The 57,671-nt window shown below is 70.4% G+C and carries 39 protein-coding genes (2 of these 39 running past the window's edge); 23 read left to right on the forward strand and 16 right to left on the reverse strand.

Annotation, left to right across the window (positions count from 1 at the left end; all coding sequences use genetic code 11):
• Window positions 1-325 carry the end of a class I SAM-dependent RNA methyltransferase gene (locus AC07AG_RS36740; RefSeq protein WP_478760842.1) on the forward strand. 1,043 nt of this gene lie to the left of the window's left edge, so 325 of the gene's 1,368 nt are visible here — the last part of the coding sequence; the start codon falls outside the window, past its left edge; the stop codon is at window positions 323-325.
• A gap of 438 nt (window positions 326-763) precedes the next feature.
• Here AC07AG_RS36740 and AC07AG_RS36745 read toward each other — a convergent pair whose 3' ends face one another.
• Window positions 764-1,336 (reverse strand): hypothetical protein, encoded by a 573-nt coding sequence (locus AC07AG_RS36745; protein WP_478760844.1) that lies wholly within the window; start codon window positions 1,334-1,336, stop codon window positions 764-766.
• Between the two features lie 813 nt (window positions 1,337-2,149).
• Here AC07AG_RS36745 and AC07AG_RS36750 point away from each other — a divergent pair.
• Complete coding sequence (locus AC07AG_RS36750; RefSeq protein WP_478760845.1) at window positions 2,150-4,945, forward strand: AAA domain-containing protein; 2,796 nt, start codon at window positions 2,150-2,152, stop codon at window positions 4,943-4,945.
• Window positions 4,946-4,963: 18 nt separating this feature from the next.
• Here AC07AG_RS36750 and AC07AG_RS36755 read toward each other — a convergent pair whose 3' ends face one another.
• The gene (locus AC07AG_RS36755) at window positions 4,964-5,767 is read right to left on the reverse strand and encodes a hypothetical protein (protein WP_478760847.1); all 804 of its coding nucleotides are present in this window, start codon (window positions 5,765-5,767) and stop codon (window positions 4,964-4,966) included.
• 721 nt (window positions 5,768-6,488) lie between these two features.
• On the opposite strand from AC07AG_RS36755, the gene AC07AG_RS36760 reads away from it, so the two are divergent.
• The 7 genes from AC07AG_RS36760 (at window position 6,489) to AC07AG_RS36790 (ending at window position 15,712) form a co-directional block, all read left to right on the forward strand.
• Window positions 6,489-6,920 (forward strand): hypothetical protein, encoded by a 432-nt coding sequence (locus tag AC07AG_RS36760; RefSeq protein ID WP_478760849.1) that lies wholly within the window; start codon window positions 6,489-6,491, stop codon window positions 6,918-6,920.
• Window positions 6,917-9,016, forward strand: a complete 2,100-nt coding sequence (locus AC07AG_RS36765) for a hypothetical protein (RefSeq protein WP_478760850.1) — start codon at window positions 6,917-6,919, stop codon at window positions 9,014-9,016. The genes AC07AG_RS36760 and AC07AG_RS36765 overlap by 4 nt, the downstream gene beginning before the upstream one ends.
• Window positions 9,017-9,018: 2 nt before the next feature.
• On the forward strand, window positions 9,019-9,786 hold the full coding sequence (locus tag AC07AG_RS36770; protein WP_478760852.1) for a hypothetical protein: 768 nt from the start codon (window positions 9,019-9,021) through the stop codon (window positions 9,784-9,786).
• A 467-nt stretch (window positions 9,787-10,253) separates the two neighbouring features.
• Complete coding sequence (locus AC07AG_RS36775; RefSeq protein ID WP_478760854.1) at window positions 10,254-11,234, forward strand: serine/threonine protein kinase; 981 nt, start codon at window positions 10,254-10,256, stop codon at window positions 11,232-11,234.
• A gap of 40 nt (window positions 11,235-11,274) precedes the next feature.
• On the forward strand, window positions 11,275-11,853 hold the full coding sequence (locus AC07AG_RS36780) for an ABC-three component system middle component 2 (protein WP_478760856.1): 579 nt from the start codon (window positions 11,275-11,277) through the stop codon (window positions 11,851-11,853).
• On the forward strand, window positions 11,850-13,865 hold the full coding sequence (locus AC07AG_RS36785) for a DNA recombination protein RecN (RefSeq protein WP_478760858.1): 2,016 nt from the start codon (window positions 11,850-11,852) through the stop codon (window positions 13,863-13,865). Before AC07AG_RS36780 ends, AC07AG_RS36785 begins: the two co-directional genes overlap by 4 nt.
• 833 nt (window positions 13,866-14,698) lie before the next feature.
• Window positions 14,699-15,712: a tyrosine-type recombinase/integrase gene (locus AC07AG_RS36790; protein WP_478761037.1), complete on the forward strand. Its 1,014-nt coding sequence runs from the start codon at window positions 14,699-14,701 to the stop codon at window positions 15,710-15,712.
• 418 nt (window positions 15,713-16,130) lie between these two features.
• Here AC07AG_RS36790 and AC07AG_RS36795 read toward each other — a convergent pair whose 3' ends face one another.
• Window positions 16,131-16,733, reverse strand: coding sequence for a TetR/AcrR family transcriptional regulator (locus AC07AG_RS36795; RefSeq protein WP_478760860.1), 603 nt, complete (start codon window positions 16,731-16,733; stop codon window positions 16,131-16,133).
• Window positions 16,734-16,828: 95 nt separating this feature from the next.
• On the opposite strand from AC07AG_RS36795, the gene AC07AG_RS36800 reads away from it, so the two are divergent.
• Window positions 16,829-17,656, forward strand: coding sequence for a class I SAM-dependent methyltransferase (locus tag AC07AG_RS36800; protein ID WP_478760862.1), 828 nt, complete (start codon window positions 16,829-16,831; stop codon window positions 17,654-17,656).
• Between the two features lie 10 nt (window positions 17,657-17,666).
• On the opposite strand, the gene AC07AG_RS36805 is transcribed toward AC07AG_RS36800, so the two are convergent.
• Window positions 17,667-18,590, reverse strand: a complete 924-nt coding sequence (locus tag AC07AG_RS36805; RefSeq protein WP_478760863.1) for an RNA polymerase sigma-70 factor — start codon at window positions 18,588-18,590, stop codon at window positions 17,667-17,669.
• Window positions 18,591-18,847: 257 nt separating this feature from the next.
• Here AC07AG_RS36805 and AC07AG_RS36810 point away from each other — a divergent pair, with 257 nt between their 5' ends.
• Window positions 18,848-19,333 (forward strand): carboxymuconolactone decarboxylase family protein, encoded by a 486-nt coding sequence (locus AC07AG_RS36810; RefSeq protein ID WP_478760865.1) that lies wholly within the window; start codon window positions 18,848-18,850, stop codon window positions 19,331-19,333.
• 99 nt (window positions 19,334-19,432) lie between these two features.
• On the opposite strand, the gene AC07AG_RS36815 is transcribed toward AC07AG_RS36810, so the two are convergent.
• The 6 genes from AC07AG_RS36815 to AC07AG_RS36840 all read right to left on the reverse strand — a co-directional run bounded on the left by AC07AG_RS36815 (window position 19,433) and on the right by AC07AG_RS36840 (window position 26,790).
• Window positions 19,433-20,713, reverse strand: coding sequence for an MFS transporter (locus AC07AG_RS36815; RefSeq protein WP_478760866.1), 1,281 nt, complete (start codon window positions 20,711-20,713; stop codon window positions 19,433-19,435).
• 78 nt (window positions 20,714-20,791) lie between these two features.
• Window positions 20,792-21,535 (reverse strand): thioesterase II family protein, encoded by a 744-nt coding sequence (locus tag AC07AG_RS36820; protein WP_478760868.1) that lies wholly within the window; start codon window positions 21,533-21,535, stop codon window positions 20,792-20,794.
• Window positions 21,536-21,584: 49 nt separating this feature from the next.
• Window positions 21,585-23,408 carry a non-ribosomal peptide synthetase gene (locus AC07AG_RS36825; protein WP_478760869.1) on the reverse strand — a complete coding sequence of 608 codons (1,824 nt, stop codon included), beginning with the start codon at window positions 23,406-23,408 and terminating at the stop codon, window positions 21,585-21,587.
• Between the two features lie 133 nt (window positions 23,409-23,541).
• Complete coding sequence (locus tag AC07AG_RS36830; protein WP_478760871.1) at window positions 23,542-24,567, reverse strand: TauD/TfdA family dioxygenase; 1,026 nt, start codon at window positions 24,565-24,567, stop codon at window positions 23,542-23,544.
• A 75-nt stretch (window positions 24,568-24,642) separates the two neighbouring features.
• Complete coding sequence (locus AC07AG_RS36835; protein WP_478760872.1) at window positions 24,643-25,647, reverse strand: beta-ketoacyl-ACP synthase III; 1,005 nt, start codon at window positions 25,645-25,647, stop codon at window positions 24,643-24,645.
• Between the two features lie 141 nt (window positions 25,648-25,788).
• Entirely contained in the window at window positions 25,789-26,790 is a 1,002-nt protein-coding gene (locus AC07AG_RS36840) for a LuxR C-terminal-related transcriptional regulator (RefSeq protein ID WP_478760874.1), read from the reverse strand.
• Window positions 26,791-27,041: 251 nt separating this feature from the next.
• Here AC07AG_RS36840 and AC07AG_RS36845 point away from each other — a divergent pair, with 251 nt between their 5' ends.
• The 3 genes from AC07AG_RS36845 to AC07AG_RS36855 are packed head-to-tail and all read left to right on the forward strand — an operon-like array spanning window position 27,042 to window position 29,217.
• Entirely contained in the window at window positions 27,042-27,476 is a 435-nt protein-coding gene (locus AC07AG_RS36845; protein ID WP_478760875.1) for an XRE family transcriptional regulator, read from the forward strand.
• Entirely contained in the window at window positions 27,464-28,030 is a 567-nt protein-coding gene (locus AC07AG_RS36850; RefSeq protein WP_478760876.1) for a hypothetical protein, read from the forward strand. The genes AC07AG_RS36845 and AC07AG_RS36850 overlap by 13 nt, the downstream gene beginning before the upstream one ends.
• Window positions 28,027-29,217 (forward strand): MAB_1171c family putative transporter, encoded by a 1,191-nt coding sequence (locus AC07AG_RS36855; RefSeq protein ID WP_478760878.1) that lies wholly within the window; start codon window positions 28,027-28,029, stop codon window positions 29,215-29,217. The genes AC07AG_RS36850 and AC07AG_RS36855 overlap by 4 nt, the downstream gene beginning before the upstream one ends.
• A 36-nt stretch (window positions 29,218-29,253) precedes the next feature.
• Here AC07AG_RS36855 and AC07AG_RS36860 read toward each other — a convergent pair whose 3' ends face one another.
• The gene (locus AC07AG_RS36860; RefSeq protein ID WP_478760879.1) at window positions 29,254-30,195 is read right to left on the reverse strand and encodes a TauD/TfdA family dioxygenase; all 942 of its coding nucleotides are present in this window, start codon (window positions 30,193-30,195) and stop codon (window positions 29,254-29,256) included.
• A 181-nt stretch (window positions 30,196-30,376) separates the two neighbouring features.
• On the opposite strand from AC07AG_RS36860, the gene AC07AG_RS36865 reads away from it, so the two are divergent.
• Genes AC07AG_RS36865 through AC07AG_RS36875 form a run of 3 tightly spaced genes read left to right on the forward strand, consistent with a single transcriptional unit; the run spans window position 30,377 to window position 32,340 of the window.
• Window positions 30,377-30,595, forward strand: coding sequence for an MbtH family protein (locus AC07AG_RS36865; RefSeq protein WP_478760881.1), 219 nt, complete (start codon window positions 30,377-30,379; stop codon window positions 30,593-30,595).
• A gap of 36 nt (window positions 30,596-30,631) precedes the next feature.
• Window positions 30,632-31,738, forward strand: coding sequence for a hypothetical protein (locus AC07AG_RS36870; protein WP_478760883.1), 1,107 nt, complete (start codon window positions 30,632-30,634; stop codon window positions 31,736-31,738).
• A gap of 2 nt (window positions 31,739-31,740) precedes the next feature.
• The gene (locus AC07AG_RS36875) at window positions 31,741-32,340 is read left to right on the forward strand and encodes a hypothetical protein (RefSeq protein ID WP_478760884.1); all 600 of its coding nucleotides are present in this window, start codon (window positions 31,741-31,743) and stop codon (window positions 32,338-32,340) included.
• Between the two features lie 88 nt (window positions 32,341-32,428).
• On the opposite strand, the gene AC07AG_RS36880 is transcribed toward AC07AG_RS36875, so the two are convergent.
• From AC07AG_RS36880 to AC07AG_RS36900, 5 genes are read right to left on the reverse strand one after another with little or no spacing between them, the layout of a single operon-like run.
• Complete coding sequence (locus AC07AG_RS36880) at window positions 32,429-33,583, reverse strand: sensor histidine kinase (RefSeq protein WP_478760886.1); 1,155 nt, start codon at window positions 33,581-33,583, stop codon at window positions 32,429-32,431.
• A 39-nt stretch (window positions 33,584-33,622) separates the two neighbouring features.
• Window positions 33,623-34,918: an MFS transporter gene (locus AC07AG_RS36885; protein ID WP_478760887.1), complete on the reverse strand. Its 1,296-nt coding sequence runs from the start codon at window positions 34,916-34,918 to the stop codon at window positions 33,623-33,625.
• 2 nt (window positions 34,919-34,920) lie between these two features.
• Window positions 34,921-45,882, reverse strand: a complete 10,962-nt coding sequence (locus AC07AG_RS36890; protein WP_478760889.1) for an amino acid adenylation domain-containing protein — start codon at window positions 45,880-45,882, stop codon at window positions 34,921-34,923.
• Window positions 45,879-48,173 carry a non-ribosomal peptide synthetase gene (locus tag AC07AG_RS36895; protein ID WP_478760891.1) on the reverse strand — a complete coding sequence of 765 codons (2,295 nt, stop codon included), beginning with the start codon at window positions 48,171-48,173 and terminating at the stop codon, window positions 45,879-45,881. The genes AC07AG_RS36890 and AC07AG_RS36895 overlap by 4 nt, the downstream gene beginning before the upstream one ends.
• A complete protein-coding gene (locus AC07AG_RS36900; protein ID WP_478760893.1) occupies window positions 48,170-52,762 on the reverse strand; it encodes an amino acid adenylation domain-containing protein in 4,593 nt (1,530 codons plus the stop codon). The genes AC07AG_RS36895 and AC07AG_RS36900 overlap by 4 nt, the downstream gene beginning before the upstream one ends.
• A 150-nt stretch (window positions 52,763-52,912) precedes the next feature.
• Here AC07AG_RS36900 and AC07AG_RS36905 point away from each other — a divergent pair, with 150 nt between their 5' ends.
• The 6 genes from AC07AG_RS36905 to AC07AG_RS36930 all read left to right on the forward strand — a co-directional run.
• The gene (locus AC07AG_RS36905; protein ID WP_478760894.1) at window positions 52,913-54,337 is read left to right on the forward strand and encodes a hypothetical protein; all 1,425 of its coding nucleotides are present in this window, start codon (window positions 52,913-52,915) and stop codon (window positions 54,335-54,337) included.
• A gap of 1 nt (window position 54,338) precedes the next feature.
• Window positions 54,339-54,761, forward strand: a complete 423-nt coding sequence (locus AC07AG_RS36910; protein ID WP_478760896.1) for a hypothetical protein — start codon at window positions 54,339-54,341, stop codon at window positions 54,759-54,761.
• Window positions 54,762-54,979: 218 nt separating this feature from the next.
• Entirely contained in the window at window positions 54,980-55,165 is a 186-nt protein-coding gene (locus AC07AG_RS36915; protein ID WP_478760898.1) for a hypothetical protein, read from the forward strand.
• A 195-nt stretch (window positions 55,166-55,360) separates the two neighbouring features.
• Window positions 55,361-56,149, forward strand: a complete 789-nt coding sequence (locus tag AC07AG_RS36920; protein ID WP_478760900.1) for a thioesterase II family protein — start codon at window positions 55,361-55,363, stop codon at window positions 56,147-56,149.
• Window positions 56,142-57,527 carry a condensation domain-containing protein gene (locus AC07AG_RS36925; RefSeq protein ID WP_478760901.1) on the forward strand — a complete coding sequence of 462 codons (1,386 nt, stop codon included), beginning with the start codon at window positions 56,142-56,144 and terminating at the stop codon, window positions 57,525-57,527. The genes AC07AG_RS36920 and AC07AG_RS36925 overlap by 8 nt, the downstream gene beginning before the upstream one ends.
• A gap of 12 nt (window positions 57,528-57,539) precedes the next feature.
• Window positions 57,540-57,671 carry the 5' portion of a fatty acyl-AMP ligase gene (locus tag AC07AG_RS36930; protein WP_478760903.1) on the forward strand. Its footprint extends 1,644 nt past the window's final position, so 132 of the gene's 1,776 nt are visible here — the first part of the coding sequence; the start codon lies at window positions 57,540-57,542; its stop codon lies beyond the right edge, outside the window.

Raw genomic sequence — 57,671 nt, forward strand, 5'->3', positions numbered from 1 at the left:
CAACCTCGCGGCCTTCGACCGCGTCCGCATCGAACAGGGCAAGGTCGAGGCGGCCCTGCCGCGCACCGGCATCACCGAGGTCGACCTGATCGTCCTCGACCCGCCGCGCGCGGGCGCGGGCAAGCAGACCGTGAAGCACCTGACGAAGCTGGGGGCGCGGAGGATCGCGTACGTGGCGTGCGATCCGGCAGCGCTGGCGCGGGACCTGGGGTACTTCCGGGATGGCGGCTACCGGGTGCGGTCGCTGCGGGCGTTCGATCTGTTTCCGATGACCTCGCATGTTGAGTGTGTCGCTGTTCTAGAGCCAGCAGCAAAGGGCATCTGAACTGCCCTTTGTAGTTCCTGAGAGCCTGTTCGACCTGCTTTCAGGGCTTGGATGGGTACACCGTGTGGAGTGCGTTGCGTTACTCGATCTGATTTGAGGAGCATTGCTGGCGCGACGTCTCGGTCTTACCCTCCTGTTCTCGTGACAGGTGGTGCTGCCTGTGGCTTCTTGCCGGCGAGGTGGGGCAGGCCGAGGTAGGCAAAGTCGCGCAGGACTTTGGGTGTGCCCGTCCGGGACCCTGCTCGTTGGAGAACGTAGGTTGGCCACTCAGGATTCGTGAAGCCATGCCCACAGCGAACCTGTTGGTGCGGCGTCTGGAATCCGAGGAACAGGTGCGGGCCCTGTTCCTCTATTGCCGCACCGCAGGAGGCTGGGATTCTGAGGCTATGGCGTTCCCGTCCTGTTGGGCAGCAGTGTTGTAGTTGCCTGGCGGCGCAATTATCCTTCCCGTTCTCGCCGCTCCCTCTGTTCGCGCTCTTCGCGCCGGAGGCGTTGCGCGTTGACGACGGCTTCGAGGTCGGGCAGTCGCCAGTGCGTGGGGTGTACGGATGCGAGGAGCTGGTTGAAGGTGTCGAGCGAGTGCTCGTCGTCGATGGACTCACCTCGGTCGGCCTCGAGCCGCGTCCGGATCTCCGGCCAGCGGTGTGCCCATTCGCTGATGTGCCAGCTGGTCATGGCGTCGAGATAGCGTACGGCGGGGCGGGTGCCGTTGATGCGACGTTGCTGGTTGAGGGATTGGCGCCCGGCGTGGATCTGTTCAAATTGCCAGAGCAGGTTGAAGTAGTGGTGGAGGACTATGTCTGGGGTTTCGTCAGTGGGCCCGGTCCCGCGCCTGTAGCGCTCGAGGATGCCGCGGGACTTCGCGGTGTCGGCTGAGGTCAGGTTGCTGAAGAGGGAGCGGGCGAGTTCAAAGCCGGCGCGGGCGCTGTTGCCGCTGGTGGTGTACGTGGCGATGCACGCACTGATGACGGCAATGCTGGCAGACACGAGGGCAGTGTTGGTGGGGCTCATGCTCGGCAGCGTGGCCCGCCGGGAGCCGGGTCGTGTACAGCTTGAGCCGGTTCAGAGGTTAGGACGATGACCAGTCAGATCAGCTCCTGCTGTCGCCTTCCATATGCCAGTCGCCGGAGTGGCGGCCAGTGAGACCACGTTCTGGATCGAGGAGCCCGGCGCGTAGCCGCCCAGGGGCAGGTCGACACACTGCTGGCGATCTGCCGCACGGTGAACGCCCGCACCGGGCCCCAGTGCAGCCGAGCGGATTGAGCAACTTGCGTACCGCCGGCACATACCGTGCGAGCACGATTGCCTTTGCATGCCTGTACCGCCCGAGCAGTACCTGAGCCGCCACCTCCAGTGTGGAGCGGGGGCCAACCTCCGGCCCGCCCTGGCCGAGGGTTACCGAAGTCGCCACCGGCTGATCGCGAATGATTCCGGCCAGTGACAGGTCAGTGACTGGCCATAGCCGTCGAGTGCATCGATCGACAGCGACTGACTCACGTACGGTCTTCGGACCTGTGGGGCGATGTTGGGGGAGCGGTGTACATGACCGGGGCGGGGCGGCCTTATCCCGTCGAGGAGCTTCTGACGGCGGTGCGCGCCGAGATCCTCGCCGAACTCCGGAACGATGCCGATGGCGCCACGAAGGTTGCTCTTTCCAAGGGGCGGCTTCTCTCACAATCCGGGGGGACGCGAGAGTACCTCTTCGATTGCCGCACCTGGCACGACAGCCTGGACAGTGCTTCTGTCCTCGCTCGGCCGTCACGTTCCCGTAAGGCGTGGGACCTGGCTGAGGCGTCTCGCGCGCCGGACGGGACCGTACGGCTCGTGACGAAGGCAGATCTCGGGGCGGCGCCCGCGAACATCCAGATCCGCAAGGACGACTCCGCGAACTGGGCCGCGCTGGCCGAGCGCCTGGAGACGGTCGGCGGTCAGGATAGCCTCGTCGACGCGGATCACGCGGGCTGGCTGGTCGGCCGGGGTACCCCGCGCACGGGCCGTGCCGAGAACCCGGGGCAGTGGGTGGCGAACTGGGCGGGGCTCCAGCTGAACCCACGTCAGCGCGACGCCGTCGCACGGGCCCTCGCCAGTGAGGTGCTGTTCCTGTGGGGACCGCCCGGCACCGGGAAGACGGACGTCGTCGGTCACATCGTCGAGGGCAGTTTCCGCCAAGGGCTCAAGGTCCTGTTTCTCGCCCCCACGAACGTCGCGGTGGACCAGGCTCTTGAGCGGATGTGCTCCCTATTGGAGCACGAGGAGGGCTTCGCCGAGGGGATCGTCCAGAGGACAGGGACCATCGTCCTGCCGTCGCTGCGCAGCCGCTACGGAGACCAGGTCGACCCGGCCCGGATTGCCGCCCTGCTCGTGGAGAGCATCGACCGGCAGATCAGCACGGCGACCGACCAGCTCAAGGGCGCGAGGGCGGCGCTGGCCTTGCACGACCGGATCCGGGACCTGGAGTCGGATCTGGCCGTCGGCACAAAGGAGATGGCGGAGGCCGACCGTGACCACGCCGCGGCGGCGAAGATGGTCGCGGCCGCGGACACCCTGGCCGCGCAGCTGCGGCGGAAGATGGAGAAAGTGGGGCCACCGACCGGATTCCTCGCAGAGCGCAGAACGGCGAAACTGAGTGACCTCCGGTCCGCCCTGGCGCACGAGGAGGACGAGGCGACGCGGGCCAGGGCGGACGTCGCGCGCGCGGCCCGGCGCCGCACGGCGGGCGAGAAGCAGGCGGCCGATGTCCGCCGCGCCCTCCCCGCGGCCTATGCCGCCATCGTCGGGATCCCGCCCAGACAGACCGTCGCTGAGTCCGCTGCCTCGCTTCAGGAGCAACTTGACGAACTCGGACGGAAACGAAAGCAGATCCAGGACGAGGTTCGCTCCCACTGCCGGGTGCTCGGAGCGACCGTGGCCAAGGCTGTCCAGTCGAGGAAACTGCTTAACGAAGTCGATGTCGTGGTGATCGATGAGGCCGGGATGGTCAACCTGCCGTCGGCCTGGTTCGCCGCCGGTCTCGCCCGCAAGCGGGTGGTCGTGGCGGGAGACTTCCGACAGTTGCCCGCCGTGACCAAGGGCGACGGTGACCGGGAGGCGAGCGAGGAGGAGCGCACCCACTCCCGCGAGTGGACCGCTCGGGACGCCTTCCACGCCGCCGGACTGGTCGACCCTTCCGGCCGGGTGCGCCAGGACCCTCGCCTGGTGGCGCTCGACACCCAGTACCGGATGCGGGAGCCGATCTGCGCGGTGGTCAACGAAGTGGCGTATCCGGACGCGCCGCTCAGGACCGGACGCGGGAACACCAGCCGCCTGCCGTTCGCCCCGCTCATCGACTCCCCAGTGATCCTGATCGACACGTCCGGCCGCCGAATCCCCGGTGGCGGCCGCAAACCCCACATGACGAACGCCGTCCACGCCGCGGTCATCCACGAGCTGGTGCGAGGGCTCCAGTACGAGGGGGTCCTGCCCGGACGCAAGTGGCAGGAGGTCCCCGAGGTGGAACGGGCGACCGACCGGCTCGCCGTCATCTCCCCGTACCGGGAGCAGGTCAAGGCCCTAAAGAGCAGCCTGGCCCACCGGTTCGGGGAGGACTACGACGGCCTGGTCGACACCGTCCACCGGTTCCAGGGCAGCCAGCGTCCCGTCGTGCTCCTCGACACGGTGGCGGGCGCCGGCAAGGATCCCGGCTTCTTCTACAGCGGAACGGGACTGTCCTCGCAGACCTGCCGCCTCCTGAACGTCGCACTCAGCCGGGCCCAGGATCACCTGGTCGTCGTGGCGGACGTCGCCTTCCTCCGCAAGCACCTGGCCCCGCACAGTGAGGCACTGGCGATGGTCGACCATCTGGAGGCGCACGCGCAGACCATCTCCGCCGACCAGCTGATCCCGATCCGCGACGCGGACCAGCTGGCCACCCTGTCGGAAGAGGAACTGGCGCGACCGGCGTTCTTTGAACACAGCGAGGTTCTAGAGGCGGTGGCGTGGGATGTGGAGCGAGCACAGCGCAGCATCGAGCTGTACTCGGCCTTCATGGACGCACCTCCCGTCCGCCGGTGGGCCCGGATGCTCGGCCCGAAGGCGGCTGAGGGGCTTCAGATCACGGTGTTCACCCGCCCGTCGGAGGAGCAGCAGGAACCCTCCCGCGTGGCGCGACACAGGGAGCTGGTCGGGGAGCTGGAGGCCGCTGGTTGCCGGGTCGAGTTCCGCGATCGTATGCATGAGAAGGTCCTCATGCTGGACGGTTCGGTCCTGTGGCACGGCTCGAAGAACCTGCTCGCGAACATCGGGCCGACGGACCTGATGATGCGTTACACCGACCCTGCCTCCTGCGACCGTGTACGGCGGCTGATGGAGCGCACCCGCATGGAACGCCCGGCACGAGGGCTGTGGCGTCCCGCCAGGGAGACCGCTCCAGCGTCCGAGATGCCTGCCCAGCGAGCCGAGGCGCCGGACGGCAAGGTGTACCCGGGGCTTGTGCGGGACGGCCGTCTGTACCTCGATGTCCCGTACGAGCAAAAGGACGAGGCCAAGCGCCTGCTCAGGGCCCAGTGGGACAGGGAGGCCCGGCACTGGTGGGTCGACGCGGACCGGATCACCCGGGAACAGGCGGCGCGCTGGCTGCCGTAGGGGAAGCTCAGCGGCCTCTTACGCGGTGGCCAAGGACGGTGCTGTGAGGCTGGCAGCGCGGGCGGTTGTGACGAAGGTCTTGCGACGGGATTCGAGGCGTTCGATGAGCGGGTCCCGGACCCAGCCACCGATCAATAGATCCCATGTCGCCGGGCAACGGTCGACCAGGGAGAGGGTTTGGTTTACCTGTGCTTCGGCGAGGGTGGCGCTGTCGCGAAGGCAGTAGTCCAGGAGGCCGCGGTCGTGGCTTTTCCCCTCCTCGTCCTTGCGCGCCCAGTCGACGAGGAGTTCCCAGGCGGCAAAGGCCGAACCATGACGATCGGTCGTGCAGGTCTCCGGGTCGCCAGGGCACCAGCCTGCTTCCAAGGCGCTGATGGTCGCTCGCAGAACCGCACGATCGAGTGCGCACCATTCCAGAGAGCGGCACTGCGAGAGAAGTTGCTCTGCGGCTGTAAGGACATCAGGTGGGGCCAGAAACTCCAGTGAGGCGTAACTGGTTTCCACCGGGATGGCGTGCTTTGCGAGGAGACCCTTGCGTTCATCGTGATCGAGGCTCGGCAGCCGCTTCACGACACTCACCAGGGTGTCGGAAGCGCTCAGGAACTCCCTGCACGCGCTGCTGAGTGCAATGTGCTGTTGCTGATCCTGGTGAAGGAGGCTCTGGGTTCGTACCGCCGAGATAGCCGCGTCGGCCTGGTTACGCCCGGTCAGGAGCGCGGCGGATGTTGCACTTTCTGCGCTGCGCTTGGTCCACCACGCGGCGACTAAGGCAGTGGGAACGGAGAGGAGGGCTGCGATCGCACCCAGGTCGACCATGTCCATGGAGCAATGCTGGATGACGAAAAGCTGACGCGAGGGCGGCTCGGCGCAGATTGATGAGACGGATATTTGTTCCCACTCGCGGTTGTGGCCGCTCGTTTCGAAGGAGTCCCAGACCGGTCCGCACACCTGCGGCATCAGCGGGCAGGAAACTCAAGAGATCACGTGCTGACTCCAGTTGATCGAGGCGCCGTACGTGAGTGCCGGGGAGCAGTGGGCTGGCCCCAGGCTGTCATGGGCCTGGAGGGCTGCCGTGCGTGAGACGCCTGCACCGTGTCACTGGCGACCGCCCCTCCGGTGGCCCCCCACAGAGCCCTTGAAGGGGGAGGGGGCCGTAGATCGGGGCAGGGCTTGATGGGCCGATTGGTCATCCACTCCCTCGCTGGTTACACCCCAGCCCCGCCGCCAGCTGCCGACGAGCCGCAGTGAGTCCATTTCCTGTCTACTTCCGGTCAATCGGCCAGATGTGCGTTGTGGCCAACTTGTGCCTCTGCCGGGCTCGCTATCGGGCCCGTGTGCTGCATTGACTCGGCAGGGCCTGGCATTTCGGTGCCATCTCGTCACGCGGAGTGGCCGATTCCTCACCTGTGGAAATTTCTCATTCCGGTATGTGGCAAATTCTTTCGATTGCGAACCTTGCTGCCCGCGCGGACTCTGATGTGTCGAATATGCCGTGGACGCCTGCAATTGAGGTATGCGGGCGCAACGATCATGGGGGAACGGGTTGGACATCATGCAGGTCGCGGGGGTTGGAGCTGCCGCGCTGGTCGCTGAGATGGCCAAGAGCACATGGGAATCTGTGCGAGCGGGAGTGCGACGGCTGTTGCGCCGGGACGGGGAGCAAGGCTCTGCGCAGGTGCTTCAGCTCGTCGATGCCGCCCGTCAGCAGCTGATCGACTCCCAGGCCAGTGAGAGGGAGGCAGTGGAAGAGCGCCTGCGCGGTGAGCTGATGATCCAGCTGGCCGCCTTCCTGCAGCGCCACCCTGACGCGGCGTCTGAGCTACAGGAATTGGCGGAGCAGGCCCAGGGCGCGGACGACAGTGCCGGCGCGCGGACAAACGTGCACCACAACAGCAACAGTCAGGTCGTCATCTCGGGTGGCGCGATTAATGCCTCAGGTGGATTCCATTACCGTGCGCCGGAGGCTGGCCAGTGAGCGAGACGAACGCCTTCGGCCCGGTCCCGCCAGTTCCGCCACCTCCGGGCCCGCCTGTGCCACCCGCCGCCACGCCGGAGCCCGGATTCCGGGTGGACGTGGGCAACAACCAGAACTCGAAGATCATCGTGGCGGCCGGTTCCGTGACGATGAACAACAAGCCGCAGCTACCAGTGGCGGACATCCCCCAGGCCGAGCTGGATGTGGTGGAGCTGGCCTGGGTGGACTTGAGCGCCCGCGACGAGAAGGTCCGCACCGCAGACGAGGTGATCGAGCGCCTGGCCGGGGAGGGGCCACGGCTGGCTGTGGTGGCCGGCCCGGTGGGCTACGGCAAGCGCACAGCAGGAATCAAGGCCCTGGCCAGCATCTCCCGGCGAGAGCAGGACCTTCGGGGCAAACCCCTCACACTGCAGGAGATCCGCCCCGACTGGGAGCGCCCCGGTTCCCCCGATATTTCAGTACTGCCCGACGAACCGGGTCGCGGCTACCTGCTGGATGTGGCGGCAGAGATCGCGGCATGGAACAACCCCGGCAATGTGGCCGAACAACTGCTCAGCTACGCAGAGAGACTCCTCTACGTGGGTTCGTACCTGGTGGTGATCGCCGACGACCACGGGTGGCCGGACGATTCGGGCACGATGGCCCGCGCGGTCGTCCGCGCAACAAAGCGGCCGTCCGCACACCGTGTGGCGAAGGCGCACCTGGAGACCGTGTACCGCAAGCCGGACCGGGTGCGATGGCTGAGCAACGTCCCCGGGAGCACCGAACAGACCGGCTCGGCTGCCCACCTCCTCAATGACAGCAGCCGGCCCGCCGACGGCGTCCGACTGGCCGCCGTACTCGCCGAAGCCGACGAGACGACAGAGGGCTTCAGGACCGCCCTTGGCACGTTCCAGCAATGGCACAACGACGTTCAACGCGTCTTCAAAGACACCAACGAGGACCCAGAAGATCGGGCGCTGCTCGTCTCCACCCTCTTCCTCGACCGCAAGGACGCACTCACCATTCAAAGCGGCGCGCGGACCCTGCTGAACGAACCCCAGAACACCGACGTGCGCGCCATTTTGACCGGCCCAGACCTGACCACCCGACTGCAAAAGATGGGAGCGCAGGTCACTGGCCGGACCGTCACCCTCGCACACAGGCCCGGCTATGCGCGCGCCGTCCTGCTTCACCTGTGGCAGCAGCGCGCCGATATTCACCCGCCCCTGCTGAAGTGGCTCGACACCGTCACCGCACCCAAAGGTCTCGCCGCCGACCGGCTACGCGAGATCGGCGACCTTCTCGTCGAACTGGCCATCGCCGAGAACGACATCCGTGTCATCGCCCAGATCCACGCCTGGATCGACAACGGCGACAACAGCACCGAGCACCGCAACCTGATCGCCCGTGTCCTCACCATCGCCGCCGAATCCGACACCCTCGGCGCCGCAGTCCGCTCCCTACTGCTGGACTCCGCCCAGGAACCGTCACCAGCGGTAGCCACCGTCGTCGCTCTGGTCTGCCAAGGCGAGTTCGCCGAACACTACCCACGCCAGTCCCTCGTGCGGCTACGGCACATCCTCGATCGCGCCGTGATGGACGAGGCCGTTCTGGCAGCCCAGGACGCACTACGGGACATCGCCGCCCGCGAAAACCAGTTACCGCGCGTGTGGAGCACCGTCATCAAATGGGCCACCGAGAAGAAGCACCTGGCTGGGCACCGAGCCTTCCTGTCCCTGCTGGACCCCAGCATCGACTCCTACGTCCTGCAAGTCATGCTCGCTGCCGCCCAGCAGGACCCCGACGTCAAAGACGCCCTGGTGGAAGGCTGGAACGTCGCCCTGGCCGACTCCCGGGTTGATGCGGAATGCCGCGCACTCCTCGTCGCATGGGCCCGCGCACGAGAAGCAGAGCAGGTACCAGAAGAGACCGTCACCGACATCCTCAACGACGTCGTAGTGCAGCACCTGTACTCCACACCCATCTCCGCACTCATCTTCGGAGAACCGGGCGTGGCCAACGATGCGGCCGTCATCGAACTGCGCAAGGACCTCAGACTGCCGCCTCAACTGGCAGCGGCCCTGCCCGACGAGCCCTCACCCGCGAGGACCTGACGGTGCCCTTCACACGCTGGACCCGGCGTCGCACCCGCAGACGGGTGCGACGCGGGCTGACCCGCTTCGACGCTCGGTTGAACTCTTCCTGCCCTGGCATCGGCTTCACCTGCCGGATCACCGCCCATGTCCTGACCGAACCCCCGTTCCCGGACACAGAGGCGGGGATTGTCAGCGCGATCCGGACGGCCCTACGAACGGCGGCCGTCGAAGTATCTGCCACCTGCGACCCGGCAGATACTGCAATGGCACACGACAAGATCGCAGAAGACCTGCGCCAGGAGCGCAGACTGCCGACCGAACCACCCGTTATCTACCGCGCCGAACTCACCCTCGACCTTCTGCCCGACGACCAGTCGGCAGTGGGAGCCCTCCTTTCCGCGCAGCGCAAGCAAACAACGGCCGACATCCTGCGCCGACAGAAGACGAAGGCCATCGCGACAGAACTCTCCGACCCAGCCGCCCTGCTGGTCCGTTGGCTCGAACGCGAAGACGCCGACTGGTCGAAAATCCCCGCGCTCGTCGGGGAGATAACGAAGGCCGCGGAAGTATTCGCGCAATACCGCCCGGAGCACGAGCGAACGGTCGAGCACCAGGCCGTCGAGGTCCTACGTGAGTTCCTCACCAGCTTCCCCGACCACGCCCAAAAGTGCATGCTCTACACACTCCTGGCAGCCGGCATGGACAGCGCCCAGCGCCCCCACCACGCGGCGAAAGCCAAGGCACTCCTCAACGGTTATGCACCGCCCGACGTACCGAGCGGCACATGAACGACACCACGCGCACGCCCAGATGCGGTCGACACGGGCGTCGTGGATGAGTACTTCCTTATGGCGGTGTCTGCTGGCACCGCGCACCAGCTGGCGCGCATGGCATCTGACCCGTACATCCAACGGCACCCTCACCTTCGACACAGCCTGGAGGCGCGCCCGCATCGACCGCCACCCCGACGAGATGCCCTACCGCCACCACGGCCATCAGCCGGAGACCACTCGTACACAGCAACCCCGCGTTCCCGATGGGTAGAGGTGGTCCGTGACTGCACTGCTGTGGCTACTGAGCAGCCGGAGGGGTGGTGCGGGAGGGCGCGAGAGGGCTGCAGCCCTCTCGCGCCCTCCCGCACCCGGTGCGTTCCACTTCTTGATCAGACGAGTGGCCGTTGGATAGGCTCCACCGATACGGTGTGTGATGCTCAAGGAACATCCTGTGTGCAGCCACCGGCGCAGGGGGGTGCGCTGTGCCTGACTCGATAGCCGTGCCGACGGGTGTCCAGCCAATCAGCTTCGACGTGCACGCAGTTCGCGGGGGAAGCCCCGGCGGAGCCCGCGACGACTTCGAAACGATGATCGCTCAGCTTGCCGCCGCGACGACCCCAAACGTACGGTCCGTCGCTGCCAACCCGGGCGACTGGGGTATCGACGCCTTCGCCGGGAACCTCGGCGGAGCGATCACAGTGTGGCAGTCCAAGTACTTCATGCCGGTCACCACCAAGAAGCACGTACAGCAGGTCAAAGAATCGCTCGACAACGTGCTGAAGGCAGCGGTCAATAACGGCCACACCGTCGCCAGCTGGATTCTGTGCATACCCTCCAGCATGGATGGCCCCATGACGGCATGGTGGGACACGTGGGCGAAGGCGAGGGAGAAGGAATACAGCCTCGTCATCCAGCTCTGGGACGAGACCGCCCTGCGGAAGAAACTGCTTAGCCCCGAGGGCGACGACGTGCGTCGCGGCTTCTACGAGACGTACGCTCCCCCCGCCCCCGCCCCCGCCCTCATGGAGCAGCTTCGGCTGGTGCTCGAAGTCGAGGACGACAAGGCAGCCGCCCTTGGCTCTGCCTTGTTCATTCGGCAGATGACCGAGGCCGGCCACGTGGAGCTGGACTCGGCCAAGAGGCAGTTCTTCAATGCCGATCTGGTGGCACGCGAGATCGCACACAAGGATGTTCCGGCGGAGGTGGCGGCGCTCAGTTCCGCCAATGCGACGCTCCACGCTCTATGGGAGATGCAGTTCAACGAATGCGCGGCCGAGGACGCGCTTCGGGCTCTCCACCCCCGCGTCTGGCGGGATGTACGCAACGAACACGACAAACTGCCGAAGTCGCTCCGCCTGGAGCTGGTGCACAGCTGGGGGCTGGTCCACCGGCTCGTGGACAACCGCAAGGCGGGCTGGGTCAAACACTGGCGGCAGATCGCCGCCGAGCACTCCGACGGCTGACCGCCGTCGCCTGTCCTGTCAGACCTACGAGGAGTTCGCTGTGGAAGCACACCGGCCGGTGATGATGCCGGAGGACGAGGTGACCTTCCGGCTGGCGCAGCTGCTGCTTCTTCTCGACGCTGTCGCCGAACAGGACGCGAAGGGGGCGAGCCTGGAGCGCATCGGCTACTACGACTTCCTGTCGGCGAATCCCTTCCTCGTCGTCGATTCCGACGGCCGGGAGGGCAATATGCTCCGGCTAGCCGGGTTCGATCCGCAGGTGCTTTCGTATGCGTCCTCCTCACAGCGCTTCACCAGTCGGCGCGAGCGCATCCAGCACGACCTCGGACTGCTCGTGGCGTACGGGTGTTGCGAGGTCCACACCCGCAACGGGGCCTTCGCCTATGCGATCAACAGTCGCGGTCGGGAACTCGGGGCTCGCTTCACCGCCACCTACGCCGCGTCGTTCACCACTGCGGCGTCCATCGTCGTGCGTAGCCTCCGCAAGCTCAGCGACAAGGCGCTGCGGGAACAGACCGCACGGTGGTTGCGGCCGGACGGAGAGGGCAGTCCCGGTGCCGCGCTCCTGAGCGTGCTGGGTCCGGGACCGCAGGCACCTGACATGCCCTGGGAGGGATGACCACCATGCCGCCTCTGCCTGGCATCCGGATCCGGCGCCTGCGCCTTGCAGGCGTCAGCCGGAATTATGACGTCGATTTCACGCAGGACCAGCGGGTGCGGGGCCTGTCCATGGTGGCCGGGGCATTCAGCTCGGGCAAGACCGCAGTGTTGGAGTTCATCGCCTACGGCCTCGGTGGGAAGCGCCATCCACGGCACCCTGAGGTGCTGCGGAAGGTCCGTTCCTGCCTTCTGGAAGTCGAGCTGTCCGGCGAACCGCACGTCATCGAGCGGCCCGTCGGGGAGCCGTCGAAGGTTGCCTACGTACGCCGGGGGACGCTGGACAGCCCGCCGCTATCCAAGCCTGAGAGCAGGACCATCGAGCCGGCGGGAGCGCCCGAAAGCCTCTCCGCTCTGCTGCTGGGCCACTGCAAGCTCGAAGGCGTCCAGCTGCGGGAGGCCCCCTCCAGCCGTGAATCCCGGACCGACCCCCTGAGCATCCGCGACCTCATGAACCTCGCGTTCCTGCCCAACGAACGTATCGCCTCCAAGAACTTCCTGTTCGAGAACGAATACATGAAGAAGCACAAGCTGAAGCAGGTGGTCGACGTCGTCTTCGGCGTTCACGACGACCGCGCCGTCGAGCTTGGGCAACGCATCAAAGAACTGGGCGCCCGACTCACCCAGGCACGCTCCGAACTCGCCGCAGCAAGAGCGTTCGTCGACGAGCAGGACGCTCCCACCGTCGGCGCGCTGATCGCTGAGCAATACGAAGGCGAGCTACGGGAGCTGACCGAGCAGCTACGGGCCCTCGACGAGGCAGCGCAAGCCGGCACCACCTTCGCCGGGCGTCTGCGCCGCGAGCACCAGCAAGCTGCCCAGCGCGCCCGTCGAGCCGCCGGCGTGGTACGTGACTGCGAGACGCAACTCGCCCGGATGATGCCGCTGCGGGCGCAGTACGCGGACGACCTCGTCAAGCTCAATATGCTGGCCGAAGCGCAGCGCCTGTTCGACCCCCTCAGCGTCACGACCTGCCCGGCGTGCCTGAATCGGCTACCCGCTCCCCCGTCGGTGGAGAACGGCTCGTGCAGTCTGTGCAGCCACGAGCTGCCCCACGGCGATGGGCACCTGACGCTCGGCACCGCCGCAGCCGAGCACTCGTCGGATGAAGGGCGGCTGGATGTCGCGGCGGAGGTCAGGGCCACCAAAGCCCGTTTGAAGGAGATCACTGCCTACGTTGAGGGCCTGGACAGCTCTCTCGCCACGTTGAAGCTCCAGGCAGAAGACGCCGCCATCGACGAAGAACGTGCCGCAGCTGCGGTCGACGAAGCCACTTCGCCCACCGTCACCCCGTTCCTCGCCGCGCGCGACAACCTCCAGCGCCGTCGCGAGGAAGTCCTCCGTCATCTCCAGCACGCCGAGAACGCGACGAGGCTCCAGGCTGGCCTGGAGAAGCGTGCCGCGCTCGTGGAGCGGCAGGAGGCGCAGATCGAACGCCTGCGGGAGGAACGCGACCGGCTGGGAGATGCCGCACAGGACCGGGACCTGGTCGTCGGCCGAATCAGCGGCCGGTACAGCGACCTCCTGCGGCAGTGGCGCTACCCGAAACTCAGCCAACCGATGATCGACACGAACCTGGTTCCTCACGTACGCGGCGACTCCTACCGCGAGGCATCATCCGGCGCCCGAACACTCCTGACCCTGGCCTGGCAGCTGGCCGTCTTCGAGGTGGCCGTCGAAACATCGGCCGCCCACCCCGGCTTCCTTATGATCGACAGCCCGCAGAAAAACCTGGGCCACGGTGCCACTCGGGACGCGATAATCGCAGACGCGATCGCCATCGACGACTTCTACCGCCACCTGACCAGCTGGCTGGCTGAACAGGGGGCCGGTGCCCAGGTGATCATCGTCGACAACAGTCCGCCCATGCTCGTGGAAGAGAACGTCGTGGTCCGGTACAGCCGTAGCGAGGACCGGCCCCCCTACGGGCTGATCGACGACGAGACCACTACTGAAGAAGGCAGCCCCGAATAGCCTCGTCACCCCGCCTAGCCATCGCCTGATCGTTGGCCGCCGCAGCCCCAGGTCTTCTCCGGTCCGCGGTTGCAGTCGACTTCGGAACTTGATCCGGTGCCCGTCGGACGACCAGGCGGACGCGGGCGGAAAGGGGCCGTGGGATCACTGGCCGCAGCGCGCCGGCGTAGATCACCGTCGCGTCGTCGGGCGGTTCCGTGTAGAAGCCGATGATCCTTGTCCTTTGGGACGAATTACGGGTCCTTGGAGCGCCTCCAGGACCGGGTGCGGCGCCAATGTATGCCCTCGGCGAGCAGGATTTGGCGGGCCTGTGGGCGGCTCACCTCGACGCCTTTGGCCCGCGCTGCTGGAGCCAGGGAATTCAGGATCCACTCGGGCGGTCCGGACTCGTCGAAGGCCCACAGCTCTCCGATGGGCTCCCACCGCAGCCGCCCCGGCGGCACGCACCTCACCACGCTATTCGTCGCGGACAAGGGACCGATCTGGTCGGGATGCTCAGAGATGACGCGCTCGAGGGGCGAGGGCTACGCCAGCTCTGTGAGGAGCGATCGAAATGGGCGCAGAGTCGAACAGCGAGTTGACGGAGACGACCTGTGCCCCGCCGTGCTGATCCGGGTGGTTTTTGACGGCATCTGAGGGACCTGGCGCCTGAGACGGCCGGTTCCGGCGTATCGGTCTTGGCGAAGGTTCATGGTGGGGCTGACCTGCTGACGCTGGGTGCGGCCATTGGGTGAGGAGCTCCTCTGTATCTGCGGAGGCTGAGTTCGGGCAATTGGCAGGCTACGGTCCGGGATGGTGCGGGTAGGCGCTTCTCCGCGACGTTCCCGTTGAAGGTGCAGGCCCGTGCCTGGGGTATCGAGCAGGAGGCGAGTGCGTGCTTGCGTGGTCGTCGGGATCTGAGGGGAAGCGCGGTCAGCTTTCGGGACTGGCACAGCCGTTGGTGGCACGCGAGGGTGGTCGCGCCGCGCACGCTGCGGGGCGACGAGTCCGTCATGAGGAACCACGTTCTGCCCTACTGGGCGGACTGGCAGCTGAGGGACATCCAGCGCCTCGATGTCCAGATGTGGATTCGTCTGCTCTCCGACACGGGGGTGGGGCCGTCCGCTGTTGAACGGTCTTACCATCTGACGTCGTCGTTGCTGCGCGCGGCCGTCGACGATGACTTGCTTGTGATCAGTCCATGCCGACATATCACGCTGCCGCGTATTCCGGATCGCCTGCCGCAATGGTTCACGCCCAGTCAGGCGCAGGGCGTGCTGCGCTCACTACCGTCGGCCTGGCGCACCATGTGTTTGCTGGGCTTCTACACCGGACTGCGCTGGGGTGAGCTCACCGGGCTCCGCTGTCGCAGCGTCGACCGTCATCGATCCCGCTTGCTTGTCGCTGACGTCAACACGGGCAACGGCGTCCAGCCGTACCCGAAGACGACGAAAAGCCGGCGTGAAGTCCCGCTCCCGCCCTACGTCCTCGACGCCCTGGGGTGCCACATGCGCGGACTCGCTTCCGATGACCTGGTATTCACCACACTCACCAAGGGTCGTGCCGGACGACCGTTGAACGACGGGAACTGGCGCCGGTACACCTGGTGGCCGGCCCTGGACAACGCCCACTATCTCGACGTTTCCGGTGAGCAGCAGCTCGTACCGCATTACTCGCCGCACACCATGCGCCATACGTGCGCCTCCTGGCTCGTCCAGACAGGGGTCTCGCTCTACGAGGTCCAGCGCTTGCTCGGACACGCGAACTACCAGACAACCGAGCGCTATGCGCATCTCCAACCGGGAGCCCACGAACCGGTACTCGATGCGTGGGAAAGCATGGATGCCCGCCTGACCCTCGTCTCATAGCCCGTGGGTGAAGGGCTCTGATTACCGGACTCCATGACGAGGGAGAGACTGCTGCCGTGCCCACCTTGGAGAGCGACTACCAGCTGGCCCTCCACAAGGTGCAGGGCGCAAGTGGCTGCCGGGGGCATCGGTGGTCCCCTCACGCTGGTCGCCCCCGTCTGCCGAGATCGACGGAGAGGTCCGTATCCGGTCCGACCCCGAGAGGCTGGTTAGACGTAGTCGCTGACGCTCGTTTGACGCTCCAAGGGGGTTCCGGGCAGGTGGATGGGGCCGAAAATGCGGTCTGACCTGGGGTTTTATGACAGTATGAAATTACGATATCTTTTCGATGACCCACCACGTGGAGTGCGTGGCGATTCTGGAGCCGGTGAAGAAGGACGACTGACCTGCGGCGAGGTGGCCTCGAAGACGGCGGTCTCTAGGCCGGTCGTCGTTGCACGGCGTCCGCGATGACCGCCGTCACGAGCTTGTCGACGACTGCCGTGGTCGGTGGGCCGGAGTCGCGGTCCGTGAACAGGAGATGCCCTCCGCCGACCAGGGAGAGGGTGAGCGAGTCGATGTCGGCGTCGGCCGCGATGCGGCCCCGTTCGCGCTCGTCGGTCAGATAGGCGGAGATCGCCGTCGTGGCCTGGGCGAGGATCGCGATGCCGCCTCCGGGCCTGGCTTGCCGAAGCCGGGCGCGCAGCTCGTCCCGGAACGTGATGAGCGGGATGATCGCCACCGGAATCGGCCCGAACAGGGTGGTCAGCGCGCCGGTGAGGTTGGCGGCCACGGTGCCGGTGCCCGCGGACTCGCGCAGCGCGCCCGCCTGTGTCTCGAGCTGCGCCGCCCGGTCGAGCACGAGGTCGGTGAGGAAGGCGTCGAAGTCGGCGAAGTGCCGGTGCAGGACGCCTTTGGCGCATCCCGCCTCGTCGGTGACGGCCCGGCTGGTCAGCCCGTTCGGTCCGTCCCGCAGAAGCAGGCGTTCGGCGGCGTCGAACAGCTGCTGCCGCGCGTCGCGAAGGTGCACCCCAGTCGGCACTGACGGGTCCTCTCGTTCATCAGCTCGCTCATCAGCTCGTTCATCAACCGCTGTCACCCATTGTTGAGTGGGCGTGTGCCCATTAAAGTGGGCGCATGCCCACACTACCGCGAGAGCAACCGGAACCGCCCCCGGCGCAGGCGCACGAGGCCCGGCTGATGGCCGAGTCGTTCGGCGTGGACGCGCAGCGCTACGACCGGGCCAGGCCCGGCTACCCCGATGCGTTGGTGGCGCGGATCGTCGCAGGGAGCCCCGGGCCCGACGTGCTCGACGTCGGCTGCGGCACCGGCATCGCGGCCCGCCAGTTCCAGGCGGCAGGCTGCGCCGTGCTCGGCGTGGAGCCCGATGCGCGGATGGCCGACTTCGCGCGGGCCCGTGGCCCGCAGGTCGAGGTGGCGACCTTCGAGGACTGGCAGCCGGCGGGCCGGACGTTCGACGCGGTCATCGCCGCTCAGTCGTGGCACTGGGTGGATCCGGTCGCCGGTGCCGTGAAGGCGGCACGTGTGCTGCGTCCCGGGGGACGCCTTGCGATCTTCGGGCACGCGTACGAGCCGCCGGCCGAGGTGGCCGAGCCGTTCGCCGCCGCCTTCCGGCGGGTGGCGCCCGACTCGCCGCTCAACAGCGGGCCTGCCCGCCGTCCCCTCGACCTCTACCGGGCGGCGTACGCGAAGATCGGCGACACGATCAGGGAGACCGAACTCTTTGAGGATCCCGAACAGTGGCGATTCGACTGGGAGCGGTCCTACACACGCGACCAGTGGCTTGAGCTGCTGCCCACCACCGGTGGTCTCACCCGACTCCGTCCCGATCAGCTGGCCGAGGTCCTTGATGCCGTCGGGGGCGCCATCGACTCCCTGGGGGGACGCTTCACGATGAACTACACCACCCTGGCCGCGACCGCCGTACGCGTCGGCGCCTCCTGAGCGCCTCCCGTCAGCGGCCCATCGCGGTCTCGCTTTCGACGCGTGACAGCTTCTCGGGGTTGCGGACGGCGTAGAGCCCGGTGATGAGGCCGCCCTCGATGCGTACCGCGAGGACGGAGTCGATCTCGCCGCCGGTACGCAGGATCAAGGCGGGGTGGCCGTTGACCTGCGCGGGCTGCATGGTCGCGGAGGTGAGCCTGCTGAGCACGGCCATCACCGTCTCGGCGCCCACGACGGGCTCCAGCGCGGCCCGTACGACCCCGCCGCCGTCGGTCAGGAGCACGACGTCCGGGGCGATCATGTCGAGCAGGCGCTGCAAGTCGCCCGTTTCGACCGCCTGTTGGAAAGCCGCGAGCGCACTGCGTGACTCGGCGGGCGAGACGACCTCGCGCGGTCGGCGCGCCGCGACGTGGGCCCGTGCGCGGTGGGCGATCTGCCGGACCGCGGCGGGGGTCTTCTCGACGGCCTGCGCGATCTCGTCGTACCCGAGAGCGAAGACGTCGCGCAGCACGAACACGGCCCGCTCGGTCGGCGCGAGCGTCTCCAGGACGAGCAGCATCGCCATGGAGACGCTGTCGGCCAACTCGACGTCCTCGGCGACATCGGGCGCGGTGAGCAGGGGTTCGGGCAGCCAGGGGCCGACGTAGGACTCCTTGCGTCGGCGCAGCGTACGCAGCCGGGTCAGCGCCTGGCGCGTGGTGATGCGCACCAGGAAGGCGCGCGGGTCCCGAACCGTGTCCTGGTCGACGCCCGCCCAGCGCAGCCAGGTCTCCTGAAGGACGTCCTCGGCGTCGGACGCGGAGCCGAGCATCTCGTAGGCAACGGTGAACAGCAGGTTGCGATGGGCGACGAACGCCTCGGTGGCGGAGTCCGTGCCGTCGGCGCGTGGGCTGTGCCCGGTCACGCCGGTCGCTTGCTGGGTGGGCTCGTCCATCGTCGGCTCCTGACCGTGGCGTCGCGGTGGTGTTGTGGTGGCGGCGTCTTGTCCGTTCCGTTTCACGCACAAGACGCCGCCACCCGCTGCCTTGTGACACGGAAGCCCGGTGGCCTGCATCACATCGTCGGGCTGTCACGGGGCCGCGCCGGCCGGCGACTTATGAGCATCAAGACGCTGCGACACCGCACGGATCAGTCGCGCGGCACACGATTCCACGAGTCGCGGCACACGATTCCACGAGTGAGGACGTTGTGATGGAACCCCGTATGAACCTGTTCGCGAACGAGACCGGCGCCAAGATCGGCAAGCGGATCTTCGCCGTCAGCCAGGTGATCCACGAGTCACCGCTGCCCAAGCCCACCCAGGAACTGGTGCAGTTGCGGGCCAGCCAGATCAACGGCTGCGGCTTCTGCGTCGACATCCACGGCAAGGACGCCGCGGCCGCCGGTGAGACCGCGGCCCGGCTGAACCTGGTCGCCGCCTGGCGTCACTCCACCGTGTTCACCGAGGCCGAGCGGGCCGCCCTGGCCCTCACCGAGGAGGGCACTCGCATCATCGACGGCTACCAGGGCGTCTCCGACGAGACCTGGTCCGAGGTCCGCAAGCACTACGACGATGACCAGACCATCGCGCTGGTCTCGCTGATCGCCATGATCAACGCGACCAATCGGCTCGGCGTGATCCTCGACAACCAGGGCGGCTCCTACGAGCCCGGCGATCTCGCCACCGTCGCCGGGTGATCACCATCGACGGCTGAGCATCATCGATGTCGCCGCGCCGGCCCTCGATCATCCGATCCGGGCCGGTTCAGCGGCAAGGCAAGGCAAGGAAAGGCAGGTTCAGCCCACAGACTTCCCAACTGCGGCCCGAGCGGCCTCGGGTGTGCCTCGGCCATCCGCCTTGCGCAGATTGCGGATCGCAGGCACGGACAGCAGCGCCACCGCCACCACCATCGCCATCACCGCGTTGAACCCAAGGACTTCACGCACCCCGAAGATCTCCGACGCGGGACCGGCGAGCGCCTGACCCACGGGCATCATCGCCACCGATCCGGCCACGTCGTAGGCGTGCACCCGGCTGCGTACCCCGGTCGGCACCTGGGTCAGGATGCTGGTCGTCCACATCACGCCCCAGAAGGCGTTGGCCGCACCGGCGGCCGCGAGCCCCGCGGCGATCAGCGGCACCGGAAGGCCGAGCGCCACCGACGCCGGCTGCAGCCAGTACAGGAGCAGCGCGACGGAACCGGCCCGCAGTGGCCGCACCGGACGTACCCGCATGGCGACGAGGGCGCCGACCACCATGCCCGCGCCCATGGCCGAGTTGACGAGGCCGAGCGTGCCGGGGCCGTGCTCGGAGACGACCTCGGTCGCGATCAGCGGGACCATCGGCCCCCAGGACGAGACCATGAGGACCATCCAGATCACGATGACGCCCCAGAGCCAGGTACGGGACCTGAACTCCTGCCACCCCTGCACCAGATCGGACCGGAAGGAGTTCTCCTTCGCCACCACGGACCGGCCTGCCGCAGGCAGTCGCAGCAGTGCCAGGCAGATCGCACTCGCCAGATACGTGAAGGCGTACGCGACGAAGACTCCGCCCGGTTCGGTGATCCCCACCAGCGCACCGGCCACCGCGGGCCCCGCCATGGTCATCAGGGACTCGATGGTGCGGATGGCCCCGTTCGCACCCTGCACGTCCGCGGCGATCCGCGGGATGAGGGTGGGCAGGCCGGGCTGGAAGAGCGCGGCGCAGATGCCGTTGACGGCCGAAAGGAGGCAGATCTGCCAGACGACGATGTGATCGGTGAAGAAGAGCCCGGCCATCACGGCCTGCACGGCGACGCGTACGAGGTCCGCCCCGATCATCAGCACCCGGTTGTTCACCCGGTCGGCGATCACCCCGCCGAAGATGACGAACCCGGCGAAGCAGGCGGTCATGCTGGCCAGTACGGCCCCCACCACCCCGGCCCCGTACCCGCTCAGGACCAGCCCGGTGGCCAGTGCCACCGGGGCCATCATGTCGCCGAGCCTGGCGACACCGCGGGCGGCGAAGAAGAGCGAGAAGTCACGGGACCACAGGCCCCCTGACGCGTCGGGTATGTCCCCGGGGGCACTAGTCATGATGGGGCGCAGTGTCGCGGACGCCCCATGCTCCGGGCAACCCAATTACCTCTGCGCCCACAGGACTTGACCCCGTGCTCAGGGGTGCTGCAGGGCGGCGATGCGGGACGGCAGGCCGCGCCAGATGTCCTGGGTGTAGAAGTGCCCGCCGGGCAGGACGTCGTGCCGGAAGTCGCCCATGGCCAGCTTGCTCCAGTGCTCTCCCGCGTTCCGGTCGACGACGTCGTCGTCGGCACCGGAGAGGACCTGGAGCGGTGTGCTCACCTTCGCGCCCTCGCGGTAGTAGAAGGAGTCGCGGACCCTGATGTCGGCGCGCATGAGGTCCATGGCCATCTCCGCCAGGTCCGGATCACCGAGCACATGGTCCGGCATGAGACCGAACGTGCGTATCCAGTCCATGAGTTGGGCGTCGGTGTCCTGCTGCGAGGGGAACATGTCCTGGGCGTTCAGGCCGAGGCTGGGGGCGTTCGCCGCGGAGACGACAAGGGCTTCGGGTGCCCGGCCGCCGCGTTCCTCGATGCGGGAGGCGACGTCGAACGCCATCCAGCCGCCCATGCTGTGGCCGAACAGCACATACGGGCCGTCCACCGAGGCGACGACGGCGAGGGCGTCCTCGGCCAGGGCGTCCCAGTCCGCGGCGAAGTCCTCCAAGAAGCGCCCTTCCCGGCCCGGATAGCAGACGGCGGCGAGTTCGACGCCGGCCGGCAGCTCCTCCGTCCAGGGGAGGTACACGCCCGCGCCCCCGCCACAGAACCCGAGGCAGACCAGCGTCAGCCGCGCGTCAGGGACGGGCTGGGGGCGGACCAGTGCGGTGTCGAGCATCTCTGTCCTCTTCTCCGATGTCAGCGAAATCCGATGTCAGCGACAACGGTCAGGCCCCGGCGGTGAGCCGGTTCTTGCCCTCGACGTGCACGGCGAGGTCCCGCAGCCGGGGGTGGCGGTAGACCTCCTTCGTCGAGACGCTCAGACCGAGGTGCTTCTTGAGGCGTGCGACCACGCGCAGCGCCATGAGCGAGTGACCGCCGAGAGCGAAGAAGTCGTCGTCGGCACCGATCCCCTCCCGGCCGAGCACCTCGGACCAGACGCTCGCGATCAGCGTCTCGAAGGTGCCTTCCGGTTCGCTGCCGGGCGGCGGAGTCGTGGTCGCGGTCGTCCCGGCCGCCGCCCGGGGGTCGGGCAGGGCGGCCGTGTCGAGCTTGCCGTTGGGGGTCAGCGGCAGCTCGTTCAGGAGTACGTAGAAGGACGGCACCATGAAGGCGGGCAGCGCCCCGGTGGCGTGCTCGCGCAGTGCGGCGGCGAGGGCATCGGCGGTGGGCTGCGCGGAGGGCTCGGCCGGTGTGCAGTAGGCCACCAGCTGTTCGTCGGCGGAGCCATCGTCGCGGACCAGTACGGCGGCATGGGCGACGTCCGGGTGCGTGGCCAGCACCTGTTCTATCTCGCCCAGTTCGACCCTGAAGCCGCGGAGCTTGACCTGGCGGTCGACGCGTCCGACGAATTCCAGGGTTCCGTCGGCCGTCAGCTTCGCCCGGTCGCCGGTGCGGTACATCCGGGCGCCGGGGCCGCCGTGGGGGTCGGGCACGAAGCGTGCGGCGGTCAGCGAGGGCTGGTTCACATAGCCGTGCGCCAGGCGGGGGCCGCCGATGAACACCTCGCCGACGGCACCCGCGGGCACCGGAAGCAGAGCGCTGTCCAGGAGGTGCACCTGGGACTGCGCGAGCGGGCGGCCGATGTGCGGGTGCTCGCCCGTGATCCAGGCGGCGGTGGCGTCGACGGTGCACTCGGTGGGCCCGTAGAGGTTCAGGGCTTCGAGCTCTCCCCGGGCACCGGCGGCGGCGAGTTCGCTCCACAGGTGTCCGGGGACGGGCTCCCCGCCCATGAAGAGCCGCAGGACACGCCCGTCGGCACGCGGGGACAGGAGCTGCGCGCGGAGGAACTCCCAGTGCGACGGCGTCAGATCGAGATCCGTCACGCCAAGGCGGTCGAGGAGAGAGGCGAGTTGCTCGGGATCCTTGCGGTGGTCGTCGTCGAGGACCACGACGGTGTCGCCCCGGCACACCCGCACCCACTGCTGGACGGAGGCGTCGAAGGACGCGCTGGCGTTCCAGGCGACGACCCGCGGCCCGGCATCGTACATACCCGCCTCTTCGAGCGCGGAGACGAGCGAGGCCACACCGCCCCGAGTCGCCTGGACACCCTTGGGCGTGCCGGTCGACCCCGAGGTGTAGATGACGTAGGCGGGGGCGAGTACGGGCACCACCGGGTCCGGGTGCGTGGGGGACAGGTGGTCCGTCGTGACGCGCACGGGGACCGTTTCCACCCCGGTGGGCAGGAACCGCGCGGCAGTGGGGGACTCGTCCTGCGCCAGCAGCAGCCGGATTCCCGAGTCCTCGGCCATGAACGCGAGCCGGTCCCGTGGATAGGCCGGGTCGAGGGGTACGTAGGCGGCGCCCGCACGCCACACCGACAGCAGGGCCACGACAAGCTCTCCCCCACGGGGGAGAGCGACGCCGACCCTGTCACCCGGGCCGACTCCTCGGGCGCGGAGGGACTCGGCCAGGCATGCGGTGGCCCGGTCGAGTTCGGCAAAGGTCAGCCGGCCGTCCGTCGCCCATACGGCGGTCCGGTCCGGGGCGTCGAGGACCGCTCGCTGGAAGCGGCTCAGCATGTCGGCCGGCTGCCGGAGGGGATCAGCCATGGAACGGACTCCTTCGAGGACGGGGTGGTGCAACGGCACAGTGCGGGCGGCGAGCAGAGGAGAGGAAAAGATGAGGAGGAGAGAAGAGAGGAGGAGTGAAGAGAAGACAGGCACGCGGTACGGGGCGTGGTGATTACGCGGGGTGGGGCGCGGGGCTGACGCCGGGACGGCAGTCCGCGATGTCCACGGGGTTTCCCATGGCGACGACGATCTTGCGGTCGCCGCGGAAGGGGTCGCGGCCGTGCGCGGCCAGGACGTTGTCGACGAGGAGGAGATCGCCCACTTCCCACGGTGCGCGCACGGTGGCCTCTTCGTAGGCGGCCTGGATCGTCTCCAGCTCGTCCTGGGTCAGCGCGACCCCGTCACCGAAGGCCGTGTTGAACGGAAGCCCCTCGGGGCCGAATTCGTCGGTCAGTGCCTCCCTGAGCTCCTCGTCCAGGGACCACTCGTTCCAGAACGCGAGATGGTTGAACCACACCTCCTCGTCGGTCGAGGGGTGGCGGACCACGCCGGGCCTCAGCTGGCTGGTGCGGAGGTTGCCGTCCTCCTGCCAGGCGTGGGAGATGAGGTTCTCGGCGCAGTACCGCTCGACCTCGCTCCGGTCGGTGGTGGCGAAGGCGGTCGTCCACTGCGTGGAGATGTTCTCGGAGTAGCTGCGCCGGAGCAGCCAGCCGCCGGCGCGCACCTTCGCGACGATGGATTCCGGCAGGAGGCGCAGGACCTGACGGCAGTCGGCGACCGGCGTGGCACCGCCCTCGGATGGCGCCACCAGGCAGGCGAACATCAGCAGGCCGGGGAAGGTCAGGGTGTAGCTGTTCTCGTTGTGCATCCGGATCGGCTGCGAGGGCGGCAGGTCCGTGGAGGAGAAGACGCCGTTGCCGAAGTCGCTGCGGGGGGTGGCCTTCTCGCGGTAAGGCGTGGGCTGCGGGAGAAGGACATCCCGTACGACGGCGAAGTCGTCCACGCCGGTGAGGGGGACCCCGCGCAGCCGGACGGAGCCGTGCTCGTGCAGGGCCGCTTCGATCTCACCCCGGACCGACGCCAGCAGTTCCGCTGCCTCGGCCATGGCCGTCAGGCCGCCGATCCTCGCGGTGGCCGGCAGGCCCGGGGCGAACTCCCATTCCAGTGCGGCGGTTCGAGCCGTCCGTGTGCTGCTCACCGTGTGCTCCTTGTCTCAAGTCTGTGCTCGCGTGCGGTGTCGTCCTGCGGTCGTCCTGCGGTGGCCCTGCGGTCCTCAGGGCAGCGTCACGACCTGGGCCGCCCAGGTGAGTCCGGCGCCGAAGCCGATGAACAGGGCCGTGGCTCCGCTGCCGACCGCGCCCAGCTCCCGGAGCCGGGAGACGGCCAGGGGGATGGAGGCCGACGAGGTGTTGCCCGAATGCACCACGTCGCGGCCCACGGCGACGTCCGGCGGCAGTTCGAGGCGCTGGGCGAGGGTGTCGATGATCCGGAGGTTGGCCTGGTGCGGCACGAAGGCGTCGAGGTCGTCCAGCCCCACCCCGGCCGCCGCGGCAGCCTTCCGGGCGGTCTCGGGCATGTCCTCGATCGCCCAGCGGAAGACCTCGGGTCCGGCCATCCGCATCGCGGGCCACGCGGCGCCGGGGGTGTCGCGGTACTGCGTCCATGTGGCGTCATGGGCGATCAGCTCGCCGCGTCCGCCGTCGGAACCCCACACGACGGGGCCGATCCCCTCCTCGCCGGCCGGGGCGGGGCCGATCACCACGGCTCCCGCCCCGTCGGCGAAGAGGAACGCCGCACCTGGGTCGTGCGGGTCCACGATGTCGGTCATCCGCTCGGAGCCGACCAGCAGTACATGGCGGGCCGTGCCGTCCCTGACCATGGAGGCGGCGAGCCCGATGCCGTAACTGAACCCCGCGCAGGCGGCGTTCAGGTCCATGGCCGCGGCCCGGCTGCCGATGCGGTGGGCCACGTCCGGCGCGGGACCGGGGCTCTGCCGCAGATCCGACATCGAGGCGACCAGGACCATGTCGATCTCGGCCGCGGTGACACCGGCGTCGGCGAGGGCCTTCGTGGCCGCCTCGACGGCCATGTCGGCCACGGACTCGTCGGGTCCCGCGTAGCGGCGTTCCACGATGCCCGTGCGGCGCCGGATCCACTCGGCCGTACGCCCGGTCCTGTCCGCCGCTTCGTCGTTGCCGACCACGCGCCGTGGACGGTAGACACCGATGCCCAGGATCCGGGATCCCCGCGCTTCGGTTCGCTGAGTTCTGGGAAGCATGCCGCGCCTCGTGTGGTCGACAGTGGTGGGGCGGCCGGCGGTGGTGAGAACCAGCCGCCGAGCGCCGCCGAGAAGCGTCGGACGGTTCCCTATAGAAGGTCTATACGGTGGGGCGCGCGGCGGGCCCCGGCCCTGGCGGGCTCAGCCGAGCTCCCGTGGGTTGAGCCAGCCGCGGACCACCGCGAGGGCCCCCGTCTGGAACCTGCTCCTGGCGCCGAGCCGGTTGGCGAGGGCCGCGGTGATGCGTCTGGTCGTGCGGACCGACGTGCCGAGCCTCCGGGCGATCTGGTCGTCGGTGTTCCCCTGGGCCAGCAGCCGCAGCACGGCCTGTTCCTGCAGGGTGAGACCGTCGTACCCGGGCCGGCTGTCGGCGCCCAGCGGCCGCGCGGTGGCCCAGACCTGCTCGAAGAGCTCGCACAGGGCGCTGACGACGCCCTTGCTCCGGGTGACGAGCGCGCCGCGGTGGGTCGCGTCGGGGTCGTCCGGCACGATGGCGACCTTGCGGTCGTAGATCACCATGCGGGGCGGCAGCACCGCGGCGAAGCGGATGTGCGCACCCGAGTCGGCGAGCCAGCGCGCGTACTCCTTCGTGGCCGGGTCGTTGCCGATGCTCTCCAGGTAGACCGTGCGCATCTGCACGCCCCGCAGGAGGGTCGATTCGTCGAGAGGCCGGCTGGCCTCCATGTTGGCGGGGGACTGGGCGCCGCCCGGCACGAAGGCGATGACCTCGCTCTCGCATCTCGACGCGAGTGATTCGATGCGCAGGCGGATCGCGTCGATTCCGCTGAGCCGCTCGGTGTCCGCGCTCTGCCGGACATGGCTGAACTCCGCGTACTGGGCGACCAGGCGCTCCAGTTCGAGACGGCCCGCCTCGATCTCCTCCTGCCTGCGGCGCAGGTCCGCCTCCTGGTTGGACAGCAGGAGTTCGAGGCCGACTTCCGGTTCCACCGCGCGGTACTCTCCCGGCGTCTGCCACGACGGCCGGATCAGCGCGAGCTCGTTCAACCGGGCGAGACCGTCCCGCACTTGGGACGTCGGCAGGCTGAGGGCCCAGGAGAGGTCATCGACGTCCGCCGCCGGATTCCTGAGCATTTCCTCGTACACGGCCTGTGCGATGCCGTTCAGGCCAAGTAAGTCGAACACTGCGCCCTCCCCAGAAGCACATGGCGACCCACTTGCCCTACTTCGCGGCCGCCTCGACGGGAAGACATCAGCCGTGGTCTCGACTGTGGAACGAATCCCCGCCATCACAATTGCTACGTGAGTTGGGGACTCTATCCAACGTCCCTACAAGATGTGGGTGCAGAATGATCAAAGCAGGGCAAAGGTTTGATCGTGTTCGTACAGGAGTGCCGTCCGACGGTAGAATCACCCCACCAGCTGGAGGTACCCACGTGAACGAACCTGGCGTGACGGCCGGGCTGCGTCTCGCCGACAAGCTCAACCACCTGTTCCGCACCGCGACTCCATCGGGCCGGCGGCCGTACAGCACGGAAGAGGTCGCGCGCAGCATCACTCTCAGCGGTGTCCCCATCTCGGCGAGCTACATCTGGCTGCTGCGCAAGGGGCACCGGGACAATCCGACGCTTCGTCATGTCGAGGCGCTCGCCCAGTTCTTCGGAGTTCCGCCCACGTACTTCTTCGACAAGGGAGACGTGTCCCCGGACGTGCGGCTGCTCGCCGTCCTCAAGGACGCCGGAGTGCAGGCCATCGCCCTGCGCGCTTCCGGCCTGTCCGCGAAGAGCCTGGACTCGATCACCGAAGTGATCGAGCGCGTACGGGAGTTGGAAGGTCTCGCGGAGTGCCCGGACGAGCCGTGCCAGGAGTGATACCGAGAAAGCGGCGAGCGCGGTACGAAGCCCTGGTCCGCGAACTCGACCTGCCGACCCCCTACGGCATCCCGGACGTGTGCCGGCGAGTGACCGAGCGGACGGGACGGACCATCCACCTGGAGGCGATGGCCTTCCCCGCCGAGGGGCACTGCGGAGTGTGGGTCCGTACGTCCCAGGCCGACTACATCTTCTACGAGCAGCAGACCAGCCCGGTCCACCAGCAGCACATCATCGGACATGAGCTGGGACATCTGCTGTGCCACGACGAGGAACGGCCGCGGGAGCCCGCCCTGGGCGAGCAGACCGCACGGCTGCTGCCGGCCGGCCTCGACGCGCGCAGCGTCACAGGGGTGCGGATGCGATCCGCGTACACGGCCGATGAGGAGCAGGAGGCCGAGCTGATCGGCACGCTGCTCCTGCAGGGCGCCAACCACCGGCCCGTGGACCCCGTCTGGGCGGCCACCGCCGAGAGCGCGGGGCTCGTCGGCAGGCTGGAGCGGACGCTGCTGCGGCGGTCGCCGGACGTCCGACGGATGTCCGACCGTCCGTGACGGGTCTGCTGCACCCGCTCTGCGCACTGGTCGCCTGGGCGGCTCTGATCTACAAGGCCAGCGCGCTGCGCCGCACGCCGCGTGACCCGGCGCTGTGGGCGCTGTGCGGCGTGCACGGTTTCTCGGCGCTCAGCTTCACCCTGTCCACCCCCGTCGTGTGGCCGGTCGTCGACCGGCTGACCGGGGTCGCCAACAGCGCGGCGCTGCTGGCCCAGAGCTGCGTGATGGGCCTGATCGCGGCCCAGTGCGCCTTCCTCGGCCGGCTGCTCCATCCGCCGGGACCGGCCTGGGTGAGGGTGACGTGCCACGCCCTGCTCACCAGCGGGGTGGTGGCCGTCCTCGCCGTGCTCTTCGCCCGGCTGCAGCCCTCGGGCGAACACCCCAGGGACTTCACCATCCACTACGCGTCGGACCCCGCGTACGCCCAGTATCTCTTGCTGTACAGCGGGGTGTTCATGGTCGGCGAGGTACTGGTTTCGGTCCAGTGCCTGCGCTTCGCCCGGCGGGTGAACCGGCTGTGGCTGCGGCGCGGGCTGCGCGTCACGGCGGTGGGATCCGCGCTCTCCCTCGGGTACGGAGTGGTCCGGTTCGGCAACGGCCTGTGCGGCTGCGTCACCCTGGATCCGTCGTGGGTGGAGCGCTCCGCGTGGCTCTGCGGTGGCATCGGCGCACTGCTCGCCCAGGTCGGATGGACGCTGCCGGGCTGGGGACCCTCACTGACCATGGGCCGCCGCGCCGTGCGGAGCTATGTGCAGTACCAGCGTCTCCATCCGCTCTGGAGGGCGCTTCAACAGGCCACGCCGACCATCGTCCTGGAGAGCGGATCGTGTTCGCGGCTCTCCTCGCTGCTCACCGTGCGGAACTTGGAGTTCAGGCTGTACCGGAGGGTCATCGAGATCCGGGACGGGCAACTGGCCCTGCGCGACGACCTCGACGCGGAGGTCGCCGAGCGCGCCGACCGTCTGGGCAAGGCCACCAGGCTGTACGGCGCCGAACTGGCGGCGAGCGTCACGGCCGCCCAGCTCAAGGCGGCCGTGCACGCCAGGGGACTGGGGCTGCGGCCCGCGGTGCCCGACACCGGACGGGCCGCCGACGGTCCGTCGGCGGCCGATCTGAGCGCGGAGATCACCTGGTTGCTCCAGGTCGCCCACGCCTACCGCGTGGGCCCGCTGCTCACCTCCGTATGAGCACGGAGGCGCGCTCGGGGGCCCACGCCGCGGGCGTCAGTTGGACATGGCCACCAGCACCTTGCGCGCTCCGGTGTACGAGCGACGGCCGTGTCCCGCGAGGACGTTGTCGACCAGCAGCAGATCGCCCTGGCGCCAGTCCACGTCCACGGCGGCGGCGAGCCCGCGGTCGCGCACCTGGAGGACGTGCTCGGCGGGGATCGGGCGGCCGTCGGCGTAACTGACCGACTGGGGCAGCTCGTCGGCGGGCATGACCTTGGCCAGCTCGGCGGCGGTCTCGTCGCCCAGACCCGCGGGGTGCCACTGGTCGGCCTGGTTGAACCAGACCTCCTCGCCGGTGATCGGGTGCCGCAGGGTGGACGCGCGCTCCTGCGTCACCCGCAGCGTGTCGCCGCGCAGCCACTCCCAGCTCGCGCGGGCGTCGGTGAGGAACTCCTCCACCTCGTCCTTGCTGCCGGTCTCGAAGGTGTCCTGCCAGCTCTTGCCGAGACCACGGCCGCCGTGCAGATTCTGGGTGTAGCGGACGCCGCCCGCGAACGCCTCACGCACGTCGTCGTCCAGGGAGTCGAGCCACAGCGTGCCGTCCACCACGGGGGTGGCGCCGCCGGTCGCCGGGGCCACGGCGCAGTAGAAGAGCAGCCTGGCAGGCCACTGATGCGCGTACGACAGTTCGTTGTGCATGGAGATCACGTACTCGGCCGGGTACTCGGTCGACGTGTAGACGTTCTTGCCGACCTTGGTGCGCGGGGAGTTGCCGTGCACATACGCGAGCCGGTTGGGCAGCAGCAGGTCCATGACGGGTTCGAGGCCGTCCTCGGGCACCCGGAAGCCCCGGAAGACCAGCGCCTTTTCCTTGGCGAGGAGTTGTTCCAGATCGGTGAGTGATTCCAGATGGGAGACGAGGCCGGCGGCGTCCGCGGTGACCCCGGCGTCCGACGGGCCGATCTCCAGTGGTTTCCATCCCTGACGGTTCTCCATTGAGACCGTGACCTCCCGATGTGGCGGATCGTGCGCTCCTGTCCCGGCCACGGTGCGGCAGGCGGCTATATTCCGGCCATACTCCGCCGGTACGTGAAGCGGCCGTTGGTATAGAGGCGGTATAGGACATGGGCCGAGCATTCCCGGGATTCCCTATTCCGGAAATGCCGAGGAGCCTGTCATGGCCGACGAATTCACCGACGATGCCCGTTACCGCGTGGTCCTCAACGGCGAGGAGCAGTACTCGATCTGGTGGGTGGAGCGCGACCTGCCGGAGGGCTGGCGGACCGAGGGCACCGAGGGGACGCGCGAGCAGTGCCTCGCCCGCATCGACGAGGTGTGGACGGACATGCGGCCGTTGAGCCTGCGCCGGAGCATGGAGCAGTCCCTCCCCGCATGACCACATCCGATCACACCCGGCGAGGGACCCCGATTGATGACTGAGCGCGAATCCCCGTCGTCCGACGGCCCCGACCGGCTCGAACTGGTGGGGTGCTGGCTGCTGTCGGTCGCCCTGCTCTCCACCAGTTTCGGCGTGGTCTGGGATGTGCAGTGGCACGACGACGTGGGGCCTGACACCTTCTTCACCGCCCCCCACATGCTCATCTACGCCGCACCGACGCTGGCCGGTCTGGCCAGCGTGGTGATCGTGCTGATGCGCACCGGCGCCTGGCGCGCCGACCCGAGAAGCATCACGGCCGGCCGTGCCGTGACCGTCCTTGGCGTCTTCCGGGCGCCGGTCGGGTTCCTCGTCGCGGGCGTCGGCGCCGCGGTCGAGCTGATCTACGGAATGATCGACCTGTGGTGGCACACCGTGTACGGGTTCGATGTCACCCTCAACTCCCCTCCCCACGTGGGGCTCTCTCTCGGCGGCCTGACGATCTGCGTCGGCGCGGTCCTCGCGTTCATCGCGCTCGGCGGCCGCGGGATCACCCGCTGGGGACTCGTCCTGTCCGTGGCCACGTCCCTGACCTCGATGATGTTCGCGCTCTTCTGGGCGCAGCCCTTCGAGGTGTCGGTGACCGTGGTCGCCCTCTTCGCCCTGATGCTGGTGGCCGGGGTGACCCGCGCCACCGGCTGGGTGACGCTCACGGGGCTGATCTTCGGAGCGCTGCACGCGATCGACTGGTTCTTCGCGCCCTGGATCACCCGGCTCTACGCCGAGAGCCTGGGTCTCTCGCTGCGCGACAACATCTCGGGCCGACCCGAGCTTGCCTCGCTCTACCCGATGGTGCTGCCGCTGATCGCCCTGCTCGTGGAGGTCGGCCTGGTGGTCCTGCGCCGCCGCGGACTCTCGCCCAAGGCCGCCGTCCCCGCGATCAGCGCGGTCGCCGCCCTGCTGATGGCGCTGCTCTACACCCCGCAGCTGGGCAACGGCTTCTCGCCGCTGGTCATCGTGATCGCGACCGTCCTGGGCGCGGGAGCCGGGCCGCTCGGCTGGTCCGCCGCGATCTCCCTGCGCAGGCTGGCCCCGGGCGCGGACATGCCGCCCGCCGCTTCGACGCCGTCCGAGCCCGCGCTGCGGCCCGTCATGGAGGTGTGACCATGCGACGACACACGACATGGCGGAACCGGTCGCGGTACCTGAGGCGTTCCGTATCGGTGACGGTGCTCGGCCTGCTGGCCACGCTCGTCTGGGCGCCCGCCGCATCGGCCGAGGCCGGTCCGGCTCCGGTGGTGCACTCCGAGCGGGTGAAGGCGGGCCCGTACGACCTGCAGGTGTCGTTCAGCGACTGGCCGCTGTACGCGGGCCGTTCACTGGACATGACGTTCCAGCCCACCCAGGGCATCAAGGGCCGTACGGCCCGGCTGCACCTCATCCGGCCGTCGGGCGGCGAGTACGGAAAGCGCGGCGCCGGTCTGGGCCGGGAGCTTCCCCGGTACACACGCTCCCATGACCGGTGGGGACTTGACGCCACCCTGCTGCCGGACGAGGGCACCTGGAAGTTCGACCTGGCCGTCGACGGACCCGAGGGGAAGGGCCGCGGAACCCTCGCCGTCTCCGTGGGGCCGCGCCCCGGACCGCCCATCGAGGTCAGCTGGGCGGTGGGACTGCTGCCGGGCCTGCTCATGGTGCCGATCGGCTTCGCCCTGTGGTGGCGTGGCCGCGGCACACGTACCGCAGCGGTCTGGACGTGGGACTGAACAGGACGCGGACGCCCGCAGCACACGAGAGCCGGCCCCGGTCGTCATGCGACCGGGGCCGGCTGCTGTGTGTCGCGGCCGGACAGGTTCAGGTCCCGCAGGGCAGCGTCACGGTCAGCACGGTCGGGCCGCCGGCCGGGCTGCTGATGGCGAGCGAACCGTCGACGGACGCCACGCGCTTGGCGAGGCCGTCGAGTCCGGTACCGGCGGTGGCGTCCGCGCCTCCGACACCGTCGTCCGAGACGATGACGAGCAGCGAGTCGCCGATCCGGCCGACCGTGACATCGACACCGGACGCGTCGGCGTGCTTGATCACATTGGTGAGCGCCTCGGAGACGACGAAGTAGGCGACCGCCTCGACCGTCGGCAAGGGCCTTACGGCCAGCTCGACGTTGAGACGCACGGGCAGCGGAACGCGTTCGGCGATACCGGAGAGCGCGGCGTCGAGCCCCCGGTCCTCGAGCACGGCCGGGTGCAGGCCGCGGACCAGGTTCCCCAGCTCGGAGATGGCCTCCTTCGCCTCGCGGTGCGCCTCGTCGATGACTTCGCGGGCGTCGTCCGGCAGTTGGTCACCGAGCGTCGCCCTGGCCAGGCCGAGATTGACCGCCATGGCCACAAGACGCTGCTGGGCGCCGTCGTGCAGGTCGCGCTCGATGCGGCGCCGCTCGGCGTCGGCCGCCTCCACCACGCCCGCCCGGCTCTCCGTGAGGTTCTCCACGCGCTGCTCCAGGATCTCGGCCCGCGTGGGGCCGAGCAGCTTCCTGGCCGCGAGGGCGTCGAGGCGTGTCAGTCCGCCGCAGGCCCAGGTGGCGAAGGCGAGCACGGCGAGGCCGGCCGCCATCACATAGCCCGCCGTGACGGAGTAGCCGTGGTGCGCGAGACGCCACTCCAGCGGAAGCTCCCACACCCAGATGTACACGGTGCCTGCCGCGAACCCCACGAGCCACAGCGCGAGACCGACGGCCGCCGCGAGCGCCACCGCGGGTCCGGACAGAAGGTGGTACTTCGCCTGCCGCCACCGTGTTCTCCGGTCGTTCTCGGGCGTGCGCGCGATCTCCACGCCGAGAACGGTCTGAAATCGGTATCGCTGAATCAGCGTCAGGACCGGAATCATCTTGGGGAGAAGCGCGCAGAGGAGCGAGACGAGCTGCAGCGGAATTCCGGCGGCAAGAAAAGTGAGGGTCTTCCACACTTTCCATAACGGGGGCCGCAACCGCTGAATCACTCGGTGGAGGGAATGCATGGACAAAAGCTTAGCCTCAGCGGGTAGTTCGGCCGAATGTCACGAGGAGCCGGCCGGTTCGGCCAGGGTCCGTCTGCCGGAGAGCACCACGGCGGTCACCAGCAGCATGACACCGCAGACGACGAGCCCCGTCGGCCCTGCGCCGACGGAGGCCAGGAGAAAGCCGCCGCTCAACGCGCCCAGGGAGTTCGCTCCGGACGCCAGGAAGCGTGCCGTCCCGTTCACCCGGCCCTGGAGCTCGTCCGGGGTGTTCTGGACCTGGAAGACCCAGGCGGTGACGCTCAGTACGCCGACGATGAGCGTGGTGGCGGTCAGGATGACGGCAAGCCCCGCGGGGTGGCGCACCCACGCGACCAGCGGCGTGATGAGCGTCCACGCCGCACAGCCGGTGAGGAAGACGGGGCGCAGTCCGAAGCGCCGCCTGAGGCGCGGAGCGGCCAGCGCCCCGGCGAGCCCGCCGAGGCCACCGCAGCCGGTGACCAGGGCGACGAACACCGGTGAGCGGCCGCTCTGCTGAATGATCACCATGACGGTGAGCATCAGGATCTGGAAGGCGAAGTTGCAGCCCGCGAAGAGGGCGACGAGCAACCGCGCGACCCGGTGCCGCCACAGCCAGGTGACGCCCTCCCTGATGTCGGTGTGCAGCGGCCGGGCCCGTGAGCCGGCGCGGACGCCCCGGTTCCCGCGCATCAGCGTCACGCACACCGCCGCCACCGACGAGGCGAGTGCGGTGGTGGCGAAGGGCAGCCAGGCCGCGACGGCGAGCAGGCCGCCGGCGCTCGGCTGCCCGAGCAGCCCCATGGCCTGGCCGCGTGCCTCGTTCTGGGCGAGCGCGGCCGGGAGATGGCCCGCGGGCACCACCTGCCGGACGCTCGCCCGCTCACCCAGGTCGACCACGATGCCCCGGGTGCCTTCGAGGAACGCCGCCGCCATGAGGTGGGGCAGCCACACGTGACCCAGGGCCACGGCGACGGCCACCGAGGCGATCGAGAGGGCGCCGAGGACGTCGCACCACAGCATCAGGCGGCGCCGGTCCCAGCGGTCGACCAGCGCACCGGCCGGCAGTTGCACCACGAAGTTCGGCAGCGAGGCCGCGAACCCCACCAGGCCGGCGTGCATCGCCGAGCCGGTGAGATACAGCGTCAGGAGCGGGAAGGCCGTCATGCCCACCCGCGTACCGAACTGCGAGACGCCCGCCCCTACCCACAGGCGGATGAAGTCGGCGTTCTTGCGCAGGGGGACCGGTGGACGGTCGGGTCGGGGCGCAGCGGGGGCGGCACCCCCGGACTCCGTGGAGGTGCCGGTGTCCGAGGGGCCGCGGGTGTCCTCACTCATCGTCAGGAGGCGGCCGTCTCTTGCGCCGCGCTCTGCCAGAACCCGGTCAGCCGTCCCTTGTCGGACCAGCCCGTCGACATCAGATGCGTGACGAGCTCCCTCCCGGACGCGGCGTTGGTGAGCACCACCGCGCCCGATCCCGCATGGGCGCGCATCCCGAACATCGCCTGGTAGCCCGCCGCCTGACCGCCGTGGCCGAATTCGAGGTCGACCCCGCTGTGGTCGACGATCGTGCCCCAGCCGTACGGGCGGTCGGAGTGCGGCGCCAGCATCTGCGCCACGGCTTCCCGCGGGACCAGGGCGTCCGGGCGGCCCAGCCAGCTGTTCCTGACGCCAAGGACGAGCCTGGCCAGGTCACCGGCGGTCGTCCACAGGCCCCGCGCGGCCGACTCCGGGTAGACCTCGTGGCCGCCGGGAAGGGGTACGCCCTCCAGGTCGTGGCCGCGTGCCACCCGCAGACCCGATGTCTGCGGGAACGCGGGGTCGAAACCGCTGTGCTCCATGCCCAGCGGTTCGAGGACGAGGCGCCGCATCAGCTCGGGGAACGGCTCGCCGGTGAGGTCGGTCATGGCCTGCTGGAGCACGCAGTAGTGGGCGTTGTTGAGCCGGAAGACCTCGCCGGGCACGAACTCCGCTGCGACCGGCACCGGTTCGGCCGGTGGCCGTCCGTGCAGGATGTCGAGCACGGACGGCAGTGGCTCCCCGACGCGGTAGCCCGTGCGGCGCGCAGGCTCGGCGAGTCCTGCCACGTTCGCGACGAGGCGGCGCAGCGTGACCGGCGGAGCACCGTCCGCGTCGTGACGGGGCAGTTGCCACGAGGTGAGGAAGCGGTTGACGTCCGCGTCCAGGTCGAGGCCCTGCTCCTCGGCGAGCCGCAGCAGGCCGAACGTGGTGACGTGCTTGCTGATGGAGGCAGCGGCGAAGAGGGTGTCCTCGGAGACCGGTTCCGAGCCGTCCGCCCCGAGCCGGCCGTAGGTCTCGACCGCGGCGAGTTCACCGCCCTCGATCAGCGCGATGGCCGCTCCGGGAATGCGGTGGCGGCTCATCACCTCGGGCACCGCACGGGTGGCGACGCGGGGCGCACCGGAGGACCGCTCCTCCCCGGCCAGGGAGATCAGCTCCTCGATGTGCTCATCGGCAAGACGCTGGACGGTGCTCGGGTCGTACAGCTCGGAGCCGTACGTCCAGCGCAGATACAGCTGTCCTTCGTCGAACACGGCCGTGACGTCGATGAGATGGTCGCGCGCCGCAGCGGGATCCGTCGTCACGTCGGGTGTGCGCAGCACGGCGAAACCGAGCTGCGGACGTTCGGCCGCGCGGAGCTCCGCACTCAGGTCCTGGTCGGGCGCGAGGTCGCGCAGCAGCCCGTACACATGGCGTGGCTCGGGCAGTTCGGCGAGCTGCCGGCCGACGGCGCGCGCCAGGTCGGGCAGTTCACGGGTGCGGGGGAGCCACAGGGTGAGCGGGACGTCGTCGGTCAGCGGGCCCACCGTACGTGACAGATCGGCGGGGCCGGTGCCGTCACGGGGGTCCGTACGCAGGTCGAGCGTGAGGCGGTCGCGGCCCGTCCAGCGGGTCATGACACGGCCGAGCGTGGCCAGCAGGGCCTGCTCGGGACCGTCCCCGCCGAGCAGCGCGCGTGTGCGCTCGGGGGCGAGCACCACGGTGACCGTTCGGGCCGACGCGTGGGTGTTGCCCCCGTCGGCGTGGTCCACCGGCAGCGAGCCCGCGCGTGCCTGGCCCATCCACTGGTGGGCGAGGTCCGCGGTCTCGGGCCGCGCGGCGAGCTCCTCGGCCCTGCGCGCCCACTGTCCCAGGGGCGTGGGCACGGACGGGAGCCGTACCGGCGCTCCTTGCGCGCACATGCGGTACGCGGTCTCGACGTCCGCGGCCACCAGGGCGAGGGAGGCCTCGTCGACGGCCCGTGCGTGCACGGTGATCCACAGCTCCGACGCGACATCGGACGCGAGCAACCGCTCCTCGCCGACGTCGCACAGCGTGGCCTGGAGGACAGGTCCCGACGCGGGGTCGAGCCGGTCGCGGGCCGCGGCGAGCGCCGTGGTGACGGCGGTGGCACGGTCCGCCGCGGCGGACTGATGAAGCTCGACGACGTCCAGCAGCCGCGCGGATTCCGTCGGCGCGATGCGCACATCGGTGCCTTCGGGTGCGCACCGCAGGCGCAGGGCGTCGTGGTGCGCGACCACGGCGGCCAGTGCCCGCTCCAGCAGGGCCGGGTCGGGGCGGCGCAGGGCCAGGCTGATCGAGTGGTTCGACCGGACGCCCGCGCCGGCGGCAAGGCGCTGCCCCCGGCTTCCGTCGCCCTGTTCCGCGGCGCTCTCGCCGCTCGCGGCGGCCTCCGCGCCCCGCTCCGCGTCCACGAGCTCGGCGAGTTCGGCGAGCGTGCCCGCCTGGTAGATCATCCAGACGGCGAGCGGCAGCCCGGCCTCACGCCCCGCGGCGAGCATCCGCACCGCGAGGATGGAGTGTCCGCCCAGGTCGAAGAAGCTGTCGTCCGCACCGATGCGCTCAAGGCCGAGGACATCGCCCCAGACGGCGGCGATGGCCTCCTCGGTGGGGGTGGCGGGAGCGACGTACGGCTTGATGTCCTGATCGGGCACGGGCAGCGCACGCCGGTCCAGCTTGCCGTTGGACGTGAGCGGGATGCTCTCGACCGGTGTGAAGACCGCGGGAACCATGTAGTCGGGCAGCGTCGCCGCGACATGGGCGCGCAGCGCGGACCGGTCGGGCGCGCGGCCGTCGGACGGCACCACGTACGCGGCGATCTCCGGGCCGCGGTCCTCCGTCTCATGGACCACGACCACGGCGTCCTTCACGCCGGGGTACTCGGTGAGCCGGTGCTGGATCTCGCCGAGTTCGACGCGGTAGCCGCGGATCTTGACCTGGTTGTCGATCCGGCCGAGGAAGTCCAGGGTGCCGTCCGGCAGATGCCGGGCGAGGTCACCCGTGCGGTACAGGCGCGATCCTGCCGGGCCGTAGGGGTTGGGCACGAACCGCTCGGCGGTGAGCGCGGGGCGCCCGCGATAGCCGCGGGCCAGACCCTCGCCACCGATGTGGAGCTCACCCGGCACCCCGACGGGGACCGGCCGCAGTCGCGCGTCGAGGACGTACGTGGTCGTGTTGGGCAGGGGACCGCCCAGCGGGACGGTGCCGTTCTGGGTGCCGGTGACCGGGTGGGCGGTGGCGCCGATGGAGGTCTCGGTCGGTCCGTACTCGTTGACCAGGCGGCCAGGGCCGAGGAGCCCGAGCCAGTGGTTGGCGAGCCTGGACGGCAGGGCCTCGCCGGCGACGAGCACGGTCCCCGCGAGGTCCCTCAGCTCATCGGGGGCGAGCTGGTGGGTGAGCACTTCGAGGTGACCGGGCGTCAGCTTGACGAAGCTGTACGGCGCTCCGGCCGCCAGCGCCTCGCCCAGGGACGCGGTGTCGAGGCCGGCCGGGAGGATGTGCACCGGACGGCCGGTGATCAGCGGTACGTACAGATTCGTGGCGGGCAGGTCGAAGGCGATGGACGAGAACAGGGGTGCGCCGCCCTCGCCGCCCATGAGGTCCCTCGCGGCCCACCTCAGATGATTGGCCAGGCCCCGCTGGGTGACCATGACGCCCTTGGGGGTGCCGGTCGATCCCGAGGTGTAGATGACGTACGCGAGCAGTCCGGCGTCGTCGTCGCGCGCCACCGGGGTCGCGGGCAGCGCGTCCAGAGCCGCGCTCTCGGCGTCGAGGTCGAGACGCGCCCCTTGATGGCCCTCGGTCGCCCGCGCCGACGCGGCGTCGGTGACGAGGACCGCGGCGTCGCTGTCGGCGAGTACATGGGCCAGGCGTTCGGCGGGGTTCGACGGGTCGAGCGGCACATAGGCCGCGCCCGCCTTCCAGACACCCAGCAGGGTGGAGACCAGTTCGGGGCTCCGGTCCAGGCAGACACCGACGAGGGTGTCCGCGCCCGCCCCCAGCGCGCGCAGACGGTGGCCGATGCGGTTGGCCCGCTCGTCGAGCTCGCGGAAGGAGATCCGCCGCTCGCCCGCGACCACGGCGACCGCGTCGGGGACCCGTGCCGCCGTCTCCTCGAACAGGTCGAGAACGGAGCCGGCGGGCCAGTCCACGTCCGTGGCGTTCCACTCGGTGAGCTGTTGGTGCCGCTCGTCCTCGCCGAGGTGGGTGGCGGTGGCGTCGCCGTCCGGGTCAGCGGCCATCGCGCGGAGCACCTGGCGGTACATGTCCGCGAGACGCTCGGCGTTGGTCCGGCTGATGACGTCGGTGAAGGAACCGAGGCTGAGGTGACCGCGGACGGCGATCACATTGAGGGCGAACTCGTTGCCCCCGACCCCGAATCCCGCCTCGACGTCCACCGCGTCGGTGTCGACCTGGTGGAAGTCGAGATAGCTGAACAGGACGGTGATGAGTCGGTCGGTGGTGTCGGCGGTGCGTTGGATGGCGGGCAGGGGGTAGCGGCGGTGGCCCCAGACGCGGGTTTCGTGGGCGAAGGTGCGTCGGACGAGTTCGCGCCAGGTGGTGGCGTGCAGGGCGGGGAAGGGCACGGTGTTGAGGTGCATGCCCAGGACGCGGTCACCTCCGGGTGCTTCGAGGCGGCCGTGGGCGACCAGGCCGCTGTGGAAGGAGTGTTCGGGGGTGAGTTGGGCGAGGACGGTCAGGTGTGCGGCCAGCAGCACGCTCTTGAGGGAGCCACCGGCCGCCTTGGCCAGCCGCCGCAGCCCGTCCTCCAGGTCGTGGAACGGGACCATGCGGTGATACGGCTCGCTCGGACCGTCCTGCCCCCAGTCCTCGGGCAGCGTGAACGGCACGCGCGACTCCACGACGCCCCGCCAGAAGTCCTGCTGCTCCTCGCTGGCCAGCGCCTCGATCTCGGCGGCGATGAAGTCGGCGTAGCGCACGGAGGGGACCTCGTACTCGGGCAGCGGCTGCCCGTCGCGCACCGCGCGGTACGCGGCGAGCAGCTCCATCAGGAGCGTGTGATAGCTCCACCCCTCGGTGATGGCGTGGCTCTGGGTGAACGTCAGCCGCCAGGCCTCGTCCGACTCCAGATGGACGCTCACCCGGAAGAGCGGCGCGACCCGCAGATCGAACAGGTTCGCCTTCTCCTCTGCGATGAAGGCCAGCGCCGCGCTGTGCTGCCCCGCCTCGTCGAGGCCGCGCAGGTCGTGCACAGCGACGGAGATCTCGGCGTGCGCGTGCACGAGCTGCATCGGCTGGGAGTAGTCCTCCAGCGCCACCGATGTACGCAGGATGTCGTGCCGTTCCACGACCACGGCCAGCGCCTCGCGCAGCGCGGGCAGGGAGAACGGCTCACGGTCGCGGATACGGAAGTTGTTGACGTGGTGGTAGGTGTTGCGGTCGCGATGCGTCAACATCTCGACGAGCATGCCGGTCTGGATCTGCGAGAGCGGATAGGCGTCGACGACCCCCTCCGGGAGACGGCCGCGGTCCTCCTGTCCAAGAAGCGCGAACGGCTCCACCGCCCGCACGAGTGAGACCGTGCCGTCCTGGCCCTCCGTCGCGGCGGCGAGTGCGGCGACGGTCCCGTGCTCGAAGATGTCGCCGATGGTGAGGTCGAAGCCCGCCTCGCGCAGCGCGCCCGCCAGGAGCACGGCACGCATCGAGTCCCCGCCGAGGGTGAAGAAGCTGTCCTCGACCCCGACCCGGTCCACACCGAGCACCGCGCACCAGGCCGCGGCGATGCGCTCCTCGGCGGGAGTGCGGGGAGCGATGTGGGAAGTGGTGGCGAACGCCTCGCGGTCCGGGGCGGGCAGGGCCCGCCGGTCCACCTTTCCGTTCGCCGTCAGCGGGACGCGGTCGATCGTCACGAACGCGGCGGGAACCATGTACTCGGGCAGGCATTCCGCGAGGTGATCGCGCAGCCCGGCCACGTCGGGCGTGCCCCGGCCGGTGTCGCCGGCCCCGACGACGTAGGCGACCAGGCTCTTGTCCGCGCCGCTTCCGCGCAGGAGCACGACGGCGTCCTCGACGTCCGGGTGCCGCGTGAGATGGTGCTGGACCTCGCCGAGTTCGACGCGGTAGCCGCGGATCTTGACCTGGTTGTCGATCCGGCCGAGGAAGTCCAGGGTGCCGTCCGGCAGATAGCGGGCGAGGTCACCCGTGCGGTACAGGCGTGATCCCGCCGGGCCGTACGGGTCCGGCAGGAAACGCTCGGCGGTGAGCCCGGGGCGCCGCTGGTAGCCGCGGGCCAGGCCCACGCCTCCGATGTACACCTCACCCGGCACGCCGACCGGCACCGGCCGCATCCGGTCGTTCAGGACGTACATCGTCGTGTTGGGCACGGGCGCGCCCAGCGGCACGAGCTCGGTGGTGACGCTGTCGGCGACCGGAGAGCCCGAGTTGCCGATGGAGGTTTCGGTGGGCCCGTACTCCGCGGCGAGCGCGGTGCCGTCGGGGCCCGCCAGTTCACGCCAGCGCGCGACGAGACCCGCGGAGAAGCTGTCGCCCGCGGCGATGACCAGACCCGCGAGGCCCCTGGCCTGCTCCGCGGTGAGCTGGTGGGTGAGCAGGTCGAGATGGCCGGGGGTGAGCTTGATGAAGCTGTACGGAGCTCCGGCGGCCAGCTCTTGGCCGAGGTCGGCGGGCGTGACGCCCTGCGGGAGCAGATGCGTGGTCTGCCCGGTGATCAGCGGGGTGAGCAGGTCGGGCAGGCCCAGGTCGAAGGAGATCGAGGAGAAGACGGGCGCGCCGCCGGTGCCCCGCGACGCGTACGCCTCGGCGGTCCAGCACAGGTAGTTGGCCAGGCCCGCGTGCGGGACGAGCACGCCCTTGGGGGTGCCGGTCGAGCCGGAGGTGTACATCACGTAGGCGAGATTGCCCAGCGTGCCGGCGGGCTCGGGGCGGGTCGCGGGCCGGGCGGCGATCGCGCGGGCGTCCGCCGCACGGTCCAGGACGACCGTTTCGCCGCTGTGCAGGCCGTCGAGGCCCGGCAGCAACGCGCCGCTCGTGACGACGATCTGCGGGGCGGCGTCGGCCAGCATGGTGCCCATGCGGGCCTGCTGCAGCGACGGGTCCAGGGGCAGGCAGCCCGCTCCGGTCTTCCAGATGCCGAGCAGGGCGGGGACCAGCTCAGGGCCGCGGCCCAGGCGCAGGCCGACGAGGGTGTCGGGGCCCGCGCCGAGCGCACGCAGGTGGTGGGCGATCCGGTTGGCCCGCTCGTCGAGTTCCGCGTAGGTCAGCACGGTGTCGTGCCGTACGGCGGGCGCGTCCGGGGTCTCCGCGGCCTGGTCCTCGAAGAGACGGTGGACGGGCAGCACCGGCGTCTGACCGGTGGTGGTGTGCCACTGGGCGAGGACCCGGTGCCGCTCCTGGGCGGGGAGATGGGTGTCGGTGGCGTCGCCGTCCGGGTCAGCGGCCATCGCGCGGAGCACCTGGCGGTACATGTCCGCGAGCCGCTCGGCGTGGGCGTGCCCCAGGACATCGGTGGCGCTGATCAGGTTGAGGTACCCGCCGTTGGCGAGGACGTTGAGGGCGAACTCGTTGACCGCGCCGCCCAGGTCCTCCCGTGCGGCACGCACACCCGTGTCGACCTGGTGGAAGTCCTGGTACTCGAAGAGGACGGTGATGAGTCGGTCGGTGCTGTCGGCGGTGCGTTGGATGGCGGGCAGGGGGTAGCGGCGGTGGCCCCAGACGCGGGTTTCGTGGGCGAAGGTGCGTCGGACGAGTTCGCGCCAGGTGGTGGCGTGCAGGGCGGGGAAGGGCACGGTGTTGAGGTGCATGCCCAGGACGCGGTCGCCGCCGGGTGCTTCGAGGCGGCCGTGGGCGACCAGGCCGCTGTGGAAGGAGTGTTCGGGGGTGAGTTGGGCGAGGACGGTCAGGTGTGCGGCCAGGAGCACGCTCTTGAGGGAGCCGCCCGCTGCCGTTGCCAGCCGCCGCAGCCCGTCCTCCAGGTCGTGGAACGGAACAGCCACGCGGTAGCCCTCGGCGGGACCGTCGTCCCCCCAGCCGCCCGGCAGGGCGAACGGGGCGTGGGCGTCGGTGACCTCCTGCCAGAAGGCGCGGTCGGCGTCGCTCTCCAGGGACTGGGACTCGGCGGCGACGAAGTCGGCGTAACGCACCGCGGGTGTCTCGTGGGCGGGCAGCGGCTGCCCGTCGCGCACCGCGCGGTAGACGCCGAGCAGTTCCGTCACGAGGGTGTGCTGGCTCCATCCGTCGCTGATGGCGTGGCTCTGGGTGAACGTCAGCCGCCACGCCTCGTCCGACTCAAGGTGGACGTCGAGCCGCAGCAGCGGCGCTGAGCCGAGGCCGAAGCCCTCCGCCCGCCGCTCCGCCGTGAACGCCGACGCCTCGGCGAGCCGCTGTTCCTCGTCGAGACCGCGCAGATCGTGCAGTACCAGGGGGACTTCCGCGTCGGCGTGGACCAGCTGGATCGGCCGGGAGTAGCCCTCCAGCGCCATCGACGTACGCAGGACGTCGTGCCGTTCCACCACCACGGCCAGCGCCTCGCGCAGCGCGGGCAGGGAGAACGCCTCGCCGTCCGGTACACGGAAGCTGCTGAGGTTCACGTACGCGCCCTGGCCGGGCCGGGTGAGCGTCTCGACGAGCATGCCGGTCTGGATCTGCGAGAGCGGATAGGCGTCGACGACCCCCTCCGGGAGACGTTCCCGGTCCTCCTGCCCGAGCAGCGCGAACGGCTCCACAGCCTGGACGAGTCCGGACGGCTCCGCCGTGTCCTCGCCGTGCCACTCGACGGCGGCGGCCATCCGCCCGATCGTGCCGTGCTGGAACACCCCGCGGATGGCGATGTCGAAGCCGGCCTCGCGCATGGCGCCGGCGAGCCGGACCGCGCGCAGGGAATCGCCGCCGAGGGCGAAGAAGTTGTCGTCGACGCCGACCTGGTCGACGCCGAGGACCTCGCGCCAGATGGCGACGAGCCGCTCCTCGGCGGGGGTGCGGGGCGCGGTGTGCACGGCCTCGTCCGTGTCCCGCCCGGGGTCGGGCAGGGCGGCGAGGTCGGGATTTCCACCGGCGGTGCGCGGTATCGCGTCGAGGACCGTGACGGTGCCGGGCACGAGGTGCTCCGGGAGCCGCGCGGCCATGTGCTCGCGCAGCCGGGCCACGTCCAGGGCGTCCGGCTCCGCGCAGGCGACGTACGCGGCGAGGGTCGCGGGCTCCGGGGTGTTGTCGCGGACCACGACGAGGGCCTCGCGCACGTCTTCGTACGCGGTGAGTTCCGACCTGATCCGTCCGAGGTCCACGCGGCGTCCGCCGAAGGCGACCTGGTCCTCGATCAGCCCGAGGAGTTCGAGCGAACCGTCGGCCCGCCACCGTGCGAGCTCCCCGGTACGGCGGAGGCTCTCGCCGTCGACGCAGAGTTCACCGGCCACGCCGACGGGGACGGGACGGCCATGCGCGTCCACGACGCGGACCTGGAGGTCGGCCAGGTCCTCGTCGGCGATCCGGTCGCGTACCGGGAGCGGCAGTTGACCGGCGGCGTACGGCCGGGCGAGCAGTGTGCGGTCGTCGTCGGTGAGGATGTCCGCGTCCGACAGCGGAGCGTCCGGACGGGCGGTCGCCTCGTCGAGCAGCCGGGCGAAGCGCTCGGCGGTGCGCACGACCGTGGCACGGTCGAAGAGCGCGGTCGGGTAGGCGAGTCGTGCGTCGAGGCCGCCGGTCTCCGCGTTGTCCACATTCAGGGTGAGGTCGAACTTGGCGACCCGGTCCGCCATGACCGACTCGACCGTCAGACCGGGCATGTCGAAGGCGCTGCCCCGGTCCTCGTGGAGGATGAAGTCCGCCTGGAACAGCGGGGTGCGCGCCAGGTCGCGGTCCGGCTGGAGCTCGTCGACCAGCCGGGCGAAGGGCACCGACTGGTGGTCGAAGGCGTCGAGCACCGTGTCCCGTACGTGGCTGAGCACGTGCGCGAAGGACGGGTCGCCGTCCCAGCGCGCCCTGGCCACCAGGGTGTTGATGCCGTAGCCGAAGAGGTGCTGCAGCTCGGGACGTCCGCGCCCGGAGACGGTGATGCCCACGGGGATGTCGGCGCCCGCGCCGGGCAGGCTGCCGGGCGCGGCGGTGTGCCGGGCGAGCAGGGCCTGGTACGCCGCGAGCAGCACGGTGAACAGGGTGGTGTCGTACTGGCGGGCCAGCTTCCGTGCCCGGTCGGCCGTCGCGGCGGTGATGCGGAAGGGCACGGAGTCGCCCGCCCAGTCGCGCACCGCGGGCCGGGCATGGTCGATGGGGGTGTCCAGGGGCTGAACGCCGTCCAACTGCCGCCGCCAGTAGCCCAGTTGGCGTTCGAGGGTCTGGCCCGTGAGGTGGCCGCGCTGCCAGGTGGCGAAGTCGGCGTACTGGAGCGGCAGTTCGGGAAGCTCGACGGGCTCGCCCGTGGCGGCGGCGCGGTAGAGCGCGCTCAGCTCACCGGCGAAGATCTTGACGGACCAGGCGTCGCAGGCGATGTGGTGGAAGGTGACCGCGAGGACGTGCTCCCGCGTGCCGAGCCGGAACAGCTTCGCGCGCACGGGCCACTCGCGCTCCACGTCGATCGGCTGGTCGATCTCCTCCTCCACGAGACGCCGGACGTGCTCCTCGCGCGCCTCGGCCGTGGCTCCGTCGACGGCCACGTCCACCATGGGCAGACCGGTGGCCACGAAGGGGTCCACCACCTGCACCGGGTCCCCGTCCGTCGGCCGGTAGCGGGTGCGCAGGATCTCGTGACGCTCCAGCACCCGCTCCCACGCGCCGCGCAGCGCCTCCGTGTCGAGCGCGCCGTGCAGCCGCAGCACCAGCGGCACCAGATACTCGTGGCCCTCGGGCTCCAGGCGGTTGAGGAACCACATCTGCTGCTGGCCGAAGGACAGGGGCAGCGGACCGCTCCGGTCCGCCCGCTCGATGGCCGTCCTGCGGTTGCCGCGCGCTCCTGCGAGCCTGCGGCGCAGCAGCTCTTCGCGCAACGCCGCCGTGTCCTGCTGTGCGCTCGGCGTGTCGTCGACGCTCATGCTTGGTACTCCCTCACCGCGTTGGTGTTGTCGGATGGTGCCGGTGGTACCGGCCGTGGCTGTGCACTGCTCTCCTGGCCGGGCGCGGGCAAGGCGGCGCGGTCGACCTTTCCGCTGATGCTCAGCGGGATGCGCTCCAGGGCGACGAAGCTCGCGGGGATCATGTACGCCGGGAGCTGCGCGGCCAGATGGCGCCGCAGCCGGGCTTCCTCGATCCGCCCCGCCGGGACGACGTAGGCGACGATCCGCTTGTTGCCCGGCGTGGGCTCACGCACCACGACGACGGCGTCGCGCACCAGCGGGTGGCCGGTGAGCGCGGCCTGGATCTCGCCGAGTTCGATGCGGTAGCCGCTGACCTTCACCTGGGTGTCGATCCGGCCGAGGAACTCCAGCGTGCCGTCCGGCAGCCGGCGCGCGAGGTCGCCGGTCCGGTAGAGGCGGGAGCCGGGCGGTCCGTACGGGTCCGGCGTGAAGCGTTCGGCCGTCAGTGCGGGCCGGCCGAAGTAGCCCCGGGCGAGGCCGTCGCCGCCGATGTGCAGCTCGCCCGGCACTCCGGGCGGCACGGGCCGTGCCGAGCGGTCCAGGACGTGCAGACGGGTGTTGGCGACGGGCTGTCCGAGGGAGACACGGTCGGGCGCGTGCGGCACGGGCCACTGCGCCGACCAGATGGTGGTCTCGGTGGGCCCGTAGACGTTGACCAGCTCGGCGAGCCGGCCGCGCAGGTCGGCGGCCACCCGGGCCGGAAGTTCCTCGCCGCCGGCGAGGCCGGTGATGTGCGGGCGGTCGAAGCCCGCGGCGAGGAGCAGCCGCCAGCCGGACGGGGTGGACTGCACGTGGGTGACCCGGTGGGTGTCGACGAGCGCCATGAGGGCCGTGGGGTCCTTGGCCTCCTCGTCGTCGGCGAGGACAACCCGGCCACCGGTGACCAGCGGCAGGTACAGCTCCAGCGCCGAGATGTCGAAGGAGACCGACGTCGAGGCGAGCCAGGTTCCTTCGCCGCCGGACAGGCTCTGCCGGAACGACCACAGGAGATTGGTCAGCGCCTCGTGTTCGATCACCACGCCCTTGGGGGCGCCGGTGGAGCCTGAGGTGTAGATGACGTAGGCGGGGTGCCCCTTGCCGGCGGGCGGCGGAGGCGGTGTGGCGGGACGGGCGGCGATGGAGGCCCGTTCGCGCTCGTCGTCGAGGATCACGGTGGTGCCGGGGTGGCCCGCAGGTACCCGGGAGGCGAGGGCGGAGCAGGTGAGCACCAGGGGCGCCTGTGTCTCGCCGAGGATGTGGGCGAGGCGGCGGCCGGGGACGGCCGGGTCGAGCGGAACATAGGCCGCCCCCGAGCGCATGACACCCAGCAGCGCGGGGAGCAGGTCGTCGTCGCGTCGCAGCAGGACGCCGACGACGCTGCCGGGACCGGCTCCCAGGGCCTGGAGGTGGTGGGCGACACGGGCGGAGCGGACGTCGAGTTCGCGATACGTCGTCGGCCGGCCCCCGGCGAGCACGGCGATGGCGTCCGGGGTGGCGGCGGCCCGTTCCGTGAAGAGCTCGGCCGTTCCCGCGGCGGGCCGGTCCGTGCCGGGGACGCGTCCGGCGTCGAGGACCGAGCGCAGCAGATGGTCGGGCAGCGGGCTCTCGGTGGCGTCACCGTGCGGGTTCTCGGCCATGGCGCGCAGCACGGAGCGGTACATGGAGGCGAGCAGGTCCGCCCACTCCGGCCCCACGACGTCCGTCCGGCAGGCCAGTTCGAGATGCGTGTCGTGGGCCCGTACGACCAGGGAGAAGTCGTCGAAGGCGGCGTCGAGTTCCCCGGGGGCGAACAGGACGGTGCTGTGCGGGACCGGCCCCGGCGGGTGCGGGGCCCGCGCGCGGACATCGGCTGCCTGCCGCGCGGTCGCCCGGACCAGGGCGAGCCAGTCGCCGGTGGGCCGGGTGTGCGGGACCGGCACCACGCCCTCGTCCCTGCCGATGAGCAGATCTGCGTCCGGGGCGTCGGGGCGGCCGTCGTACAACAACCCGGTGTGGAAGGCGGGTTCGGAGGTCAGCGTGCCCATGACCGTCAGGTGCGCGGCGAGCAGCACGTCGGTGAGCCGTACGCCTGCGCTGCCGGAGAGGGTGGCCAGGGCATCCCGCAGATCGTCGAAGGGCACCTTGAGCCGGCACTGTCCGGGCGCCTGGCCCCCGTCCCCCCACGTGTCGGGGAGGGTGAGCGGGGTGTGGCTGTCGGCGAGGCGGTGCCAGAAGTCCTGCCGCGAGGCGTCGGTCATGGCGTGCTGGTCGGTCGTGGCGTGGTCGCTCATGCCAGGGGGTCTCCCGCCGTCGCGGACGTGTTCGCCAGTTCGGCGTCGGACAGCTGGTCGATCTCGGCCCTGATGGCCGCCTCGACGGCCTCGGCCAGGAGGCCGACCGTGGGCTGCTCGAAGACCGTTCGTACGGAGAGGTCGATGTCGAAGGCGTCCTGGAGCTTGGCCGTCATCCGGATCGCGAGGATCGAATGCCCGCCCACCTCGAAGAAGTTGACGTCGGCGCCCACCTGTTCAAGGCCGAGCAGCTCGGCCCAGAGTTCGGCGATCCGCTCCTCGGTGGGTCCTTCCGGAGCGGTGAACCCGGTGGTCGCGGTGTCGGCGGCGGGCAGCGCGGCGCGGTCCAGCTTGCCGTTGGCGGTCAGCGGCACGGCGTCGATGGCGGTGAGGGTCGAGGGCACCATGTACTCCGGCAGCTCCTGCGACAGTTGCTCGCGCAGTGGCCGCAGGTCGCCGGAGTCCGCCACGCCCTGCTCGGGCACGACATAGCCGGCCAGCGACTTCTCTCCCGTGGAGCTCTCGCTCACCACGACGACCGCGTCACGCACCCCGGGGAGCGCAGCGAGCCGCGCCTGGATCTCGCCCGGTTCGACGCGGTAGCCGCGGAGCTTGACCTGATGGTCGGTGCGGCCGCGGAAGACGATGCTGCCGTCCGAGCGGCGCAGGGCCAGGTCACCGGTGCGGTACAGCCGCGCTCCGGGGGGCCCGTAGGGGTCCGGCACGAAGCGCTCGGCCGTCAGGGCCGGCCGGTCGAGGTAGCCGCGGGCCACGCCCGTGCCACCGATGAACAGCTCGCCGATGACGCCGAGGGGAACCGGCTCGCCCACGCCGTCAAGGACATGCGCCGTCGTGTTGGGAAGGGGCAGGCCGAGCGGTACGGCGGCGGAGTGCGGGGCATCGACCGGGTGGACGGTGGAGCCGATGGACGCCTCCGTGGGGCCGTACTCGTTGATCAGCCGCCCCGGACCGAGCACATCGAGCCAGTGGTCGGCGGTGCGGGCGGGCAACTCCTCGCCCGCGACCAGGATGATCTCCGCGAGACCGGCGGCCTGTTCGCGCGTCAGCTGGTGGCCGAGCAGCTCCAGGTGGCCGGGGGTGAGCTTGATGAAGCCGTAGGGCGCCCCGGCGACCAGGGCGGGACCCAGCTCCGCCGCGTCCGCGTCGGGCGGCAGGACATGGACCGGGCGACCGGTCATCAGGGGCGCGTAGAGGTTGGTGGCGGGCAGGTCGAAGGCGACGGACGAGAACAACGGCGCACCGCCGTCGCCGCCCGCCAACTCCCGCGCGGCCCACGTCAGATGGTTGGCGAGACCGCGCTGGGTGACCACGACGCCCTTGGGCGTGCCCGTGGAACCGGAGGTGTAGATGACGTACGCGGGCTGCTGCGGGTCGGTGGGCCTCGGCAGGCGCGTGGCGGGCAGGGCCGCGATCTGCGCCCGCTGCCGGTCGAGGAAGAGGCGTACGCCGTCGAAGGCTCCGCTCGCGGGGTCGAGCGCCGACTCGGTGAGCAGGAGCCGGGCGCCGCTGTCCTGCAGCAACTGCACGAGGCGTTCCGCGGGGTTGGCCGGGTCCAGCGGGAGATAGGCCGCACCCGCCTTCCAGACGCCGAGCAGCGCGGGGATCAGGTCGGGGCCGCGGTGCAGGCAGACCCCGACGAGGCTGCCCGGACCCGCGCCGGCCGCCACGAGGTGGTGGGCGATGCGGGTGGCGTGCTCGTCCAGCTCCCGGTAGGTCGTCCGCTCCTGGCCCAGGACGACGGCGACCGCGTCTCCGTCGGCCGCGGCACGCTCCTCGATGAGGTCGAGCACCGTGGCGTCGGACAGCTCCGCACCCGTGTCGTTCCAGCGCGTCAGCAGGTCGGCACGCTCGTCGGGGGGAAGGATGGCGAGCGCGGAGATGCTGCGGTGCGGCTCCTTCGCCGCGGACTCCAGCAGCGTGACGAAGTGCCGGGCAAGCCGCTCGACGGTGTCCGCCTCGAACAGCGCGGTGGCGTACTCGAAGACGCCGGTCAGCTCGCCGCCGGGCTCACGCCGCAGGTAGAGGGTCAGATCGGTCTTGGCCACCTGCCGGGCGCGCAGCAGCACGTCGCCGTCGCCCGTCTCCGGCATGCCTCCACCGACCTCGTCGTCGTTGAAGTTGAACGCGACCTGGTAGAGGGGCGTGCGCGAGAGATCGCGCTCCGGCCGCAGCTCCTCCACGAGGTGCTCGAAGGAGACCTCCTGGTGGGCGAAGGCGGCGAGCGCCGTGGTCCGTACGTTCCGCAGCGCCTCGGTGAAGGGGAGCGCGGCGTCCGGACGGCAGCGCAGGACGAGCGAGTTGAGGAAGAAGCCCACCACTTCCTCGACCTCGGGCGTGGTCCGGCCGGCCACGGGAACGCCGACGGGCACGTCCCACTGCCCGCTGTACCGGGCGAGCAGGGTGGAGAAGGCCGTGAGCCAGGTCATGAAGGGGGTGGCCTGCTGGGACCGGCCGAGCGCGGCCACCGTCTCGGCGAGACGCGCGGGGACGGTGAAGCTCACGAGCCCGCCGCTCGGGTCGCGCTCCAGCGGGCGGACGTGGTCGGTCGGCATCGCCAGCGGGGTCAGACCGGCGAGCTCCTCGCGCCAGAAGTCGAGGTCCTTGCCGAGCCGGTCCTTGCCGCGCCAGGCGCGCTGCCAGGAGGCGTAGTCCGCGTACTGGACCGGGGCGGGGCCCAGTGAGGGGGCGCGTCCGGCGTGCAGGTCCGCGCAGAGCGTGCGGAACTCCCGCTCCAGGACGGTCGAGGACCAGCCGTCGCAGGCGATGTGATGGATGGTGACCAGCAGGGTGTGCTCTTCCCCGGGCCGCCGGACGAGCAGGGCACGCCACAGGTCTCCGGACGCGAGGTCGAATCCGGTCTCCAGATCCTGGCGGACCTCGGGCTCCGGGTCCTGCGCGGGCGCGTCCACGATCCGCAGCCGCACGGGCCGCGGCTCCTCGATCACCTGGACCGGCTCGTCGCCCTGGGCCAGGTAGCGGGTGCGCAGCGCCTCGTGGCGCACGGCAAGGGAGTTGAGCGCCTGGTGCACCGTCTCGGCCGTGACGTCATCGGGCACCCGCAGCAGCATGGGCACCACCCACTCCGGGCTGTGCGCCTGCATGCGGTCGAGGAACCACAGCCTGCGCTGCCCGAAGGACAACGGCAGGCCGGCCGCGCGCGACACCGGGGTGACGGCGGGCGTCGGGTCGCCGCCCGTGTCGAGCAGCGCGGCCTGTTCGCGCACGGTCACCGCGCCGTAGAGCTCGCCCAGCGGCAGCCGTACGCCCGATGCGCTCTGGAGCCGCTCGACGAGCAGCGGCAACTGCAGGGAGTATCCGCCCAGTTGGAAGAAGTCGTCGTCGGCGCCGATGCCGTCGGTCTCCAGGAGCTCGGTCCAGACCCCGGCCACCAGACGCTCGGCGGGGGTCCGCGGTGCGACGTGGGCAGGGCGCGCGGCGGAGCCGATGAGTAGCCCGTCCCGCAGGTCGTACGCCGCGAAGCCGCCGGGCCCGGCCTGGTCCCGCTCGGCGTCGTCCTGTCCGCTGCGACCGAGGTGGTCGAGGCTGCCGTCGTTGCGCTCCCTGGCCAACTGGCCGGTGGGGGCCCCGTCGACGAGCAGGTCGCCGGGGACGCCCGGCGGGACGGGCTCGCCGAACTCGTCCACCACCGTGACCTGGCTGCCGGCCACGGGCCTGCCGAGCGGCAGGGTGTCGAGGTCGCGCTCGGGGTCGTAGCGATGGGCGGTGACCGTCGTCCCCGACGAGGCCGCCGCGAAGGTGTGCCAGAGCGTGGCCGCGCCGGCGAGGGTCAGCTCGTAGGCCGTCGCCGCGTCCATGCCGGGCCCCTCGGCCAGGACGAGACGCAAGGCGGTGCAGTCCTGAAGGCCGGGCTCCTCCGCCACGCGGCCCGCCGTCCGGCCGGAGAGCGGGAGCACGGTGATCCGCCGCTCGGCGACCGCTCGTACCAGCGCGGCGGGCTCGGACCACTGCGTGCGGTCCAGGGCGACCAGGGCCGCGCCGGACGCCATCGCGGCGAGGCACACCCAGACCGGTCCCGCGAGCGCCGCGGTGTCCGGCAACGGCACGCGGTCGGTGGCGGAGAGCCCCGGGCCGTCATGGAGGAGCCAGTGGACCTGGGCGGCCGCGTCGCCGTGGCTGATCACCGTGTCGGGGGCGCCGCCGCCGTGCCGGACGACCAGCGCGGTGTCGTCCCCGGAGATGCCCGCCTCGTCACCGTCGGCCGTACCCGCGCCGTCCGCGGGGGAGCGGTCACCGGCCGGGACATCCCCGGGGCCGAGCAGTGCGTCCACGCCGTGCGGATCGGTGTCCTCGGCGGTGAGGACCACCGTGGCCCCGGCCGACCAGACCGCGAGCAGGGCGGCCACCAGGCCGGGACCCGCGGGCATCCGTACTCCCACCCGGCTGCCCCGGCCGACTCCACGGGTGCGCAGAAGGCGGCCCAACTCCTGTGCCATGACGGCGATGCGGGCGTGGCCCGTCTCCTCGCGGCCCTCCAGGACCGCCACCGCGTCCGGTTGCCGGGACAGGTGGTGGGCGAAGAGGTGTGGCAGAAGCGGGGGCCGGGTCACTGGTACTCCTCGCGAGATCGACAGAGGCTGTGCCGGGCTGCGGAGTGATCGAGCCGACGGCGCCGGTCAGCCTGCGAGGGCCCCCTATACAAGGCCTATACGGGACACGGCTATCGAAGCCGTATAGATCGGTGCCGCAGGGTGTCGCCGGTGTGGAACCTCACGAGAAGCCTGTCCGGTGCGCTGCTCGCGCTGACCGTCGTCCTCCTGGGAGCGGCGCCCGTCGCCGCTCACGGCGTCAGCGACACGGCCGACGTCGAGTTCGCGCAGTCCTTCGACGGGAACGAACTCACCTTCGTGGTGCGCCGCGCGCCGGAAGTGCCAGGACCCCTCCGGGTCGACGTGATCGCGCACCAGCCGGTACGGCCGGTCACGATCGAGCTCGCCGCCCGGCCGCTGGAGGGCGGCGCCCCCGCGGCGTCCGAACGGAACGCGGCGACCGTACGGCTGGAGAAGGGGCGCCCGGGGACCTACTCGACGGCCCTGAGGGTCGACAGGACCGGCCGCTGGGAGCTGACCGTCCAGGTGGGCGACGAGCGCTCCGTGCTGCCCTTCCGGGTGATGACGCCGCGCGCTGCGGCCTGGGAGGCGACCCTCTATCCGGCCCTGGCCGCCACCGGGGTGCTCATCGTCGGCACCCTGGTGGCGGCCGTCCGGCGCAGACGGGTGCTCAGCGTCGCGCTGGCCGCCGCGACGGCGGTCACGCTGGTGGTGGCCACGACCGCGGCCTCGCTCTCGCCCTTCGTCCCGGCGGCGCTGCCCAAGGGAGCGGCGCCGACCGTGGCCAACGACCCGGCCCAGGGCTTCTCGGCGAACGGCCGCCCCTTCGCCAACGCGGTGATCACGACCGAGCCGTCGACGCCGGTGCCCGGACGCACGTTCGTGGTGCGGATGCGGCTCCTCGACGGCTCCACCGGTCAGCCCGTCAACGACCTGATGGTTCATCACGGCGCCCTGGCCCACACGGTGGTGACCAGCAAGGACCTCGCGTTCTTCCGGCACGTCCACCCCGTCCTGACCGGTTCGGGCACCCTGGAGATCCGGCTGACCGTGGACCGGCCGGGCCGCTACCTCGCGCAGACCGAGTTCGAGCGCGCCGACAGCGGCGGCCAGCAGGTGTCCGGTTCCTTCCGGGTCGGCGGCTCCAAGTCCCGTACACCGAGAGGCGATACGGGAGCGCCTGCCGCGCCCCCCGCCGACGGCGAGCGGGCCCGCGTCACCGTCAGCCCGTCGCGGGTGGTGGCGGGTGAGCCCACGGCGTTCGACCTGCGCGTCGACACGGACGCGGGGCCCGCGCGTGACCTGCAGCCCTGGCTGGGCATGGCGGGGCACATGTTCGTGCGGGACCGGCGCAGCGACTTCTTCGCCCACATCCACGAGCTGGACTCCATGGCGGAGATGAGCGTGCCCAACGCCGTTCCGCGCGACGAGACCGTCGGGCGGTACGGGCCGGTGCTCCGGTTCACCTACAGCTTCCCCGGACCAGGTCGCTACGTGGTGTGGCTGCAGTACTCCAGGAACTTCACCGTCCACACCACCCGCTTGACGATCGACGTAGCAGCTGAAGGGAATTGACATGAAGAAGCGCGGTCTGTGGATGGTGGCGGGCGCCGTGGCGACGGTCGCCGTGGTGCTCGGCCTCCTCGCCTTCGCCGGATCCGAGGACGCGGCGACCACGGTGACGGGCAGCTCGGACCACTACGACGTGCGGCTGCGTCTGGACCGCCTCACCACCTCCACCACCACCGTGGACATCGAGGTCACCGGCCGCGGCCGTGAGCCGGGCGACCTCGAAGGAGCCTCGGTGGAGGCCGTGATGGAGAGGATGGGCCACGCGATGCCCTCGCTGACCGCCAAGTCGCTGGGCGACGGGCGGTTCCGGGCCCGCGGGCAGCTGTTCGTGATGGCCGGTGAGTGGCAGGTCGGCGTGCGGCTGCGCACGGCGGGCGGCGCCTCCGAGCTCGCGACCGTGTCCGTCGTCGTCCCCTCCGGCGCATAGGGCCCGCCTTCAGATCCTGCCGGGCCCGGCGGGCCGGCCGGGTCCGCCGCCGACAGTGACCTGCCATGTCCGGATGATGACAGGGCTCACCAGAGAAATGCATTCCTGAACCGGTGATAATCGTCGTCGGAGAGAAACGGCCGGCACCTCAGAAGGGTGTCGCCACATCACCAAAGGCGTAGGCGTCATCCGCATACGCCGCACAGAATGGAACCCCCATGTACGCGCACCATTCACTTTTCCGTTCCGTACGCGACAGGTCCTCCCTCGCACGCCTCGGCGCGGCCGCACTCCTCACGGCCGCCGCTTCGGTGGTCGCGGTGGCGGCTGTCGCTCCCGTCTCCGCGCACACCGCGTCGCAGCAGGTGGCGAGCGGCCCCGGCAACAACAACGGCTGGGACTGACCTCCCCGAAGCCGTCGACGAAGCAAGCCCGACACCCCGCCACCGGCTCGCCGGCGGCGGGGTGTCGGCGTGTGTGCCGTGGCTGCGCCCCGGCTCACGGCGCCGGTATGGGGCAAATATAGCCGCGCTCCTTAACGTGAACGCGCGGCTCAACACCCCTGCCTTAGCGGGCTGTCACGGCTATAGAGGAAGAATATGACCGACGCGGACAGCGCCTGGTTTCACCACAGCGGCACCACTGTGAATCCGGACCTTCGTCTGGTGTGCTTTCCCCATGCGGGCGGCACACCGAATTCCTTCCGCGGCTGGGCCCAGCGGCTGCCCGCGGGTACGGGCGTTCTCGCCGTCTGCTACCCCGGACGCCACAAGCGCCTCGCGGATCCGTTGGTGCACGGCATGGAGGACATGGCCGACCGGATCGCAAAGGCACTGCTGCCGTACGCGGACACGCCCCTGGCTTTCTTCGGCCACAGCATGGGAGCGGGCATCGCCTACGAGGTCGCCCTGCGTCTGGAACAGCGCGCGGGCGTCCGTCCGTTGCGGCTCTTCGTCTCCGCGTTCCGCGCCCCGCACGTGCGGGTGCCGTCCGACACGCCGGCCGACGACTCCACGCTGGTCGAGGAGTTGCGCGCCCTCGGCAGCTCCGCCATGGCCGCCCTTGACCACCCCGACGTACTGCGCCTCGTGCTCCCCACCCTGCGGGCGGACATGGGCCTGGTCGCCGCGTACGGATCGCGCCCGGCCGACCGGGTCGGCTGCCCCCTGGTCGCCTACGCGGGCGACCAGGACCGCGGCTGCGGGCCCGACGCCATGCGCGCCTGGTCGCGGCTGACCAGCGCGCGGTTCGAGCAACGGACCTTCGCGGGCGGCCACTTCTATCTGGAACCGCGCGAGGCGGAGCTGCTCGCGGACCTGTCCGGGCACCTCGGCGACGACCTGCGGTTGTGGCACGCGCTCGCGGCGGCGGGCGGTGGCCGTGGCTGACATCCGTCCGCTCTCGCACGGGCAGGAAGCCCAGTGGTTCCTGCACCAGTTGGTCCCCGGCGCCACCGCCTACCACACGGGTGTCGCCGTACGCATCAGCCGCTCCCCGGACGTCGCCGCCCTCGCGCGGGCCGTGGAGCTGCTCGCCGTACGCCACGACATGCTGCGCTCGACCTTCGGCACCGACGGCGGCCGACCGGTGCGCCGGGTGGCGCCGGTGGGCACCGTGCGGCTTGAGCACCGGGAAGCCGGCGCCATGAGCGACGAAGCCCTGCGCGCCGAGGTCGCCGCCGCGCTCACCGCGCCGTACCGCCTGGAGGAGGAGTCCGCGTTCAGGTTCGTGCTGTGGACCAGGACGACGGGTGACGCGGTCCTGCTCGTCGGGGGCCACCACATCGCCACCGACGCCGCCTCCGACACCGTGCTCCTGCGCGATCTGCTGCGGCTCCACGAGTCCTGTGCCACCGGCGGCGATCCACGCCTGCCCGTCCTCCGCGGCGGCTTCGACGACGAAGTGGCCAAGGAACAGGCCTTGTTGGCTTCACCTCGCGGCGCCGATCTCGGGCGGTACTGGCAGGGGGTCTGCCGCGGCTCGGCCGCCGCCGAGCTGCCCACGGACCTGCCGCGCCCCGCCACGCAGTCCCTGGCCGGTGACACCTGCCGGGTCACCGTGCCCACCGCGACGGCAGCGCGGCTGCGCGATGCCGCGCGGGCGGCGGGAGTCACCCCGTTCGCCCTGCTGCTCGGCTCGTTCCAGGCCCTGCTGTACCGCTCCACGCGGCGGCGGGACTTCCTCGTCGGCGCTCCGCTCACCACCCGGATGAGCACGAACAGCCGTCATCTCGTGGGCAACTTCATCAACACGGTGGTCTTCCGGGCGGAGATCACACCGGTCACGTCCTTCCGTGACCTGGCCGAGTCCGTCATGGAGCAGGTCAAGTCCGGCGTGGACGCCATCCGTTACCCCTTCTCACTCGTGGCCCGGGACCTGGGCCGCGCTCCGGGGGCCGCGCGTGCCCGGGTGTACGGGATCACCTTCAACATGCTGAGCACCGCGCACCTGGAACCCGCACTGCGACCGCTGCTCGACGCGGGGCGCCCGGACGCCACGACCGAGTACGCGGGCCTCGCCGTGGGCCCGTACCCGCTGCCCCAGCAGGAGGGGCAGCTCGACCTCGGCGTCGACGTGGTGCAGGGCGCGGACACCTTGACGGTCGACTTCCGTTACGACGGGGCCCTGTTCGAGCGGGAGACCGTGGAGCGGCTGGCCCACCACTACCTCCGTGCCGTCGAGATCGCCACCGACGACCCGGCGACGCACGTCGCGAGAGCGCCGCTGTGGGCCACCCCGGCCCCGCGCGCCACCACCGAGATCTAAGGAGTTTTCCGTATGTCCGAGCTGCCTCTCGAGAACCTGGTGACGCGCCTCGAACGCAACGCACGCGAGCTGACGGCCAAGGACGCCGTCATCTTCGTACGGCCGAAGGGCGACGAACGCGTCGAGGAGCGGCTGACGTTCGGG

It is taken from the genome of Streptomyces sp. NPDC044044 (assembly GCF_056434405.1).

What these genes read in the sequence shown, in the direction of transcription:
- AC07AG_RS36865 (WP_478760881.1), top strand. Translation starts at nt 30,377, where the DNA reads ATGGCCGACGAATTCACCGACGATGCCCGTTACCGCGTGGTCCTCAAC.
- AC07AG_RS36890 (WP_478760889.1), bottom strand. Translation starts at nt 45,882, where the DNA reads ATGAGCGTCGACGACACGCCGAGCGCACAGCAGGACACGGCGGCGTTG.
- AC07AG_RS36805 (WP_478760863.1), bottom strand. Translation starts at nt 18,590, where the DNA reads ATGGACGAGCCCACCCAGCAAGCGACCGGCGTGACCGGGCACAGCCCA.
- AC07AG_RS36820 (WP_478760868.1), bottom strand. Translation starts at nt 21,535, where the DNA reads ATGCTCGACACCGCACTGGTCCGCCCCCAGCCCGTCCCTGACGCGCGG.
- AC07AG_RS36800 (WP_478760862.1), top strand. Translation starts at nt 16,829, where the DNA reads ATGCCCACACTACCGCGAGAGCAACCGGAACCGCCCCCGGCGCAGGCG.
- AC07AG_RS36915 (WP_478760898.1), top strand. Translation starts at nt 54,980, where the DNA reads ATGTACGCGCACCATTCACTTTTCCGTTCCGTACGCGACAGGTCCTCC.
- AC07AG_RS36835 (WP_478760872.1), bottom strand. Translation starts at nt 25,647, where the DNA reads ATGCTTCCCAGAACTCAGCGAACCGAAGCGCGGGGATCCCGGATCCTG.
- AC07AG_RS36745 (WP_478760844.1), bottom strand. Translation starts at nt 1,336, where the DNA reads ATGAGCCCCACCAACACTGCCCTCGTGTCTGCCAGCATTGCCGTCATC.
- AC07AG_RS36870 (WP_478760883.1), top strand. Translation starts at nt 30,632, where the DNA reads ATGACTGAGCGCGAATCCCCGTCGTCCGACGGCCCCGACCGGCTCGAA.
- AC07AG_RS36785 (WP_478760858.1), top strand. Translation starts at nt 11,850, where the DNA reads ATGACCACCATGCCGCCTCTGCCTGGCATCCGGATCCGGCGCCTGCGC.
- AC07AG_RS36815 (WP_478760866.1), bottom strand. Translation starts at nt 20,713, where the DNA reads ATGACTAGTGCCCCCGGGGACATACCCGACGCGTCAGGGGGCCTGTGG.
- AC07AG_RS36910 (WP_478760896.1), top strand. Translation starts at nt 54,339, where the DNA reads ATGAAGAAGCGCGGTCTGTGGATGGTGGCGGGCGCCGTGGCGACGGTC.
- AC07AG_RS36875 (WP_478760884.1), top strand. Translation starts at nt 31,741, where the DNA reads ATGCGACGACACACGACATGGCGGAACCGGTCGCGGTACCTGAGGCGT.
- AC07AG_RS36810 (WP_478760865.1), top strand. Translation starts at nt 18,848, where the DNA reads ATGGAACCCCGTATGAACCTGTTCGCGAACGAGACCGGCGCCAAGATC.
- AC07AG_RS36885 (WP_478760887.1), bottom strand. Translation starts at nt 34,918, where the DNA reads ATGAGTGAGGACACCCGCGGCCCCTCGGACACCGGCACCTCCACGGAG.
- AC07AG_RS36895 (WP_478760891.1), bottom strand. Translation starts at nt 48,173, where the DNA reads ATGAGCGACCACGCCACGACCGACCAGCACGCCATGACCGACGCCTCG.
- AC07AG_RS36920 (WP_478760900.1), top strand. Translation starts at nt 55,361, where the DNA reads ATGACCGACGCGGACAGCGCCTGGTTTCACCACAGCGGCACCACTGTG.
- AC07AG_RS36755 (WP_478760847.1), bottom strand. Translation starts at nt 5,767, where the DNA reads ATGGACATGGTCGACCTGGGTGCGATCGCAGCCCTCCTCTCCGTTCCC.
- AC07AG_RS36880 (WP_478760886.1), bottom strand. Translation starts at nt 33,583, where the DNA reads ATGCATTCCCTCCACCGAGTGATTCAGCGGTTGCGGCCCCCGTTATGG.
- AC07AG_RS36860 (WP_478760879.1), bottom strand. Translation starts at nt 30,195, where the DNA reads ATGGAGAACCGTCAGGGATGGAAACCACTGGAGATCGGCCCGTCGGAC.
- AC07AG_RS36825 (WP_478760869.1), bottom strand. Translation starts at nt 23,408, where the DNA reads ATGGCTGATCCCCTCCGGCAGCCGGCCGACATGCTGAGCCGCTTCCAG.